General features: G+C 70.9%; 51 protein-coding genes, 1 tRNA gene and 1 pseudogene (2 of these 53 only partly in view). 36 read left to right on the forward strand and 17 right to left on the reverse strand.

The features are described 5' to 3' along the window. Together A6P39_RS25595 and A6P39_RS25600 are read left to right on the forward strand one after the other, a co-directional pair. Positions 1-684: the 3' end of a DUF6531 domain-containing protein gene (locus tag A6P39_RS25595; protein WP_267893335.1), read on the forward strand. The gene continues 3,585 nt to the left of window position 1, outside the view; only the last 684 of its 4,269 coding nucleotides appear in the window; its start codon lies off the left edge, out of view; its stop codon occupies positions 682-684. Between the two features lie 701 nt (positions 685-1,385). Further along, positions 1,386-1,685 carry a hypothetical protein gene (locus A6P39_RS25600; RefSeq protein ID WP_234378978.1) on the forward strand — a complete coding sequence of 100 codons (300 nt, stop codon included), beginning with the start codon at positions 1,386-1,388 and terminating at the stop codon, positions 1,683-1,685. A gap of 9 nt (positions 1,686-1,694) precedes the next feature. On the opposite strand, the gene A6P39_RS25605 is transcribed toward A6P39_RS25600, so the two are convergent. Both A6P39_RS25605 and A6P39_RS25610 read right to left on the reverse strand, forming a co-directional pair. Continuing rightward, on the reverse strand, positions 1,695-2,210 hold the full coding sequence (locus A6P39_RS25605; RefSeq protein WP_067048120.1) for a hypothetical protein: 516 nt from the start codon (positions 2,208-2,210) through the stop codon (positions 1,695-1,697). A 156-nt stretch (positions 2,211-2,366) separates the two neighbouring features. Continuing rightward, positions 2,367-3,722, reverse strand: a complete 1,356-nt coding sequence (locus tag A6P39_RS25610) for a S1 family peptidase (protein WP_067048122.1) — start codon at positions 3,720-3,722, stop codon at positions 2,367-2,369. A 91-nt stretch (positions 3,723-3,813) separates the two neighbouring features. Here A6P39_RS25610 and A6P39_RS25615 point away from each other — a divergent pair, with 91 nt between their 5' ends. The 7 genes from A6P39_RS25615 to A6P39_RS25645 all read left to right on the forward strand — a co-directional run bounded on the left by A6P39_RS25615 (position 3,814) and on the right by A6P39_RS25645 (position 11,732). Continuing rightward, the gene (locus tag A6P39_RS25615; RefSeq protein ID WP_067048125.1) at positions 3,814-4,557 is read left to right on the forward strand and encodes an SAM-dependent methyltransferase; all 744 of its coding nucleotides are present in this window, start codon (positions 3,814-3,816) and stop codon (positions 4,555-4,557) included. Between the two features lie 86 nt (positions 4,558-4,643). After that, entirely contained in the window at positions 4,644-5,207 is a 564-nt protein-coding gene (locus A6P39_RS25620; RefSeq protein WP_067048127.1) for a CGNR zinc finger domain-containing protein, read from the forward strand. A gap of 268 nt (positions 5,208-5,475) precedes the next feature. Beyond that, positions 5,476-6,060, forward strand: coding sequence for a sigma-70 family RNA polymerase sigma factor (locus tag A6P39_RS25625; RefSeq protein ID WP_030167252.1), 585 nt, complete (start codon positions 5,476-5,478; stop codon positions 6,058-6,060). Between the two features lie 62 nt (positions 6,061-6,122). Beyond that, positions 6,123-6,893 carry an anti-sigma factor family protein gene (locus A6P39_RS25630; protein WP_234378979.1) on the forward strand — a complete coding sequence of 257 codons (771 nt, stop codon included), beginning with the start codon at positions 6,123-6,125 and terminating at the stop codon, positions 6,891-6,893. Between the two features lie 60 nt (positions 6,894-6,953). After that, positions 6,954-9,308, forward strand: coding sequence for a HelD family protein (locus A6P39_RS25635; RefSeq protein WP_067048132.1), 2,355 nt, complete (start codon positions 6,954-6,956; stop codon positions 9,306-9,308). Between the two features lie 378 nt (positions 9,309-9,686). Next, the gene (locus tag A6P39_RS25640) at positions 9,687-11,102 is read left to right on the forward strand and encodes an NAD-dependent malic enzyme (RefSeq protein WP_067048134.1); all 1,416 of its coding nucleotides are present in this window, start codon (positions 9,687-9,689) and stop codon (positions 11,100-11,102) included. 348 nt (positions 11,103-11,450) lie between these two features. Further along, on the forward strand, positions 11,451-11,732 hold the full coding sequence (locus A6P39_RS25645; RefSeq protein ID WP_023550134.1) for an HU family DNA-binding protein: 282 nt from the start codon (positions 11,451-11,453) through the stop codon (positions 11,730-11,732). Between the two features lie 109 nt (positions 11,733-11,841). On the opposite strand, the gene murA is transcribed toward A6P39_RS25645, so the two are convergent. Next, a complete protein-coding gene (murA, locus tag A6P39_RS25650) occupies positions 11,842-13,182 on the reverse strand; it encodes a UDP-N-acetylglucosamine 1-carboxyvinyltransferase (protein WP_067048137.1) in 1,341 nt (446 codons plus the stop codon). Positions 13,183-13,464: 282 nt separating this feature from the next. Here murA and A6P39_RS25655 point away from each other — a divergent pair, with 282 nt between their 5' ends. The 8 genes from A6P39_RS25655 to A6P39_RS25690 all read left to right on the forward strand — a co-directional run bounded on the left by A6P39_RS25655 (position 13,465) and on the right by A6P39_RS25690 (position 23,383). After that, on the forward strand, positions 13,465-14,037 hold the full coding sequence (locus A6P39_RS25655; protein WP_067048143.1) for a YqgE/AlgH family protein: 573 nt from the start codon (positions 13,465-13,467) through the stop codon (positions 14,035-14,037). A gap of 29 nt (positions 14,038-14,066) precedes the next feature. After that, on the forward strand, positions 14,067-14,348 hold the full coding sequence (locus tag A6P39_RS25660) for a DUF3039 domain-containing protein (protein WP_031159440.1): 282 nt from the start codon (positions 14,067-14,069) through the stop codon (positions 14,346-14,348). 39 nt (positions 14,349-14,387) lie between these two features. After that, positions 14,388-14,909: a hypothetical protein gene (locus A6P39_RS45550; protein ID WP_443052967.1), complete on the forward strand. Its 522-nt coding sequence runs from the start codon at positions 14,388-14,390 to the stop codon at positions 14,907-14,909. Then, positions 14,897-16,540 carry a beta-N-acetylhexosaminidase gene (locus tag A6P39_RS25670; RefSeq protein ID WP_067048149.1) on the forward strand — a complete coding sequence of 548 codons (1,644 nt, stop codon included), beginning with the start codon at positions 14,897-14,899 and terminating at the stop codon, positions 16,538-16,540. Before A6P39_RS45550 ends, A6P39_RS25670 begins: the two co-directional genes overlap by 13 nt. Positions 16,541-16,790: 250 nt before the next feature. Further along, complete coding sequence (locus A6P39_RS25675) at positions 16,791-17,684, forward strand: FAD binding domain-containing protein (RefSeq protein WP_067048151.1); 894 nt, start codon at positions 16,791-16,793, stop codon at positions 17,682-17,684. Beyond that, positions 17,681-19,564 (forward strand): 2Fe-2S iron-sulfur cluster-binding protein, encoded by a 1,884-nt coding sequence (locus tag A6P39_RS25680; RefSeq protein ID WP_067048154.1) that lies wholly within the window; start codon positions 17,681-17,683, stop codon positions 19,562-19,564. Before A6P39_RS25675 ends, A6P39_RS25680 begins: the two co-directional genes overlap by 4 nt. After that, the gene (locus A6P39_RS25685; RefSeq protein ID WP_067048157.1) at positions 19,561-21,870 is read left to right on the forward strand and encodes a xanthine dehydrogenase family protein molybdopterin-binding subunit; all 2,310 of its coding nucleotides are present in this window, start codon (positions 19,561-19,563) and stop codon (positions 21,868-21,870) included. The genes A6P39_RS25680 and A6P39_RS25685 overlap by 4 nt, the downstream gene beginning before the upstream one ends. A gap of 352 nt (positions 21,871-22,222) precedes the next feature. Then, a complete protein-coding gene (locus tag A6P39_RS25690) occupies positions 22,223-23,383 on the forward strand; it encodes an SUKH-4 family immunity protein (protein WP_067048166.1) in 1,161 nt (386 codons plus the stop codon). Positions 23,384-23,459: 76 nt separating this feature from the next. Here A6P39_RS25690 and A6P39_RS25695 read toward each other — a convergent pair. Beyond that, positions 23,460-23,531, reverse strand: a tRNA-Cys gene (locus tag A6P39_RS25695). A 173-nt stretch (positions 23,532-23,704) separates the two neighbouring features. Here A6P39_RS25695 and A6P39_RS25700 point away from each other — a divergent pair. The 4 genes from A6P39_RS25700 (at position 23,705) to A6P39_RS25715 (ending at position 28,994) form a co-directional block, all read left to right on the forward strand. Next, positions 23,705-25,153 carry an MFS transporter gene (locus A6P39_RS25700; protein WP_067048169.1) on the forward strand — a complete coding sequence of 483 codons (1,449 nt, stop codon included), beginning with the start codon at positions 23,705-23,707 and terminating at the stop codon, positions 25,151-25,153. A gap of 194 nt (positions 25,154-25,347) precedes the next feature. Continuing rightward, positions 25,348-27,153: a DEAD/DEAH box helicase gene (locus tag A6P39_RS25705; protein WP_067048470.1), complete on the forward strand. Its 1,806-nt coding sequence runs from the start codon at positions 25,348-25,350 to the stop codon at positions 27,151-27,153. 335 nt (positions 27,154-27,488) lie between these two features. Next, positions 27,489-28,130 (forward strand): IclR family transcriptional regulator, encoded by a 642-nt coding sequence (locus tag A6P39_RS25710; RefSeq protein WP_067048171.1) that lies wholly within the window; start codon positions 27,489-27,491, stop codon positions 28,128-28,130. Positions 28,131-28,202: 72 nt separating this feature from the next. Further along, entirely contained in the window at positions 28,203-28,994 is a 792-nt protein-coding gene (locus tag A6P39_RS25715) for a S16 family serine protease (RefSeq protein WP_067048173.1), read from the forward strand. A 21-nt stretch (positions 28,995-29,015) separates the two neighbouring features. Here the strand turns inward: A6P39_RS25715 and A6P39_RS25720 are convergent, their stop codons facing one another. The 5 genes from A6P39_RS25720 to A6P39_RS25740 are packed head-to-tail and all read right to left on the reverse strand — an operon-like array spanning position 29,016 to position 33,240. Continuing rightward, positions 29,016-29,972: a glycine betaine ABC transporter substrate-binding protein gene (locus A6P39_RS25720; RefSeq protein WP_067048174.1), complete on the reverse strand. Its 957-nt coding sequence runs from the start codon at positions 29,970-29,972 to the stop codon at positions 29,016-29,018. Further along, positions 29,969-30,829 (reverse strand): ABC transporter permease, encoded by an 861-nt coding sequence (locus A6P39_RS25725; protein ID WP_067048176.1) that lies wholly within the window; start codon positions 30,827-30,829, stop codon positions 29,969-29,971. The genes A6P39_RS25720 and A6P39_RS25725 overlap by 4 nt, the downstream gene beginning before the upstream one ends. After that, the gene (locus tag A6P39_RS25730) at positions 30,826-32,100 is read right to left on the reverse strand and encodes a betaine/proline/choline family ABC transporter ATP-binding protein (RefSeq protein WP_067048178.1); all 1,275 of its coding nucleotides are present in this window, start codon (positions 32,098-32,100) and stop codon (positions 30,826-30,828) included. The genes A6P39_RS25725 and A6P39_RS25730 overlap by 4 nt, the downstream gene beginning before the upstream one ends. Continuing rightward, a complete protein-coding gene (locus A6P39_RS25735; protein WP_067048181.1) occupies positions 32,093-32,740 on the reverse strand; it encodes an ABC transporter permease in 648 nt (215 codons plus the stop codon). The genes A6P39_RS25730 and A6P39_RS25735 overlap by 8 nt, the downstream gene beginning before the upstream one ends. 20 nt (positions 32,741-32,760) lie before the next feature. Then, positions 32,761-33,240, reverse strand: a complete 480-nt coding sequence (locus A6P39_RS25740; RefSeq protein WP_067048184.1) for an Lrp/AsnC family transcriptional regulator — start codon at positions 33,238-33,240, stop codon at positions 32,761-32,763. 125 nt (positions 33,241-33,365) lie between these two features. Here A6P39_RS25740 and hppD point away from each other — a divergent pair, with 125 nt between their 5' ends. Continuing rightward, positions 33,366-34,511, forward strand: a complete 1,146-nt coding sequence (gene hppD / locus A6P39_RS25745) for a 4-hydroxyphenylpyruvate dioxygenase (protein ID WP_067048186.1) — start codon at positions 33,366-33,368, stop codon at positions 34,509-34,511. Between the two features lie 3 nt (positions 34,512-34,514). Here hppD and A6P39_RS25750 read toward each other — a convergent pair whose 3' ends face one another. After that, positions 34,515-34,712 (reverse strand): hypothetical protein, encoded by a 198-nt coding sequence (locus A6P39_RS25750; protein WP_067048189.1) that lies wholly within the window; start codon positions 34,710-34,712, stop codon positions 34,515-34,517. A 92-nt stretch (positions 34,713-34,804) separates the two neighbouring features. Here A6P39_RS25750 and A6P39_RS25755 point away from each other — a divergent pair, with 92 nt between their 5' ends. Then, positions 34,805-36,220 carry an FAD-binding oxidoreductase gene (locus A6P39_RS25755; RefSeq protein WP_067048190.1) on the forward strand — a complete coding sequence of 472 codons (1,416 nt, stop codon included), beginning with the start codon at positions 34,805-34,807 and terminating at the stop codon, positions 36,218-36,220. Between the two features lie 71 nt (positions 36,221-36,291). On the opposite strand, the gene A6P39_RS25760 is transcribed toward A6P39_RS25755, so the two are convergent. Continuing rightward, the gene (locus A6P39_RS25760; RefSeq protein ID WP_067048192.1) at positions 36,292-36,705 is read right to left on the reverse strand and encodes an SsgA family sporulation/cell division regulator; all 414 of its coding nucleotides are present in this window, start codon (positions 36,703-36,705) and stop codon (positions 36,292-36,294) included. Between the two features lie 230 nt (positions 36,706-36,935). Between A6P39_RS25760 and A6P39_RS45555 the strand changes: the two are divergent. Next, positions 36,936-38,631: pseudogene (locus tag A6P39_RS45555) on the forward strand (RDD family protein). Between the two features lie 83 nt (positions 38,632-38,714). After that, a complete protein-coding gene (locus tag A6P39_RS25780; RefSeq protein WP_079133504.1) occupies positions 38,715-39,479 on the forward strand; it encodes an RDD family protein in 765 nt (254 codons plus the stop codon). 81 nt (positions 39,480-39,560) lie between these two features. On the opposite strand, the gene A6P39_RS25785 is transcribed toward A6P39_RS25780, so the two are convergent. Next, a complete protein-coding gene (locus tag A6P39_RS25785) occupies positions 39,561-39,800 on the reverse strand; it encodes a hypothetical protein (RefSeq protein WP_067048206.1) in 240 nt (79 codons plus the stop codon). A 271-nt stretch (positions 39,801-40,071) separates the two neighbouring features. Here A6P39_RS25785 and A6P39_RS25790 point away from each other — a divergent pair, with 271 nt between their 5' ends. Both A6P39_RS25790 and A6P39_RS25795 read left to right on the forward strand, forming a co-directional pair. Next, positions 40,072-42,435, forward strand: a complete 2,364-nt coding sequence (locus A6P39_RS25790) for an immune inhibitor A domain-containing protein (RefSeq protein WP_067048208.1) — start codon at positions 40,072-40,074, stop codon at positions 42,433-42,435. Between the two features lie 121 nt (positions 42,436-42,556). After that, positions 42,557-42,874, forward strand: a complete 318-nt coding sequence (locus A6P39_RS25795; protein ID WP_067048211.1) for a hypothetical protein — start codon at positions 42,557-42,559, stop codon at positions 42,872-42,874. Between the two features lie 7 nt (positions 42,875-42,881). On the opposite strand, the gene A6P39_RS25800 is transcribed toward A6P39_RS25795, so the two are convergent. Beyond that, positions 42,882-43,475 carry a nicotinamidase gene (locus tag A6P39_RS25800; RefSeq protein WP_067048214.1) on the reverse strand — a complete coding sequence of 198 codons (594 nt, stop codon included), beginning with the start codon at positions 43,473-43,475 and terminating at the stop codon, positions 42,882-42,884. A 283-nt stretch (positions 43,476-43,758) separates the two neighbouring features. Further along, positions 43,759-45,105, reverse strand: a complete 1,347-nt coding sequence (locus A6P39_RS25805) for a nicotinate phosphoribosyltransferase (RefSeq protein WP_067048218.1) — start codon at positions 45,103-45,105, stop codon at positions 43,759-43,761. A gap of 57 nt (positions 45,106-45,162) precedes the next feature. On the opposite strand from A6P39_RS25805, the gene clpS reads away from it, so the two are divergent. From clpS to A6P39_RS25845, 8 genes are all read left to right on the forward strand, one after another. Further along, the gene (gene clpS, locus A6P39_RS25810; RefSeq protein ID WP_030042563.1) at positions 45,163-45,480 is read left to right on the forward strand and encodes an ATP-dependent Clp protease adapter ClpS; all 318 of its coding nucleotides are present in this window, start codon (positions 45,163-45,165) and stop codon (positions 45,478-45,480) included. Positions 45,481-45,493: 13 nt separating this feature from the next. Further along, positions 45,494-46,099, forward strand: a complete 606-nt coding sequence (locus tag A6P39_RS25815) for a DUF2017 domain-containing protein (RefSeq protein WP_067048221.1) — start codon at positions 45,494-45,496, stop codon at positions 46,097-46,099. A gap of 344 nt (positions 46,100-46,443) precedes the next feature. Then, entirely contained in the window at positions 46,444-47,874 is a 1,431-nt protein-coding gene (locus tag A6P39_RS25820) for an amino acid permease (protein WP_067048224.1), read from the forward strand. A gap of 148 nt (positions 47,875-48,022) precedes the next feature. Then, entirely contained in the window at positions 48,023-48,445 is a 423-nt protein-coding gene (locus tag A6P39_RS25825; RefSeq protein WP_067048226.1) for a Mov34/MPN/PAD-1 family protein, read from the forward strand. A gap of 162 nt (positions 48,446-48,607) precedes the next feature. Then, positions 48,608-48,886, forward strand: coding sequence for a MoaD/ThiS family protein (locus A6P39_RS25830; protein WP_067048229.1), 279 nt, complete (start codon positions 48,608-48,610; stop codon positions 48,884-48,886). Positions 48,887-48,902: 16 nt separating this feature from the next. Beyond that, a complete protein-coding gene (locus A6P39_RS25835; protein WP_067048232.1) occupies positions 48,903-49,853 on the forward strand; it encodes a PLP-dependent cysteine synthase family protein in 951 nt (316 codons plus the stop codon). A 284-nt stretch (positions 49,854-50,137) separates the two neighbouring features. Then, positions 50,138-52,213: a putative Ig domain-containing protein gene (locus tag A6P39_RS25840; protein ID WP_067048234.1), complete on the forward strand. Its 2,076-nt coding sequence runs from the start codon at positions 50,138-50,140 to the stop codon at positions 52,211-52,213. Positions 52,214-52,275: 62 nt separating this feature from the next. Continuing rightward, entirely contained in the window at positions 52,276-52,806 is a 531-nt protein-coding gene (locus A6P39_RS25845; RefSeq protein ID WP_331454154.1) for a hypothetical protein, read from the forward strand. Positions 52,807-52,818: 12 nt separating this feature from the next. On the opposite strand, the gene A6P39_RS25850 is transcribed toward A6P39_RS25845, so the two are convergent. Further along, positions 52,819-53,274 carry a type II toxin-antitoxin system PemK/MazF family toxin gene (locus A6P39_RS25850; protein WP_067048240.1) on the reverse strand — a complete coding sequence of 152 codons (456 nt, stop codon included), beginning with the start codon at positions 53,272-53,274 and terminating at the stop codon, positions 52,819-52,821. A 214-nt stretch (positions 53,275-53,488) separates the two neighbouring features. On the opposite strand from A6P39_RS25850, the gene A6P39_RS25855 reads away from it, so the two are divergent. After that, the gene (locus A6P39_RS25855; protein ID WP_067048242.1) at positions 53,489-54,241 is read left to right on the forward strand and encodes an MBL fold metallo-hydrolase; all 753 of its coding nucleotides are present in this window, start codon (positions 53,489-53,491) and stop codon (positions 54,239-54,241) included. A 69-nt stretch (positions 54,242-54,310) separates the two neighbouring features. Here A6P39_RS25855 and A6P39_RS25860 read toward each other — a convergent pair whose 3' ends face one another. Together A6P39_RS25860 and A6P39_RS25865 are read right to left on the reverse strand one after the other, a co-directional pair. After that, complete coding sequence (locus tag A6P39_RS25860; protein WP_067048245.1) at positions 54,311-55,558, reverse strand: PTS transporter subunit EIIC; 1,248 nt, start codon at positions 55,556-55,558, stop codon at positions 54,311-54,313. A gap of 118 nt (positions 55,559-55,676) precedes the next feature. After that, a protein-coding gene (locus A6P39_RS25865; protein ID WP_067048248.1) for a PTS transporter subunit EIIC crosses the window boundary here: on the reverse strand, positions 55,677-56,908 show its 3' portion. 70 nt of this gene lie beyond the right edge of the window; the window shows 1,232 of its 1,302 coding nt (coding positions 71-1,302); its start codon lies off the right edge, out of view; it ends in the stop codon at positions 55,677-55,679.

Consider the following 56,908-nt stretch of genomic DNA (forward strand, 5'->3'; position numbering starts at 1 on the left):
TCCTTCCTCGCGAAGCTGGCTCAAGAGACGGATCCGGAGACCGCTACACGCTTCCACGCGGTGATCACTGACCCCGTCGGCACTCCCATGGAGCTTGTGTCGGCGTCCGGGGACGTCGCCTGGCAATGGCGGACCTCACTGTGGGGCACCCGCATGCCTGGCTCTGCAGCCGATGACTCCAGCCTGGACTGCCCGCTTCGGTTTCCCGGCCAGTACAGCGACGCAGAGACGGGTCTGAATTACAACCGCTTCCGTTACTACGACCCCGACACCGCCCGGTACACGGCTCCCGACCCGCTCGGCCTGAAGCCGGCGCCCCACGATTACGGCTATGTGGAGAATCCTTGGGCTGCCAGCGACCCACACGGGCTCGCCAAGTGCCTCGACGACCTGTCGAAGAGCGGCGAGCGACCGGACAAGGGGAAGCTCACCCGTGCCGGACGCGAATACCAGAAGCACATGAACCGGGGAGACCTTGTTGTCGTGCCCGGCAAGCAATTGGATTCGTCCGGGCAGAACCTGCTCGATGATATTCTGACCAACCCGAACACGACACAGGTTCCCGTGACTTCGGGAAACTTCGCGGGAGGAACCCGCTACGTCATGCCGGATCCGGGCGGCGGCCGCGGATTCGGGGCTACATTCGACGCCAATGGCGATTTTCAGTATTTCGGACGGTACTAGCCATGACCACTCTTCTCCCCTGGCTCGAGGAGCCGCTCTACCGGGAACGGTTGGCGACTCTCCTGTCAGACCTCGCAGACGCACCTCTTACAGCGGTGCGCTATGTAGCCCCGTCGGGTGGAACGTGGCCCGAAGGCCATCGCGCAGACCGTGGCGCGCACGAAGTTGACATGGCGGTTGCCCTCACCCTGGGCAACGGGTGGATTCTGGCCGCGTCCTGGGCCATGGATGGCCTCAACGAAGGCTTGGCCCTTCAAATGACGGAACCGGGTGAGGTATCAGACCTCCCTGGAACAGCGGTCGACGTGTCCGGACGATCCGAGTGGTCCGAGTTCCTCGGGACAACCCTCACCGGCATCACGCCTGTGACACACGTACCGAATGAAGGATGCCCGGCAATGCCCTGGGCTGTCCGGCTTGATTTCTCTGCTACCCCTCCTGTGACAGTCGCCCTGGGAGAGTCCGCTGGCCTCGGATTCACCTACATGCCGGACTCATTGGTCGTTATTTTTGATGAGAATGAGGCCGCCGGATACAGAATTCCCGCCAGCTCCGAACCTGCCCTCGGGCGCAGGTAATAGCGAGAGGAACGGTCGGTACGGCAGGCCAACCCCGAGCTTTTCGCCACTCGGGGCCGGTTTGGCCTCCCGACGAACCCTGGACCGACCGAGGCGCGGAACGACGAAAGGAACGCCGAGAGAATGCAGCACCTCGCCGCCGGGGCGCACGGACCCTCCCCGGTGATCGACATCGTCTTCGCCATAGGAGGCATGGTTTTCCTGTGGTGCGGACTGAGTTGGGCGTTCGATGTGCGGGGGATCGCCACGCGCAGAGCCGAACGGATTCACCGTAGGAACCAGGAGACGTGGGCGATGGGCCGTCTCGGCGGGTCTCCGAACCTTTTCGCGTCTGCCGGGTATCTGCGGTTCCTGGGCGCTGTCATGGCAGGTGCCGGACTTCTCCTGCTCGTCGCGGTGTATGCGCTGTGGCACCTGGGCTGACCCCACCGGTCAGGAGTAGGTCCAGCGCCATCTGCTCCCGCTGGGGGCGCACGTGATGCTCGTGCCGGAGGCGTCCGTCGTCGTCGCTCCGTGGTCGCTGTTGCGGCAGAACTCGCCGGCGGAGTAGCAGTTCCCCGCGTTGGAGACGATGGAGCAGGTGCCCGCTGCGCTCTGGCTGCCGGTGCCGCCTGAGCCGGCGTCACCGGAACCGGAGCTGTTGTCGGCCGACGCCTGGGCGGTGACCGTCACCGTCGCCTTGACCGTCTTCGTCACGGTCGGTCCAGGTGCGGGCTTCGCGGTGGCTGTCGCCGTGGCGGTGGCGGTGGCGGTGACGGTCGCGGTCGGCCGGGGTTGACTGGCCGCCGTCTTCACGCTGTTGCCGTCGCCGTGCTGGCCGCCACCGCCCGCGCCGATCCCCAGGAAGAAGGCGAAGCCGATCGCGGGCAGTACGTAGCGCTTCCGGGCCCACTTCGGAGCCGGGCGCACCGGCGGGGTGGGTGGCGGCGGCATGTATGGGCTGGTCACTCGTCCCCCCTGGGAAGTCTCAGGAGCGACGACGGTAGCCCCGAAGCGCCCAGATCTGTGAGTAATGCGTAGGAGAGGTGATGAATTTGTGATGATCAACCCGTGTGGTGGGCCGCTGGGTCCAGCCCCGCGGCCCACCTGCCGCTCAGCCCGCGGTCACTGGGTGACCAGGGTCCAGTGCATGTCCTGCAGAGTCTGGAAGATCGGTACGAAGTACACGCCCTGCACGCACCAAGGCGTGCGCACGCCGCTGTCGAGGACGTACTCCGACGACGGGCAGGTGACCGTGCGGTCCAGGGCCGTGATCATGCCGCGGGCCTCGTCGGAGGTGTAGTTGTTCACGCCGGCGAAGACCGGTCCCCCGCTGTCGCCGTTCGCCGCCGCGATGTGGTCCTTGGTGCTTGACGTGGCATAGGCGAGGTCGGTGTCCGGCCGGTAGACGCCGTTCGCTCCTGTGACCCCGATGTCCGTCGCGGAGATCTGCACGCCGCAGTGCACACCGGAGTTGGCGCCGTCGGTGCAGACGTAGTCGCCCACGTTGTTGTGGCCCCAGCCGGTGACGGGCTTGGAGTACCCGTCGGTCTCGTTCGCCGGACCGTCGTACAGACGCCCGGCGGACTGCCCGGACGGCAGGCTGATGCCCAGGGCGTCGTCCGACGCGAGCCGCTGGGCGCTGTCGGTGGTGCCGATGAGCCTCCCGCCCCAGTACGTATGCCACACACCACCGCGACCGTCGCAGTGGTAGGCCGCGCTGAGTTCGTACCGCCCGTCGGAGGTCTTGACGCTGAACGCACTGGAACAGACACCCCCGCCGGGGTTGCGCAGCGCCGCCCCGCCGTGCCACGGGGTGTCGTCCTCCTGCCGGGAGGAGAGGTCCACGCTCAGCGGCTGGTAGGCCACGGTGGTGCGGACCCCGGTCAGGCGGTCCGTGGCCGCCTTGACCGCACTCGACCTGTCCTGGCGGGCGGCTGACGTCAGCGGGTCCATCCGGTCGCTCCTGCCCGCGCCCCGGTCTTCGTCGTAGCCGATCCGCAGCCCGCTGCCGTCGACCGCGGGGCCGATGCTGGTGATGCGGAGGGGGACCGATGTGCCGGCGATGTGCAGATCCGCGGGTCTCCCGCCGCGAAGAAGCCTGGCCCGGGCCGCGTGCAGATCGGCCTTGGAGTAGCGGGCCGGAAGCACCGAGGCGCGCACGCCCTTGGGCAGGTGGGCGAGGATGCGCCGTACCCGCTGCGGCGGGTCGCCCTTCCAGTGCAGACGCAGGCTGTTGTGGAGCGGGTCGACTTCGATGTCGGTGAAGCCGGGAATCCTGGCGCGGTCCGATTCGGAGAGTCCCTCGGTGATCCGGCCGGCGATCTTGTCGAGAGTTTCCTGCTTCTTCTCGATCGAGACTGGGTGCGGATGCGTCGACGCGCTTGCGGAAGGGGACGCGATGAAGGGGAGGGACAGGGCCAGCGCCGCGACGGGGAGGGCTATGGCCGCCCGTCCGCGGCCTCTGCCGGATCTCTTCACAGAGCCTCATTTCGTCAGTTGTCTCCCCCGGGGAGTGGGGGTTCGTCGTAAATGACGTGCGCGGGGGCACAGTCGTTGGCACGCTGCCCCGGTGAATCGTGAAGAGATCTCCCGCATCGCTCATGCCGAACACCCCATCAAGTCCCCGCTCGACGACGACTCGGTGCGCCGGCTGCTGGACCGCGGCCTGCCGAGGGGCGACGAGCGGGTGCTCGACCTCGGCTGCGGGCAAGGGGAATGGCTCCTGCGTGCCCTGGCCGCACACCCGCGGGTGCGTGCCGAGGGCGTGGACCTCTCCGCGGACGCCCTGGACCAGGCGGCCGCCGCGGCACGCGACCTCGGTGTCCAGGACCGTCTCGTCCTGCATCACCGCAAGGCCGAGGAGTTCGCGTCCGCGGAGCCCTTCGACGTCGTCCTCAGCTTCGGGGCCGCGCACGCCTTCGGCGGACTGCTGCCCACCCTCGCCGCGGCCCGCGAACACCTCGCTCCCGGTGGCCGGGTCCTCGTCGGGGACGGGTTCTGGGAGCGTCCGCCGTCGCCGGAGGCCGTCGAGATGCTCGGGGACTTCACCGATCTGGCGGACACCGTGGACCGGGTCGTCGCCGACGGCTGGATCCCGGTCGACGGGCACGTCAGCACGCGCCGGGAGCTGGACGACTACGAGTGGGCCTGCTGGGGGTCGCTGGCCGCGTGGGCCCTGGACCATCCCGACGATCCGGACAGTGCGCAGGTGCTGGAGACGGCCCACACCCGCCGTACCGAATGGCTGCGCGTCTACCGGGACACCTGGGGCTTCGTCTCGCTGGTCCTGCGCCGGGCGGGCGACTCCGTCTGACCCCGGTACGGGGGGTTCCGGCGCGGCGTCCGGGCGGGCACTGTGAGGGAGAGCCCAACGGTTCCTGCCTAGGCGGTGACAGGCACATGGCATTCGACGCCGGACGGATCTGTCTCGATCTTCTCGCCACCTCGCATCCGGACGAACGGCTGGACAGCGCCGGGGCGTTGGGTGTGTGGATCGGGGGCGCGGGCCTGGTGCCGAGCGGTACGTCGCTCGCCCACGCCGAGGGGCATTGGGTGGTCCGGTTCCAGGAACTGCGGTGGCTCGTCCGGCAGTTGGTGCTACCCGGCGGCACAACCCCGGACACCGGCTCGTACGGCCGCGCCCTCGCCCGTCTCAACGACCTCGCCCGGCCCGCGCCCCCCGTCCCCTGCGCCGTACGCCGGGAGGACGGCCGGCTCGCCAGGGCGCTGGCCGAACCTCCCTCCTGCTCCGCGCTGCTCGCCCTCGTCGCCCGGGACGCCGTGGAGCTGCTCACCGACCCCGTCGCGCGGGCGGCCGTACGGGAGTGCGAAGGAGACAACTGCCCGCTGGTGTACCTGGACACCTCCCGGGGGCGGCGCCGGCGATGGTGTTCCAGTGAGGTCTGCGGGAACCGGGAACGCGTGGCCCGGCACCGGCGGCGGGCCGCCCTCGCACGTGCCTGAGCGAGGTGACGCCCCCTCTCCTGCCCTCTCCGCCAAGTGATTTGCGTAACAGCCGGTTTCCCGGGCCGGCCGGCCGGGCAGCTCTGCCGCTCAGGATCCACCCCCGGCGATGTGTCGGAAATGTAAAGATCATGCGGTGGGAATGTGCTCGCATGTCCCGCTCGTCACGCCACTCCCAAGAAAACTGCCACTTCCGTTTGAACACCTCAGCACTCGTTTCCGTACGGGTGGGCGAGCGACCGACTGGGGGAACCCCCGGACACCGGAGGTGGGCGTGCGCAAGGATGCGGCCGTGGCCAATGAACGTGGATCGAGGGCCCGACATCGCATGTCCTCACAGCCCTCGGAGCCCGATGAGGAGTTGATGCGTGCGCTGTATCGAGAGCACGCCGGACCTCTGCTCGCGTATGTCCTGCGGCTGGTCGCCGGTGACCGGCAGCGCGCCGAGGACGTCGTACAGGAAACGCTCATCCGTGCCTGGAAGAACGCCGGTCAGCTCAATCGGGCGACCGGATCGGTACGCCCCTGGCTGGTGACGGTTGCACGCCGCATCGTCATCGACGGCCACCGCAGCCGGCAGGCCCGGCCGCAGGAGGTCGATCCGTCGCCGCTGGAGGTCATCCCCGCGGAGGACGAGATCGACAAGGCGCTGTGGCTGATGACGCTGTCGGACGCGCTCGACGACCTGACCCCGGCCCACCGGGAGGTACTCGTCGAGACGTACTTCAAGGGGCGTACGGTCAATGAGGCGGCCGAGACGCTGGGCATACCCAGTGGCACGGTGCGGTCTCGGGTGTTCTACGCCCTGCGATCGATGAAGCTGGCACTGGAGGAGCGGGGGGTGACGGCGTGATGAGCAATGGATACGGGGGGATGCCGGGATTCGGCATGGGTGGTCCGGGTATGTCTGGCCCCATGAACCCCAGTCCGGGATCCGCGGTGCCCAGCGAGCACGAGACCGTCGGCGCCTACGCCCTCGGGATCCTCGACGACGCCGAGGCAACCGCTTTCGAGGCGCATCTCGCCGGCTGCGAGTGGTGCGCCCAGCAGCTGGACGAGCTGGCCGGGATGGAGCCGATGCTGGCCGCGCTCGCGGACCTGCCGGGCTCCGGAAGCACCCCGGCGATCGGGGACTCGCTGTCCGCCAAGCCCACTCCGCGGCTGGTGGAGAGGCTGGTCGACGAGGTCGCGGAGAAGCGCGCCCAGAAGCGGCGGCGCTCCTTCTACATGATCGCCGCGGCGGCCGCGCTGATCATCGCCGGACCGCTGGCCGCCGTCGCCGTGAACGGCGGCTCGTCGGGCGGTGGCGGTCAGGTCACCGCGTCCTCCGCGCAGACCACCTTCTCCGCCATGTCCGAGAAGAAGTCGGCCACCGACCCGTCGTCCCACGCCAGCGCCACCGTCGGCATGGAGCAGAAGGACTGGGGCACCCAGACGGTCCTGGAGCTGAAGAACGTCCAGGGCCCGCAGAAGTGCTCCCTGGTGGCCGTCGCCAAGAACGGGCAGCGTGTGACCATGTCGTCGTGGTCCGTGCCGAACTGGGGCTACGGCTTGCCGGACGCGAAGACGGACGACGCCAAGAAGCCGCTCTACATCGGCGGTGCCACGGCCTTCAAGCCGAACGAGATCGACCACTTCGAGGTCGTGACCTTCGACGGCAAGAAGCTGGTGCAAGTGAACGCGTAGCTTCGGCGGGCCCCCTTCGCGTACGGTTGACGGCTGCCCAGCACGTCAGAAGGGGGCCCGGTGGCCGCTCAGGTTCAGCAGTCCGCGGTCGGCTCGGTACACGGCGCACAGGATTCCGTCCGTGACCGGGAGATCAGCGTCGAACAGGAACACCTGGACCGGGTGTACCGGCGGCTCGAGGAGAAGATCCACGAGGCCGAGTTCCTGATGAACGACGCGGCCAAGCGCGGCCAGGTCGGCACCCCGGGCGCGCTCGCCGAGCGCGACGCACAGGTCTTCCGCGCCGGCGTCCACCTGAACCGGCTCAACAACGAGTTCGAGGACTTCCTCTTCGGGCGGATCGACCTGCTGCTGGGCAAGGACGGCAAGAAGGGTCCCGACGGGGCCTACACCGCCGTGGAGCCCGCCGAAGGCGCCGTGCGGGACGACAACACCGCCGACATCGCCGAGACCCTGCACATCGGCCGCATCGGCGTCCTCGACGAGGACTACGCGCCGCTGGTCATCGACTGGCGGGCGCCCGCCGCCGCCCCCTTCTACCGGGCCACCCCGGTGGACCCCGGGCGGGTCGTGCGGCGCCGGGTCATCCGGTCCAAGGGACGCAGGGTGCTCGGCGTCGAGGACGATCTGATGCGGCCCGAGCTGACCGCCCGCCTCGACGGTCGCGAACTGCCCGTGATCGGCGACGGCGCCCTCATGGCCGCCCTCGGCCAGGCCCGCAGCCACACCATGCGGGACATCGTCTCCTCCATCCAGGCCGAGCAGGACCTCGTCATCCGCGCCCCCGCCGCCTCGATCACCTATGTGGAGGGCGGCCCGGGCACCGGCAAGACCGCCGTCGCCCTGCACCGCGCCGCCTACCTGCTCTACCAGGACAGACGCCGGTACGCGGGCGGCATCCTGATCGTCTCCCCGACCCCGCTGCTCGTGGCGTACACCGAGGGCGTGCTGCCCTCGCTCGGCGAGGAGGGCCAGGTCGCCATCCGCGCGATCGGCTCGCTGGTCGACGGTGCGGAGGCCACGCTCTACGACTCCCCGTCCGTGGCCCGCGCCAAGGGTTCGTACCGGATGCTGAAGGTGCTGCGGAAGGCGGCCCGGGGCGCCCTGGAACTGGGACCCGCCGCCCGGACGGCTCCCGGCGAGGACGACGGGCCGCAGGACCTCGGGGGGCCGCCCGCCCGGCTGCGTGTCGTCGCCTTCGGGCGCCGCCTCGAGCTGGAGGCGGCCGAGCTGGAACGTATCCGCCGTACCGCCCTCGGCGGCACCGCGCCCGTCAACCTGCTCCGCCCGCGCGCCCGCAGGCTGCTGCTGGACGCGCTGTGGGACCGGTCCGGCGCGGCCGGCCGGCACACCGATCCGGAGCTGGCCGCCGAGCTGCGCTCCTCCTTCGACGAGGACGTCACCGGCGAGGACGCCTTCGTCGCGTTCCTCGACGCCTGGTGGCCCGAGCTGACCCCGAAGCAGGTCCTTTCGGCCATGGCCGACGAGCGGCGGCTCGGCCGGTGGGCACGACGGATCCTCAACCCCGGCGAGGTCCGCAAGGTGGCCCGCTCCCTCAAGCGGGACGGCCACTCCGTGCACGACATCGCCATGCTGGACGAACTGCAGGCGATCCTCGGCGTCCCGGCCCGGCCGCGCAAGAAGCGCGAGCTGGACCCGCTGGACCAGCTCACCGGGCTGGAGGAGCTGATGCCGGTGCGCGAGGAGTCGCAGCGCGAGCGCGCCGAGCGGCTCGCGCAGGAACGCACCGAGTACGCGCACGTCATCGTGGACGAGGCACAGGACCTCACGCCGATGCAGTGGAGGATGGTCGGCCGTCGCGGCCGGCACGCCACCTGGACGGTCGTGGGGGACCCGGCCCAGTCGTCCTGGTCCGACCCGGACGAGGCGGCCGAGGCCCGCGACGAGGCCCTCGGCACCCGGCCCCGGCGGCGCTTCCAGCTCACCGTGAACTACCGCAACCCGGCCGAGATCGCCGAGCTGGCGGCCAAGGTCCTCGCCCTCGCCATGCCCGGCTCCCAGGCGCCGAGCGCGGTGCGGTCCACCGGGGTCGCGCCGCGCTACACCATCGTGGAGAAGTCGCCCGCGGACACGGTCCGGGCCGAGGCCGAGCGGCTGCTGGACCTGGTGGACGGCACGGTCGGTGTGGTCGTCGCGATGCACCGGCGCGAGGAGGCCCGGCGCTGGCTGGCCGGACTCGGCGACCGGGTGGTGGCGCTCGGCAGCCTGGAGGCCAAGGGTCTGGAGTACGACGCGACGGTGGTGGTCTCCCCGGCGGAGATCGCGGACGAGTCCCCGGCCGGGCTGCGCGTGCTGTACGTGGCGCTGACCCGGGCCACCCAGCAGCTGACGGTGGTGTCGGGGGAGCGCGACGAGCCGGACGCGTCCGGCGTCCCGGACCTGCTGCGGGACTGACTTTCCTGTGAACTGCGCGCAGGGGGAATGGCCCCGGGCGTCCGTTTGTTAGCCTGGGTACGGCACCGGCTCGATCCAAGCCCCCGGGCCCAACCTTTGTCCCTGCGAGGGACCACTTGCCGCGAGGCGAGCATGGCGGGTCGGTGTCATGAACGTGTGGGAGGCCCACGTCACGATGTGACGTGGGCCTCCTTCTTTGCCTCGGCGGCCCCTTTCCTCACCTGATCACCTCTCGTATGGTGGAAGTGGTTTTCCGAAACAGCGCACCACTCATGAACAAAACGTCCGCAATCCGAGGCGACTACCGCGTACTCAGTGGTAGGTGCGACGATCGGACGGCACAACTTCGCGACACGGTGAAAGCAGAGGAAGTCGGCCATGGCAACGGCGCCCAGCGTCTCCTACTCGATGACCATCCGGTTGGAGGTGCCCGCGAGCGGAACCGCCGTCTCGCAGCTCACCACCGCGGTGGAGTCCTCCGGAGGCTCGGTGACCGGCCTCGACGTCACCGCGTCCGGCCACGAGAAGCTCCGCATCGACGTCACCATCGCGGCCACCTCCACGGCCCACGCCGAGGAGATCGTCGAGAAGCTGCGCGGCATCGAGGGCGTCACCCTCGGCAAGGTCTCCGACCGTACGTTCCTGATGCACCTCGGCGGCAAGATCGAGATGCAGTCCAAGCACCCCATCCGCAACCGTGACGACCTGTCCATGGTCTACACGCCGGGTGTGGCCCGCGTCTGCATGGCGATCGCCCAGAACCCCGAGGACGCCCGCCGCCTCACCATCAAGCGCAACTCGGTTGCGGTCGTGACGGACGGCTCCGCCGTGCTCGGCCTCGGCAACATCGGCCCCAAGGCCGCGCTGCCCGTCATGGAGGGCAAGGCGGCCCTCTTCAAGCGCTTCGCCGGCATCGACGCCTGGCCGATCTGCCTGGACACCCAGGACACCGACGCGATCGTGGAGATCGTCAAGGCGATCGCCCCCGGCTTCGCCGGCATCAACCTCGAGGACATCTCCGCGCCCCGCTGCTTCGAGATCGAGGCCCGGCTGCGCGAGGCCCTCGACATCCCCGTCTTCCACGACGACCAGCACGGCACCGCGATCGTCGTCCTCGCCGCCCTGACCAACGCCCTGCGCGTCACGGACAAGGCCATCGAGAACATCCGGGTCGTGATGTCCGGCGCCGGCGCCGCCGGTACGGCCATCCTCAAGCTGCTGCTCGCCGCGGGCGTGAAGAACGCCGTCGTCGCCGACATCCACGGTGTCGTGCACGCCGGCCGCACCGACCTGGTGGACGCCCCGGCCGGCTCGGCGCTGCGCTGGATCGCCGACAACACCAACCCCGAGGGCCTGACCGGCACCCTGAAGGAGGCCGTGCGCGGCGCCGACGTCTTCATCGGCGTCTCTGCCCCGAACGTCCTCGACGGCGACGACGTGGCCGCCATGGCCGAGGGTGCCATCGTGTTCGCGCTCGCGAACCCCGACCCCGAGGTGGACCCGGCGATCGCCCGCCAGACGGCGGCCGTCGTGGCCACCGGCCGCTCCGACTTCCCGAACCAGATCAACAACGTGCTGGTCTTCCCGGGTGTCTTCCGCGGCCTGCTGGACGCCCAGTCCCGCACCGTCAACACCGAGATGATGCTCGCCGCCGCGCAGGCCCTCGCGGACGTGGTCAGCCAGGACGAGCTGAACCCGAACTACATCATTCCGAGCGTCTTCAACGACAAGGTCGCGGGCGCGGTCGCGGGCGCCGTGCGCGAGGCCGCGAAGGCGGCGGGCGCGACGGCCTGAGCATCCGTCCACGCCGGGCGCCGGGTGACGGCGCGGTGGCGCCCGGACGTCGTCCCGGTGACACCGTGCCGTACTGTGCAGGGGCTGTGAGGATCACCACGGCGGCCCCCGCACCGGCGCGTCGTGGAACCAGCCGGTGCCGGGCGCACTCTAGGGTGACGCCGAGCGGGCGCTTTTCGTGTGACTCCCCAGGGTGTTCTCACGACTCCTACGGGTGCCGGATTGGCTTTCCCGCCGCAGGTAGGGGCAGGATGCGTCCCTGGGCGCGAGCGCATCGGCATCGCAGTGCCTCGGGCGGCTCCGCCGCGTGGCACACCCCAACGGCAAGAAAAACACGGGAGTAACAACATGAACCGCAGTGAGCTGGTGGCCGCGCTGGCCGATCGCGCCGAGGTGACCCGCAAGGACGCCGACGCCGTCCTGGCCGCGTTCGCCGAGACCGTCGGCGAGATCGTCGCCAAGGGCGACGAGAAGGTCACCATCCCCGGCTTCCTGACCTTCGAGCGCACCCACCGTGCCGCTCGCACCGCGCGCAACCCGCAGACCGGCGAGCCGATCAACATCCCCGCCGGCTACAGCGTGAAGGTCACCGCGGGCTCGAAGCTCAAGGAAGCGGCCAAGGGCAAGTGACCTTGCCGCCCCTGTGCCGACGGGACGGCACAGGGGCAGTGAAGCACTGATGGGGCGGCACCCGGAATCTCCGGGTGCCGCCCCATCGTCGTCATGTCCTGCGGGCCGGTCAGCCCAGCGCCTTGCCGGGCAGCTCGACCTTGGCGCCCAGTTCCACGAGCTTCTCCATGAAGTTCTCGTAGCCGCGGTTGATGAGGTCGATGCCGTGGACGCGGGACGTGCCCTCGGCCGCCAGGGCCGCGATCAGGTACGAGAAGCCGCCGCGCAGGTCGGGGATGACCAGGTCGGCGCCCTGCAGCCGGGTCGGGCCGGAGACGACCGCGGAGTGCAGGAAGTTGCGCTGGCCGAAACGGCAGTCCGAGCCGCCCAGGCACTCGCGGTAGAGCTGGATGTGGGCGCCCATCTGGTTCAGCGCGGAGGTGAAGCCCAGGCGGGACTCGTAGACCGTCTCGTGGATGATGGACAGGCCCGTGGCCTGAGTGAGGGCCACCACCAGCGGCTGCTGCCAGTCGGTCTGGAAGCCGGGGTGCACGTCCGTCTCGAGCGCGATGGACTTCAACTGGCCGCCGGGGTGCCAGAAGCGGATGCCCTCGTCGTCGATCTCGAAGGCGCCGCCCACCTTCCGGTAGGTGTTCAGGAACGTCATCATCGAGCGCTGCTGGGCGCCGCGGACGTAGATGTTGCCGTTGGTCGCGAGAGCCGCCGAGGCCCAGGACGCGGCCTCCAGGCGGTCCGAGAGGGCGCGGTGGGTGTAGCCGCCGAGGCTCTCCACACCGGTGATGCGGATCGTGCGGTCGGTGTCCATCGCGATGATCGCGCCCATCTTCTGCAGCACGCAGATGAGGTCCTCGATCTCCGGCTCGACGGCCGCGTTGGACAACTCGGTGACGCCCTCGGCCAGTACGGCCGTCAGCAGCACCTGCTCGGTCGCGCCGACGGACGGGTACGGCAGCCGGATCTTCGTACCGCGCAGGCCCTTCGGGGCCTCCAGGTACTGCCCGTCCGCCCGCTTCTCGATCGTCGCGCCGAACTGCCGCAGCACGTCGAAGTGGAAGTCGATGGGCCGGCCGCCGATGTCACAGCCGCCGAGGCCCGGGATGAACGCGTGGCCCAGACGGTGCAGCAGGGGGCCGCAGAAGAGGATCGGGATACGGCTGGAACCGGCGTGGGCATCGATGTCGGCCACGTTGGCGCTCTCGACGTGCGTCGGGTCCAGGACCAGCTCGCCGGGCTCCTCGCCCGGCCGGACCGTCACCCCGTGCAGCTGGAGCAGGCCGCGTACGACGCGCACGTCACGGATGTCCGGAACATTGCGCAGTCGGCTCGGCGCACTGCCCAGCAGGGCGGCGACCATGGCCTTCGGCACGAGGTTCTTCGCACCGCGGACACGGATCTCGCCCTCGAGCGGGGTTCCGCCGTGGACAAGCAGGACATCGTCGTTGACGGTCATGAATCTCGCGTTCCGATGAGTTGGGCAGGGGGGCGGCCGATCACTGTTGCGCGCGGGCCGGGAGAGACAGCGTAGTCGCCGATCACCCCCCGCTAGTAAGCCCAAGGACCGCCAAGACGCGTCATAGCTGTGTCACAACACGAACCGTGCGCTATCGGGCACATGGGGTCACCGAGGACGGGTGTGCGCCGGGCCCGCTTCCCCGCGCCCTGAGCTGCAGCCGCCCCCGATTGCCGCCGATTGGCTCCCCACACCCGGGGAAGATGCGGGATCATGTCTGGCATGACCGAGGTGTCCTCGCTCACAGGGCGGCTGCTCGTGGCCACACCCGCCCTGGCGGACCCGAACTTCGACCGCGCGGTGGTGCTCCTTCTCGACCACGACGAGGAGGGCTCCCTCGGTGTCGTCCTCAACCGGCCCACCCCGGTGGACGTGGGTGACATCCTGGAGGGCTGGGCCGGCCTCGCCGGTGAGCCCGGGGTGGTCTTCCAGGGCGGCCCCGTCTCGCTGGACTCGGCCCTCGGCGTCGCGGTCATCCCGGGCGACGGGGCCGGCGACCGGGCCCCGCTGGGCTGGCGCCGGGTGCACGGCGCGATCGGCCTGGTCGACCTGGAGGCCCCGCCGGAGCTGCTCGCCTCGGCCCTCGGCTCCCTGCGGATCTTCGCCGGGTACGCGGGCTGGGGCCCAGGTCAGCTGGAGGACGAGCTGGTCGAGGGCGCGTGGTACGTGGTCGAGTCCGAGCCCGGGGACGTCTCCTCACCGGCGCCGGAGCGGCTGTGGCGCGAGGTGCTGCGCCGCCAGCGCAACGAACTGGCGATGGTGGCCACGTATCCGGACGACCCTTCGCTCAACTGATGCCTGTGAGCTTCAGTACCCTGGGCGGTATGAGCACTCTTGAGCCCGAGCGCGGGACTGGTACGGGGACCCTCGTAGAGCCGACGCCACAGGTGTCCCACGGCGACGGCGACCACGAGCGCTTCGCCCACTACGTCCAGAAGGACAAGATCATGGCGAGCGCCCTCGACGGCACCCCCGTCGTGGCGCTGTGCGGCAAGGTCTGGGTGCCCGGCCGCGACCCGAAGAAGTACCCCGTGTGCCCCATGTGCAAGGAGATCTACGAGTCCATGGGCAGCGGTGGCGACGACAAGGGCGGCGACAAGAAGTAGTCCCCACCGCCTGAGGTCTCAAGGGGCCCTCGGGGCGCGTTGCGACGCGCCCCGAGGGCTTTTGCGTGTCACGAAGTGGTGGAGACCTCTTGTCGGCATGTTCATGTTGTCCATAGCCTCCAAGCTGTTGTGCAGAGCGAAACAGTCATTGCATATGTTGCAACGAAGCTCGGAGGTCCACTCCATGCCCTGAGGGTGTGGCCGTGGACCCGGGCGCCGTTGCTGGATTCCTTCCGGCGGGTGTTCGGGCAGCAGGAATTCGGCCGATACTTCGTCAACAGTCTGGTGGTGGCGGGCAGTGTGCTGATCGTCTCGCGGCTGATCGCGTTTCTCGCCGCGACCGCCGTGGCGCGATTCCGATTCCGCTGCCGGACCACCTTGCTGATCACGTTCCTGGTGGCCATCGCTTTCTCGCTGCCCTTCGCGATCTGGATGCTGCGGGGGTTCGTAAAGGCCGTGTTTTCCTTCATCTCGGCCTGGAACGACTTCTTCGTACTCGTACAGCGACGTCTGGTCTCCGGACTCGGCGGCGCGGTAAAGGAACTGACATGGTTGATGTGATTCCCGCGCCGGCGAGCGTCGCCCACGGCTCGTCCGGTCACGCGCGCGTGGACGGCGACACGGCGCTCGAGGCGCTGCCGGGCACGGAGGGCACCGCGCGCTGGCTGCGGGCCACCCTGGGCGCGGCGACCGGCCTGCCGCTGCCGGAAGGCCCCGGCCGCCCGCACCGGATCGTGCTGGGCATCGATCCCGGCCTGCCACCCGAGGACTACCGGCTCATCACCGACGCGTGGCCGATCCGTATCGAGGGCGGCAGCCCGGCCGGTGTCTTCTGGGGTGCCCAGACCTTCCGTCAGCTGCTCGGCGCCGACGCCTTCCGCCGGGCGCCGCTCAGGCCGGGCCGGGCGTGGGAGGTGCCGGCCGTCACCGTCGAGGACGGTCCGCGTTTCCGCTGGCGCGGTCTTCTCCTCGATGTCGCCCGGCACTTCATGCCCAAGGAAGGCGTCCTGCGCTACCTCGACCTCATGGCCGCGCACAAACTCAACGTCTTCCACTTCCACCTGACCGACGACCAGGGCTGGCGCATCGAGATCAAGCGCTATCCGAAGCTGACCGAGACGGCCTCCTGGCGGGCGCGGACGAAATTCGGCCACCGGGCCTCCCCGCTGTGGGAGGAGAAGCCGCACGGCGGTTACTACACCCAGGACGACATCCGGGAGATCGTCGCCTACGCCGCCGAGCGGCATATCGCCGTCGTCCCGGAAATCGACGTACCGGGCCACTCCCAGGCCGCCATCGCCGCGTACCCGGAACTCGGCAACACCGACGTCATCGACACCACCGCCCTGGGGGTCTGGGACAACTGGGGGATCTCCTCCAACGTACTCGCCCCCACCGACACCACCCTGCGCTTCTACGAGGGGGTGTTCGAGGAAGTCCTGGAGCTTTTCCCGGCGGACGCGACCGGATCCACCGGGTTCTCCTCCTTCGTGCACGTCGGCGGCGACGAATGCCGCAAGGAGCAGTGGACCGAGTCGGTCACCGCCAAGACCCGGATCGCCGATCTCGGGCTCGCCGACGAGGACGCGCTGCAGTCGTGGTTCATCGGGCACTTCGACGCATGGCTCGCCGCGCGCGGGCGCCGGCTGATCGGCTGGGACGAGATCCTGGAGGGCGGGCTCGCCGAGGGCGCGGCGGTGTCCTCCTGGCGCGGCTACGGCGGCGGGATCGCGGCCGCGCGGGCCGGCCACGACGTCGTCATGTGCCCGGAGCAGTACGTGTACCTGGACCACCGTCAGGCCCCGGGCGAGGACGAGCCGGTGCCCATCGGCTTCGTGCGCACCCTGGAGGACGTCTACCGCTTCGAGCCGGTCCCGGACGGGCTCACCGAGGCCGAGGCCCGGCATGTGCTGGGCACCCAGGCCAACGTCTGGACCGAGGTGTTGGAGGACACCGCGCGCGTGGACTACCAGACCTTCCCCCGGCTCGCGGCCTTCGCCGAGGTGGCCTGGAGCAGGCTGCCCGCCCCCGCGGAACGGGACTTCGCCGGTTTCGAACGCCGTATGGCCGCCCATTACGCGCGACTTGACGCCCTGGGGGTCGCCTATCGGCCACCCGCCGGGCCGCGGCCGTGGCAGAAACGCCCCGGTGTCCCCGGCCGTCCGGTCGAGGGGCCGCCGCCGAACAAGTGACCGTCCCGAACACGCGGTGAAAAACGCGCCAAGAGTCACCGAAGAGTGTCAATCGGTGCGCACTGGTGATGCCATGCCAAATCAGACCATGTCCCCTATGAGGTGGGCGAATGCCTCCTAGTGCCTGCTAGCGGACCCCCGCGTTCGGCCCTTGCGAAGATGTGCCAGAGTTGCCACGTCCGCCCTGTGAGCACGTACCGTACGGCCACACAGGTGGGACCAGGTGGGGCAGCGGGAAGGGGCAGCCGGTTTGACCACGCACGCACCGCAGGCGGCGCAGGCCGTCACGCTGCCCACGACGCTGGACGAGGCGGTGGCGGCCCTCGGCGCCATGCCCACCGCCGTGCCCGTCGCGGGCGGCACCGACCTGATGGCCGCCGTCAACTCCGGCCAGCTCAGGCCCGCCGCCCTGGTGGGCCTCGGGCGGATCAGCGAGATCCGCGGCTGGCAGTACCAGGACGGCCACGCGCTGCTCGGCGCGGGCCTCACGCACGCGCGCATGGGCCGCCCCGACTTCGCGGCCCTGATCCCGGCGCTGGCCGCCGCCGCGCGCGCCGCGGGCCCGCCGCACATCCGCAACGCCGGCACCCTCGGCGGCAACATCGCCTCGGCCGCGCCGACGGGTGACGCGCTGCCGGTCCTTGCCGCCCTGGAGGCGACGCTGATCATCGCGGGCCCGGGCGGGGCCCGCCGGGAGATCCCGGTGTCGCACCTGCTGGCCGGCATGGAGATGCTGCGCGGCGGCGAACTCATCGGCTACGTGCGCGTGCCGCTGCTGCATGCCCCGCAGGTCTTCCTGAAGGCCACCGGGCGCACCGGCCCGGGCCGCGCGCTGGCCTCCGTGGCCCTCGTCCTCGACCCCGCCCGGCGCGGGGTGCGGTGCGCCGTCGGTGCCATAGCGCCGATGCCGCTCCGGCCGCTGGAGGCCGAGGAGTGGGTCGCGCAGCTGATCGACTGGGACAACGACCGCGCGCTGGTGCCGGAGGCCCTGAACGCCTTCGGCGAGTACGTCGCCGCGGCCTGCATCCCGGACCAGGCGCCGGAGTCCGACGGCTCGGTGCCCGCGCTTCCGCCCGCCGTACTGCACCTGCGGCGCACCGTCGCCGCGCTGGCCCGACGAGCACTGGGGAGGGCGCTGTCGTGACCGACGACCAGCACGGAGAGGGCACGCCCCAGGGCGGCGGCCGCTGGGACCCGCTGCCCCAGGGCGACTACGACGACGGCGCCACCGCCTTCGTCAAGCTCCCCGAGGGCGGCATCGATGCCCTGCTGTCCGGCGACAGCCCGCTGGCCGCACCGGGTCACGGCTATGTGCCGCCGCGGATAACGGCCGCCCCCGGCGCCGGCGACCCGGCCGCCCCCGGCACCTGGTCCGCGCCCGCGGGCGGCACCGAATGGCCCGACCCGAACGCCATGCCCCAGGTGCCGGGCGCGGACGACCGGTTCACCTACGAGCCCGGCGCCACCCAGCAGTGGACCTTCGAGGAGCCCGCGGCCCCGGCCGCACCCGGCCACGACGTCACCGGACAGTGGTCCATCCCCGTCGCCGGCGGTGACCTTCCGGACGAATCGGGCGAGTTCACCACGTCCTCCCTGGTCGAGCAGTGGGGCGGCACCCCGCCGGCCACCCTGCCCGGCGGCGCGCCCGCACCCTGGGCGGCACAGGACCCCGGCCGCACCTGGGACCACCCCGAGGACCAGCAGCCCCCGGACCGGCCGGGCCCGCCGCTGCCGGACCACACCGGCGCGCACCCGGCGGGCGGTCCGGCGGCGCAGGGGTACGCGCCGCAGGAGCGGTACGCGACCGACGAGCCGTACGCGCACGACCCCGCCGGTCACCCTGCGGAGTTCGCCGAGCCCGCCGCTCCCGCCGAGTCCACGGCACCCCTCGCCGAGCCGGAAGCGGTGCCGGACGCGGACGGCCACGCCCCCGCCCGGGCCTTTGGGCGCCCCGCTGACGGCCCCGCGGGCCACGAGGAGCCCACCAGCCCGGCCGCGGCCCCGCAGGCCGCGACAGCGCCCGTCACGTCCGCCGCGCCCGACGCGGAGGCAACGGCCGTCCCGGCGACGCCGAAAGCCCCGGCCGCGGCAGCCGTCGACGAGGAGGCCGGGCCGTCGGAGCACCCCGCCGACGCGCCCGAGGCCGCCGCTCCGGCCGGCGGCAACCAGGCTCCCGGGGCACCGGGCAAGGACGACACGCCCGGGAGCACTGCCGCGGCCGACGGCGACGAAGCCGCGCACGCGCGCGAGGCGGCCCCGGCCGAGGAGCACGCCGCGCCGCTCCCGCCCGGCGACGACCACCCCCTCGCCTCCTACGTGCTGCGCGTCAACGGCACCGACCGCCCCGTCACCGGCGCCTGGATCGGCGAGTCGCTGCTGTACGTCCTGCGTGAACGACTCGGCCTCGCCGGCGCCAAGGACGGCTGCTCGCAGGGCGAGTGCGGGGCCTGCAACGTCCAGGTCGACGGCCGTCTGGTCGCCTCCTGCCTGGTCCCGGCGGTCACCGCGGCCGGCAGCGAGGTGCGCACCGTCGAGGGCCTCGCCGCCGACGGACGGCCCTCCGACGTACAGCGCGCGCTCGCCCGCTGCGGCGCCGTGCAGTGCGGCTTCTGCGTGCCGGGCATGGCGATGACCGTGCACGACCTGCTGGAGGGCAACCCCGCGCCGACCGAACTGGAGACCCGGCAGGCGCTGTGCGGCAACCTGTGCCGCTGCTCCGGCTACCGGGGAGTCCTGCAGGCCGTCCAGGAGGTCGTCGCCGAACGCGAGGCGTCGCACGCCGCCGACGACGGCACCGACGCGGAGGCGGCACGCATCCCGCACCAGGCGGGCCCCGGCTCCGGCGGCGTCCACCCGTCGGCGTTCGAGGCGCCCGGCGCCTTCGGCACACCGCAGCCCGCCCCCGGCGGCTACGGCGGCACACCGGATCCGTACGCCGCGCCCGACCCCTACGGCACGCCGGGACCGGGTGGCCAGCACGGCCCGCACGACCAGCACTACGGCCAGGACGGAGGCCAGGTGTGAGCAACGAAGCCGCCACGGCGCCCACCGCCGAGGAACCCGCGTCCGAGGCCCAGTCGTTGCCGCACGGCCTCGGCGCGTCCCTGACGCCCGCCGACGCCCGTGCCAAGACCGAGGGCACCTTCCCGTACGCCGCCGACCTGTGGGCCGAGGGCCTGCTGTGGGCGGCCGTGCTGCGCTCCCCGCACGCGCACGCGCGCATCGTGAACATCGACACCACGCACGCGCGCGAGATGCCCGGCGTACGGGCCGTCATCACGCACGAGGACGTCCCCGGCACTCCGCGCCACGGCCGCGGCACCCCCGACCGCCCGGTGTTCGCCTCCGAGGTCGTACGCCACCACGGCGAACCCATCGCCGCGGTCGCCGCCGACCACCCGGACACCGCGCGGATGGCCGCCGCCGCCGTCATCGTCGAGTACGAAGTACTCGATCCCGTCACCGACCCGGAGCAGGCCTTCGAGGCCGAACCCCTGCATCCCGACGGCAACTTGATCCGGCACATCCCGCTGCACCACGGCGACCCGGAGGCCGTCGGCGAGGTCGTGGTCGAGGGCCTGTACCGCATCGGGCGCCAGGACCCGGCCCCCATCGGCGCCGAGGCCGGTCTCGCCGTGCCCCGCCCCGACGGCGGCGTGGAGCTGTACCTGGGCTCCACCGACCCGCACGCCGACCGCAACACCGCCGCGGCCTGCTACGGGCTGTCCCCGGATCGGGTGAAGATCGTCGTCACCGGGGTGCCCGGCGCCACCGCCGACCGCGAGGACCAGAGCTTCCAGCTCCCGCTCGGCCTGCTCGCGCTCAAGACCGGCTGCCCGGTGAAACTCACGGCCACGCGCGAGGAGTCCTTCCTCGGCCACACCCACCGCCACCCCACCCTGCTGCGCTACCGCCACCACGCGGACGCCGAGGGCACGCTGGTGAAGGTGGAGGCGCAGATCCTGCTGGACGCGGGCGCGTACGCCGACACCTCCGCCGATGCGCTCGCCGCCGCCGTCTCCTTCGCGTGCGGCCCGTACGTCGTCCCGAACGCCTTCATCGAGGGCTGGGCCGTACGCACCAACAACCCGCCCTCCGGCCATGTGCGCGGCGAGGGCGCGATGCAGGTCTGTGCCGCCTACGAGGCGCAGATGGACAAGCTGGCGAAGAAGCTGGGCCTGGACCCGGCCGAGCTGCGCCTGCGCAACGCGCTCGCGACGGGAGACGTCCTGCCGATCGGCCAGACGGTGACCTGCCCGGCGCCGGTGGCCGAACTCCTGCAGGCGGTACGGGACTTCCCGCTGCCGGCGCTGCCCAAGGACACGCCCGAGGAGGACTGGCTGCTGCCCGGCGGCCCCGAGGGCGCCGGCGAACCGGGCGCGGTGCGCCGGGGCGTCGGCTACGGCCTCGGCATGGTGCACATGCTCGGCGCGGAGGGCGCCGACGAGGTGTCCACGGCGACGGTGAAGGTCCACGACGGCGTGGCGACCGTGCTGTGCGCGGCGGTGGAGACCGGCCAGGGCTTCACCACGCTCGCCCGCCAGATCGTCCAGGAGACCCTCGGCATCGAGGAAGTCCACGTGGCCCCGGTCGACACCGACCAGCCGCCGGCCGGCGCGGGCTGCCGGGGCCGGCACACCTGGGTGTCGGGCGGCGCGGTGGAGCGGGCGGCGAAGATGGTCCGCACCCAGCTCCTGCAGCCGCTGGCGCACAAGTTCGGCATGTCGACGGAGCTGCTGCAGATCACCGACGGCAAGATCACGTCGTACGACGGCGTCCTGTCGACCACCGTCACGGAGGCGATGGAGGGCAAGGAGCTGTGGGCCACCGCGCAGTGCCGCCCGCACCCCACCGAGCCGCTGAACGCCGCCGGCCAGGGCGACGCCTTCGTGGGCCTCGCGTTCTGTGCGATCCGCGCGGTGGTGGACGTCGACATCGAACTGGGCTCGGTCCGGGTGGTGGAGCTCGCGGTGGCGCAGGACGTCGGCAGGGTGCTGAACCCGGCGCAGCTGGCGGCCCGGATCGAGGCGGGCGTCACCCAGGGAGTCGGCATCGCCCTGACCGAGAACCTCCGTACGCCCCGTGGCCTGGTCCGCCACCCGGACCTGACCGGATACGCCCTGCCGACCGCCCTGGACGCGCCGGACATCCAGATCGTGAAGCTGGTGGAGGAACGCGACGTGGTGGCCCCCTTCGGCGCCAAGTCCGTCAGCGCGGTGCCGGTGGTGACCTCCCCGGCGGCGGTCGCCTCCGCCGTCCGCGCGGCCACCGGACGCCCCGTCAACCGCCTGCCGATCCGCCCGCAGGCGGCGGTGGTGACGGACTGGTGAGCCGCCGTTCCGCGTGATCGACGGGGCGGCCGCCGGCACCGGCGTGACGGCGGTGGCGCAGGACGTGGCACCGGGAGAGGACCTGCCGGCCCAGGCCGGCCTGGGCGGCACTCGCCCGGACGGGGAACTGCGCCGGCGCACCCCGCGCACCGGCCTTTGGCCGGACACGTCCCGGTGTACGCCGGAGCAGACGGTGGCGGCGATCCCCGCCCGCGCGCAACGCGCACGCGCCGCCCGACGTCCTTCCTGCCGAAGGCCGTTGTCAGTGGGGCGGCGTAGTCTGCGAAGCAGTGGGGGCGGCAGCGCTCACGAACGCACATGGGGCTTGCACGGGGAAGACCGCGGGGGATCGATGAGCACGACCGACACCGGGATTGCGGCGATCACGCTGACCGAGGCGGAGCTGGACCGCTACGTCACGCACGCGCCGACGCGCGGCCTGCTCGGCGGCGACGGACTGCCCGCGGACACCGACCTGCTGACCTTCTCCCCGCTGCGCACGTACGGCCTGCGCACGCTCGCCGACGCCGCGGACGCCCCGTTCCGGCTGGCCGAGGAGCTGCGGGGCCGCCTGGTCATAGGCGAGCTGCTCGGTCCGGCCGGCAAAGAGCGCGAGTCGATCCTGCTCGACGGCGCCACGGGCGAGATCACGACGGCCTACCTCTTCGACCCGTCCGAGCCCCGCCCCTTCGCGCCCTCCCTCACCACGCTGCTGCGCTTCGCCGCGGTCACCGAGGAACTGGCAGGCCTGCGCGGCCGTTTCGCGTCCCTCGCGGGCCAGTACGGCCCGCAGACGGCCGCCGAGGCGACGCGCCGCCTGCTCGCCCTGTTCGAGGAGGGCGCGGACGGCGAGGTCCCGTCGTACTGGAAGACGGCGGCCCTGATCCGCCCGCTCGCCCTCGTCGCCGGTCCCGGCACGGCGTCCGGCCTCACCCTGGACGTCCCCGCGCGCGTCCTGGACCAGGAGTTCGGGCACGGCCGGGTGTCCCGCTTCGAGGACGTCGACTTCCCGCCGACGCTCACGCACGAGCCGACCCGCCGCTTCCTGCGCGAGACAGGCCTGCCGGAGCAGACGGTGCTCTTCTGCGCCGACACGGACGTCCCCCTGCCGACGCTGCGCGAGTACTACACCGAGGAGCGCCCGGGTGAGTTCCCCCTGGACGAACTCCCGGCCCACGCCGACCATTTGATCCGCCTCGGCTATCTGGCCGAGGACAACAGCCTGGTGGTGGACGGCAGAACGGGCGCGGTCCTGACCTTCAGCGAGCCCGAGGCGACGCTCCACCCCCTGAACACGGACGTCTCGACCCTGGCCTTCACCCTCTGGCTGCTGCACCACGAGCGCACCATTCACCGCCACCTCCACCACGAGCTGACGACCCTGGCCTACGAGGACCTGGCCGCGGCCATGATCCACACCCTGTCGACGGTCGACCCCACGGGCACGTCACCCGGCACGCACTGGCACTACTGGACGGAGGCCTTCCAGGACGAAGCGGGCGGAGTGCTCTGAAGCAGAGGAGTTCCATGCCGGAGGGCGGCACCCCTTCAGAGATGCCGCCCTCCGGTTTGGCTGGTCGAGCCACCAGAGGCCGTGGCGGGAATCGAACCCACGTAACTCGCTTTGCAGGCGAGCCCCTAAACCACTCGGGCACACGGCCGTGTTCGTGGGAATGAACTTACGGGTGGTGGCGGACGGGCTCAAGGCAGCCGGGCGCGCCGCAACGGGACTGCCATGCCGCGTTCACAAACGGGGGGCTTACGACCAAGGTCGCAGGTCGCACCGGACTCCCGACAGGGGTCAAAGCGGGTTGTGGGCCTTACTCTGGCGGGCATGACCGCCCTGGAGCCCCGCGACGCCGCCGTCGTGACCGAATCCGCCGAGACAGATGCCGACAGAGAAGGCGTGCTCGGCCGGTCGTACCGGGCGCTCAGTGTCGGGATCGTCTCCGTCGTCCTGCTCATCGCCTTCGAGGCGACCGCCGTCGGGACGGCCATGCCGGTCGCGGCGCGGGAGCTGCACGGCGTGGCCCTGTACGCGTTCGCGTTCTCCGGCTACTTCACGACCAGCCTGTTCGGCATGGTCTTCTCCGGCCAGTGGTCCGACCGGCGCGGCCCGCTCGGCCCGCTGAGCGCCGGCATCGCGGGCTTCGCCACGGGACTCGTCATCGCCGGCACCGCCCAGGCGATGTGGGTGTTCATCCTGGGCCGCGCCGTCCAGGGCCTCGGCGGCGGCCTGGTCATCGTGGCGCTGTACGTCGTCGTCGGCCGCGCCTACCCCGAGCGGCTGCGGCCGGCGATCATGGCGGCCTTCGCGGCGGGCTGGGTGGTGCCGTCCATCGTCGGCCCGCTCGCCTCCGGCGCCGTCACCGAACACCTCGGCTGGCGCTGGGTCTTCCTCGGCATCCCCGTCCTGGTCGTCCTCCCGCTCGCCCTCGCCCTGCCGCAGATACGCCGCCGGGCGTCCGGCCCGGTCCAGGCGGACCAGGCTGCCGGGTCCTTCGACCGGCGGCGCATCCGGCTCGCCCTCGGCATCTCCCTGGGCGCCGGACTCCTCCAGTACGCCGCGCAGGATCTGCGGCCCCTCGCCGTACTGCCCGGACTCGCCGGTGCCGCGCTGCTCGTGCCCGCGGTCCTCGGGCTGCTCCCGCGCGGCACCTACCGCGCGGCCCGCGGTCTGCCCTCCGTCGTACTGCTGCGCGGACTGTCCGCCGGTTCCTTCATCGCCGCCGAGTCCTTCGTCCCGCTGATGCTGGTCACCCAGCGCGGCCTGTCGCCGATGCTCGCCGGGTTCTCGCTGGCGGCCGGCGGCCTGACCTGGGCGCTGGGCTCGTTCCTGCAGTCCCGGCCGCGCATGGCGCCGTACCGGGAGCGGCTGATGACCGTGGGGATGCTGCTCGTCGCCGCCGCCGTCGCCACCGCGCCCAGTGTCCTCGTGCACGCGGTGCCCGTGTGGACCGTCGCCGTCGCCTGGGCCTTCGGCAGCCTCGGCATGGGCCTGGTGATCTCCTCCACCAGCGTGCTCCTGCTCCGGCTGTCCGCCCCCGAGGAGGCCGGCGCCAACTCCGCCGCGCTCCAGATCTCCGACGCCCTCTCCAACGTCGTCCTGCTCGCCGCCACCGGCGCCGCCTTCGCGGCCCTGGGCGGCGGCAGCACGGCGGCCGCCACGGCCGCCACCGCCGGCGGCGGCACCCGTTCCGCCGCCTTCGCCGCCGTCTTCCTGCCGATGGCGGGAGTGGCGCTGATCGGCGCGTGGGTGACCCGGCGCCTGCGGGAGCGGTGAAGGCGACGGACCGGGCCGGTCATCGACGAGGACCGGCGGACAGCGGGCACCCGGTGGTGATCGTCGTCCCTGTGACGTGGATCCCACCCGGGGGCGACCCGGCCTCGTCCGGGCGTTGACGGGAGCGCGGCGCCGGTAGGGTGGCCCGGTTGTCATACGTAGCCGAGCCGCCCGATCCCTTGACCACGGAGACCGTGACTACCACCGCCGCTTCCGCTTCCTCGTCGCATTCCCACCACCTTTCGCCCGCCTTCCCCGGCCGGGCCCCCTGGGGTACCGCCAGCAAACTGCGTGCCTGGCAGCAGGGGGCGATGGAGAAGTACGTCCAGGAGCAGCCGCGTGACTTCCTCGCCGTCGCCACGCCCGGCGCCGGCAAGACGACCTTCGCGCTGACGCTCGCCTCCTGGCTGCTGCACCACCACGTCGTACAGCAGGTGACCGTGGTCGCGCCGACCGAGCACCTGAAGAAGCAGTGGGCCGAGGCCGCCGCACGGATAGGCATCAAGCTCGACCCCGAGTACAGCGCCGGTCCGCTCGGCAGGGAGTACGACGGGGTCGCCGTCACCTACGCCGGTGTCGGTGTGCGGCCGATGCTGCACCGCAACCGGGTGGAGCAGCGCAAGACCCTGGTGATCCTGGACGAGATCCACCACGCCGGCGACTCCAAGTCCTGGGGCGAGGCATGCCTGGAGGCCTTCGAGCCCGCCACCCGCCGCCTCGCGCTGACCGGTACGCCGTTCCGGTCCGACACCAACCCCATCCCCTTCGTGACGTACGAGGAGGGGACGGACGGCATCCGGCGCTCCTCCGCCGACTACACCTACGGCTACGGCAACGCCCTCGCCGACCATGTCGTGCGGCCCGTCATCTTCCTGTCCTACAGCGGCAACATGCGCTGGCGCACGAAGGCCGGTGACGAGATCGCCGCCCGGCTCGGCGAGCCGATGACCAAGGACGCGATCAGCCAGGCCTGGCGTACCGCGCTCGACCCGCGCGGCGAGTGGATGCCCAGCGTGCTGCGCGCCGCCGACCAGCGGCTGACCGAGGTCAGGAAGGCCATCCCGGACGCGGGCGCGCTCGTCATCGCCTCCGACCAGGACTCCGCCCGCGCCTACGCCAAGCTGATCCGCGAGATCACGGGCACCAAGGCGACGCTCGTGCTGTCCGACGACGCGGGCGCCTCGAAGAGGATCGACGAGTTCAGCGAGAGCAACGACCGCTGGATGGTCGCGGTGCGCATGGTGTCCGAGGGCGTCGACGTGCCGCGGCTCGCGGTCGGCGTGTATGCGACGACCATCTCCACCCCGCTCTTCTTCGCGCAGGCCGTCGGCCGTTTCGTACGGTCCCGGCGCCGCGGCGAGACCGCCTCCGTCTTCCTGCCGACCGTGCCCGACCTGCTGACCTTTGCCAATGAGATGGAGAAGGAGCGGGACCACGCCCTCGACAAACCGAAGAAGGAGGGCGAGGAGGACCCGTACGCCGAATCCGAGAAGGAGATGGAGGAGGCGAACAAGCAGCAGGACGAGGACACCGGCGAGCAGGAGCAGTTCTCCTTCGAGGCGCTGGAGTCCGAGGCCGTCTTCGACCGGGTCCTCTACGACGGCGCCGAGTTCGGCATGCAGGCCCACCCGGGCAGCGAGGAGGAGCAGGACTACCTCGGGATTCCGGGGCTGCTGGAGCCCGACCAGGTGCAGTTGCTGCTGCAGAAGCGGCAGGCCCGGCAGATCGCGCACAGCCGCAAGAAGCCGGATGCCGAGGCCGACCTGCTGGAGCTGCCGGCCGAGCGGCGGCCGGTCGTCTCGCACAAGGAGATGATGGAGCTGCGCAAGCGGCTCAACACGATGGTGAGCGCCTACGTCCACCAGAGCGGCAAGCCGCACGGGGTGATCCACACCGAGCTGCGGCGGGTGTGCGGGGGACCGCCCAGCGCGGAGGCCACCGCCGGACAGCTGGAGCAGCGCATCGCCAAGGTGCAGGAGTGGGCGACGCGGATGAAGTGATCCGCCCGCCCGCCACCGGTGACCGGCCCGGGGCCCCGCCGCGGAGACCGGGTGAGGAGCAGGGGGGCGTATCCGGACGAATGCCGGCAGGCCGGATCTGCCCTTGCCCGGATTCTGGACGGAGACTTCCGCTCAGCGAACCTGCTTCGCTACTGTCCCGCTACGCACACGCCCCGTGGCAGCGTCGCCGCGGAGCGCAGCCGTGAAGCGACCTGGCCCGGAGCCGCCGGAGCCGTCCTGCCGATCGGCGGCCTCTGAACGCGTCGCCGACGGGACTCGGCCACGCATCCGTCGCTCAGGGGCCCGCCGGCCTCACCACCAAAGGAGTGGGCGTCGTGACCGCGGAGACCTCTCAGACGCTCGACCGGGGACTACGTGTCCTGAAGCTGCTGGCCGACACCGATCACGGGCTGACGGTCACGGAGTTGTCCACCAAGCTGGGTGTGAACCGTACCGTCGTGTACCGGTTGCTCGCCACTTTGGAGCAACATGCCCTCGTGCGGCGTGATTTGGGCGGGCGAGCCCGGGTCGGCCTCGGGGTGCTGCGGCTCGGCCGGCAGGTGCACCCGCTGGTGCGCGAGGCCGCGCTGCCCGCGCTGCGGTCGCTCGCCGAGGACATAGGGGCGACGGCGCATCTGACGCTGGTGGACGGGTCGGAGGCGCTGGCCGTCGCCGTGGTCGAACCGACGTGGACCGACTATCACGTGGCCTACCGGGCCGGTTTCCGGCATCCGCTGGACCGGGGCGCGGCGGGCAGGGCGATCCTGGCCGCACGCCAGTCGCCGGCCGCGGATCCCGGCTACACCCTCACGCACGGCGAACTGGAGGCCGGCGCGAGCGGGGCCGCGGCACCGCTGGTCGGGGTCACGGGGGTCGAGGGCAGCGTGGGCGTGGTGATGCTCGCGGACTCCGTGCCGGAGCGGGTCGGGCCGCGGGTGGTGGAGGCGGCCCGGGAGGTCGCGGAGGCGCTGCGCTGAAGCGGAGCGTCGCAGCCTGAGCCAGGAATCCCCTCCCTTCGGAGAGGGGAGGATTCAAGTTAGATTGATCTCGTGCTCTCACGTCTCACGCGTTCCCAGGCCGTCGCCGTCTGCGCCGTTCCCGTCGTGGCCCTGATCGCCACGGCGGCGTTCGCGCCGCTGCCGTTCTCGGTGGCCCAGCCCGGGATGACGGCGAACGTGCTCGGCAAGAACCAGGGCACCGAGGTGATCACCGTCTCCGGCGCGCCCGCCCGCCGGACCAGCGGGGAGCTGCGGATGGTCACCATCGAGGCGACCGGCCCGGACGCCCGGGTCTCCCTCGGGGACGTGATCGGCAACTGGTTCCGCACCGACCGGGCCGTGATGCCGCGCGACGCCGTCTACCCGAGCGGCAACTCTGTCAAGGAGATCCAGCAGCACAACCAGGCGCAGATGCAGCAGTCCCAGGACGCGGCGACGCAGGCGGCGCTGAGGTACCTCGGGCTGAGCGCCGACAAGGTCAAGGTCACGCTGAAGCTCGCCGACGTGGGCGGGCCGAGCGCGGGCCTGCTGTTCACCCTGGGGATCATCGACAAGCTGCACGGCAACGCCAACGGCGGTGACCTCACCGGCGGCCGGAGCATCGCCGGTACGGGCACGATCGACGCCGACGGCACGGTCGGCGCGGTCGGCGGGGTGGCCCTGAAGACCCAGGCCGCCCAGCGGGACGGGGCCACCGTCTTCCTGGTGCCGAAGGCGGAGTGCAGCGACGCGAAGGCGGAGCTGCCGGCAGGTCTCAGGCTGGTCCCGGTCACCACGTTGAAGGGCGCGGTGAACGCACTGACCACGCTGGAGACCGGCAAGGGCTCGGTCCCGAGCTGTTAGGCGCCCCGCCCTCCTCTATTTCTATTTCACGAAGCCCTGCTGTTTCATCCAGTCCAGTGCCACCTGGTGCGGGTCCTGGCCGTCCACGTCCACCTTGGCGTTCAGGGTCTGCGCCACCGAGTTGTCCAGCCTCTTCGTGACGGGCTCGATGACGCTCGCGAGGGCCGGCCACTTCTCCAGGACCCTGGAGCTGACCACCGGTGCCGCGTTGTAGTCCGGGAAGAACTTCCGGTCGTCCGCCATCACCGCCAGGTTCATCGACTTGATGCGCCCGTCGGTGGTGAACACCTCGCCGTAGGTGCACTTCCCCTTGGCCACCTGTGTGTAGATGATCCCGGTGTCCATCTGTGTGACGTTGTGCGCCGGGATCCTCATCCCGTACGCCTTCTCCAGGCCGGGCAGCCCGTCGGCGCGGTTGGCGAACTCGCTCTCCACGCACAGGGTGACCGCGCCGGGGTCCTTCTGCGCGAGCGCGGCCACCTCCGAGAGGGTCCTCGTGCCGTACTTCTTGAAGTTGGCCTGGTTCATGGCCAGGGCGTAGGTGTTGTTCAGCCGCGCGGGCGGCAGCCAGGTCAGCCCGTTCTTCAGGTCGGCGTCCCGCACCGCCTCCCACTGCTTCTGCGGGTCGGGGATCGGCTCGCTGTTGCCGAGGTAGGTGATCCAGGCGGTGCCCGTGTACTCGTACTGCGCGTCCGCCGTCCCGCCCTTGACCGCCTCCCGCGCGCCGATCGAGCCCTGGATGCCGGTGCGGTCCAGCACCTCCGCGCCGGCCGCCTGGAAGGCGATCCCCATGATCGCGCCGAGGATCAGCTGCTCGGTGAACTCCTTGGAGGTGACGGTGATGTGGGCCCCCTTGAGCGGCCCGCCCGCCCCGACCGAGCCGGGTCCCACGTTGTCGGCCATGGGGGAGCCGCTGGTCAGTCCGCAGCCGGAGGCCAGCAGCAGTCCCGCCAGGGTCAGGCACGCACCGCGTCTCATGTGCCCGCCTCCAGGCCGCGCGGTCGCAGCAGCACCTCCGCCAGCGAGGCCAGCCAGTCCACCAGCAGGGCGAGCGTCACGGTCAGGACCGAGCCCAGCACCAGCACCGGCATGCGCTGGGTGGTGATGCCGGTGGTGATCAGCACGCCCAGGCCGCCGCCCCCGCCGAAGGTCGCGAGGGTCGCCGTACCGACGTTGAGGACGAGTGCCGTACGGACACCCGCGAGGATCAGCGGGACGGCGAGCGGGAGTTCGACGTGGGACAGCACGCCGAACGGGGACATGCCGATGCCCCGGGCCGCCTCCAGCAGCGTCGGGTCGTTGGCCTTCAGGCCGGCGATGGTGTTGGAGAGGACCGGCAGGATCGCGTAGACGATGATGCCGATCAGGGCGGCCCTCGTCCCGGTGCCGAGCCAGATCACCAGCAGGGCCAGCAGGCCGATCGCCGGAGTCGCCTGGCCCATGTTGGCGAAGGCCATCGCCACCGGGGTGGCCCTGCGGAAGGCCCGCCGGGTGAGCACGATGCCGAGCGGGATCGCGATGATCAGCACGAAGAAGGTGGAGATCACCGTCAGTTGCACGTGCTGCCACAGCGCCTTGGAGACCTGGCCGCCGGACAGGGCGTTCTTCGAGATCGTGTCCAGGTGCGCCTGCCGGAACCACAGCCGGGTCGCCAGCAGTACGGCGATCAGGAACGCGGGCAGGAACGTCAGCCGCTGCGGGCTCACCCGGCGGGCGGGCGGCCGCCGGGGCGGGGCGGGAGCCTCCTGTCCGGCCTCGGCCTCGTCCTCGTCACGGAAGGCGAGCCCCTCGGCCTCGTGCCCCCCGTCGGGGCGCGGCGGTCCGGCGGTGCTCACGCCTTCGTCACCCCTCCGGGACCCTCCTGCTCGAAGTGGGTCTGCTGGGCGCGCGCCTCCTCCAGCTCGTGCTGCGCCTCCATCGCCTCGAGCCGGTCGGCCTCCAGCAGCTCGTGCACGGAGTTCATCAGCGTCTCCATGTCGACCACGCCGAGGTACTCGCCGCGCCGCCCGGTCACCGCGACCCGGCCCGCGTTGTCCGTGAGGACGGCCTCCAGCGCGTCGCGCAGGGTGCCGTCCCGGGTCACGGTGTCGTGCACGAGCGTGCCCGCGCGGGCCAGCGAGCCCTTGGCCCGCATCAGGTCGCCGCGCCGCAGCCACTTGTAGGGCCGTCGGCGCCGGTCGAGCAGCAGGATCTCGCTGGCGCCGCTGGAACGCAGGTGCCCGAAGATCTGCTGGAGCGGGGTGTCCACGGTCACCGTCGGGTAGTCCCGCATCTCCACGTCCCGCACCCGGGTCAGGTTCAGCCGCTTCAGGGCCGCGCCCGCGCCGACGAAACCGGAGACGAAGTCGTCGGCCGGGTTGGTGAGGATCGCCTCCGGGGTGTCGAACTGGGCGATGTGCGAGCGTTCGCGCAGTACGGCGATCCGGTCGCCCAGCTTGATCGCCTCGTCGAAGTCGTGGGTGACGAACACGATCGTCTTGTGCAGTTCGTGCTGGAGCCGGATCAGCTCGTCCTGGAGGTGATCGCGGGTGATCGGGTCGACCGCGCCGAACGGCTCGTCCATCAGCAGCACCGGGGGATCGGCGGCCAACGCCCGTGCCACGCCGACCCGTTGCTGCTGGCCGCCGGAGAGCTGGCGCGGATAGCGGCCGTGGAACTCGCCCGGGTCGAGCCCGACGAGGTCGAGCAGCTCCTCGACCCGGGACCGGATCCGCGTCTTCGGCCAGCCGATCATCTTCGGTACGAGGGCGATGTTCTGGGCGACGGTCATGTGCGGGAAGAGACCGGCCGACTGGATGGCGTACCCGACCTTGCGGCGCAGCTTCACCGGGTCGATGTCGGTGACGTCCTCGCCGCCGATCCGGATGCGGCCGCCGGTCGGCTCGATCAGCCGGTTGATCATCTTGAGCGTCGTGGACTTCCCGCAGCCGGACGGGCCGACGAAGACGACCGTCTCGCCCGCCTTGATCTCCATGCTCACGTTGTCCACGGCGGGCTGCGCACTGCCCGGATACCGCTTGGTCAGGTTCTCCAGCTCGATGGAGGCACCGTGGCTCTCCTGGCTCCCCAGGCTCTCCTGGCTCCGGGCGGCGGATGTCTCAGGCACGGATCCCCCTCGGAATGGTCAGCCGCCCGATCAGGACATACCCGGCATCGAACAGCAGTGCGAGGATGATGATCCCGAGGGTGCCCGAGAGCACCTGGTTCAGCGCGTTCTTGCTGCCCAGGGAGGCGAGCCCGCGGAAGATCTCGTTGCCGAGCCCGGGGCCGGAGGCGTAGGCGGCGATCGCGGCGATGCCCATCAGCATCTGCGTGGAGACCCGGATCCCGGTCAGGATCGGCGGCCAGGCCAGCGGCAGCTCCACCCGCGCCAGCCGCATCGCCCGGGACATGCCGATGCCCCGGGCCGCGTCCACCAGCGTCGGGTCCACCCCGCGCAGGCCCACGATCGCGTTGCGCACGATCGGCAGCAGCCCGTACAGCGTCAGCGCGATCACCGTGGGCGGCACACCGAGCCCGACGAGCGGGATGAGCAGACCGATCAGGGCGAGGGAGGGGATGGTGAGGACGGTGGAGGTGGCGGTGGTGGCGAGGTTGCCCGCCCAGTCGGAGCGGTAGGTGACGACCGCGATCAGCACCCCGATGGCGGTCGCCAGGACCATGCACTGGAAAACGGCGCTGGCGTGCTGATAGGCGTCCGTGAGCAGCTGCTGATGGCGATTTCCCAGGTACTGCCAGAAGCCCACCGGTGCTCACCCCAGACAGGTCACGTCCCTTCGCTGTCCCGGGCGGCCTGTTCCACCAGCGGGATGATCCGCAGCGGAACGGGGTTCTCCATGACGATCGCCGTGGAGGCCCGGACGATGCCATCAAAACCGACGACGCGGTCGATCACCCGTTGAAGATCGGCGTTCGAGCGGGCCACCAGCCGGCACAGCATGTCCCCGCTGCCGGTCGTGGTCAGCAGCTCCAGCACCTCCGGCACACCCGCCAAGTGCGCCCGGACATCGGGTCCTTGGCCCTGCCGGATCTGGAGGGTGGCGAACGCGGTGACCGGGTAGCCGAGGGCCGCCGGATCCACCTGCGGGCCGAATCCGCGGATGACGCCATTCGACTGAAGCCGGTCGAGGCGCGCCTGCACCGTCCCGCGCGCCACTGCGAGCCGCCGGGACATCTCCAGCACACCGATGCGCGGCTCCTCGGCCAGCAGCACGATGATCCGCCCGTCCAGCCGGTCGAACGCCATCCGAGCCCCTTCCGAGGTGGTCATCATGTACAGAAAGTCCGCCGAAACGGCCGTATCGCTGGGCAGTCTGCCCAGTGAATACGGAAACTATTGCGCAGCTTGCAGAGCGGGGCCACCCTTCGGCTATGACGCAGACCACACACCAGACCCCCGACACCGCCCGGCAGGCCGACCCCTTCCCGGTCAAGGGAATGGACGCGGTCGTCTTCGCCGTGGGCAACGCCAAGCAGGCGGCGCACTACTACTCCACCGCCTTCGGCATGCAGCTGGTCGCCTACTCCGGACCGGAGAACGGCAGCCGCGAGACCGCCAGTTACGTGCTCGAGAACGGCTCCGCCCGCTTCGTGTTCACCTCGGTCGTCAAGCCGGCCACCGACTGGGGCCGCTTCCTCGACCGGCACGTGGCCGAGCACGGCGACGGCGTCATCGACCTGGCCATCGAGGTCCCCGACGCCCGCGCCGCCCACGCCTACGCCGTCGAGCACGGCGCCCGCTCGATCGCCGAGCCCTACGAGGTCAAGGACGAGCACGGCACCGTCGTCCTCGCCGCCATCGCCACCTACGGCGAGACCCGCCACACCCTCGTCGACCGCTCCGGCTACGACGGCCCCTACCTGCCCGGGTACGTGCCGGCCAAGCCCATGGTCACGCCGCCCGCCAAGCGCACCTTCCAGGCGGTCGACCACTGCGTCGGCAACGTCGAACTCGGGAAGATGAACGAGTGGGTGGCCTTCTACAACAAGGTCATGGGCTTCACGAACATGAAGGAGTTCGTGGGCGACGACATCGCCACCGAGTACAGCGCGCTGATGTCGAAGGTCGTCGCGGACGGCACCCTGAAGGTCAAGTTCCCGATCAACGAGCCCGCGATCGCCAAGAAGAAGTCCCAGATCGACGAGTACCTGGAGTTCTACGGCGGCGCCGGTGTCCAGCACATCGCGCTGAACACCAACGACATCGTGGAGACCGTACGCACCATGCGCGCGGCCGGCGTCGAGTTCCTCAACACCCCCGACTCCTACTACGACACCCTCGGCGAGTGGGTCGGCGACACCCGCGTGCCCGTCGACACCCTGCGCGAGCTGAAGATCCTCGCCGACCGCGACGAGGACGGCTACCTGCTGCAGATCTTCACCAAGCCGGTCCAGGACCGCCCGACCGTCTTCTTCGAGATCATCGAGCGCCATGGCTCGATGGGCTTCGGCAAGGGCAACTTCAAGGCCCTGTTCGAGGCCATCGAGCGGGAGCAGGCCAAGCGGGGCAACCTGTAGGGACTACCGGGTGCCGGTGGGCGGCGGCTCGTCGGGCCCGCCGCCCAGCCGCCCCAGCGCCGCGTGAGCCAGCCGCCCCAGCGCCGCGTGAGCCAGCCGCCCCAGCGCCGCGTGAGCCAGCCGCCCCAGCGCCGCGCGAGCCAGCGGCGCGCGCGGCTCGGCCCACGGGGACGTGCCCGGCACGGTCGGCCGGCTGCCCATGCGGCTCACTGTGCGTCAGTACGACGAGCACGCCCGAGCGGCCCAAGCGGGGCATGGACGGGGTTCACACCGATGGCCGTGAGTGCCAGGCTGTGATCATGAGCCGTATCGAAGCGCCCCGCTTTGAAGACCCCGCAGAGACGAGCGATCTCACCGGCCGGCTCCTGGCCGGCCTGCCCGCCGAGGCCGTCCTGACCGACCCCGACGTCACCGCCTCCTACGCCCACGACATGGCGAGCTTCTGCCCGGCCGGCGCCCCGGCCGTCGTCGTCCTGCCCCGCACGGCCGAGCAGGTCCAGCACGTGATGCGCGTCGCCACCGAGCTGCGCGTCCCGGTCGTGCCGCAGGGCGCCCGCTCCGGCCTGTCCGGCGGCGCCAACGCCACCGACGGCTGCATCGTGCTGTCCCTGACCAGGATGGACCGCATCCTGGAGATCAGCCCCGTCGACCGGATCGCCGTGGTCGAACCGGGCGTGATCAACGCGAACCTGTCCCACGCGGTCGAGGAACACGGCCTGTACTACCCGCCGGACCCCTCCAGCTGGGAGATGTGCACCATCGGCGGCAACATCGGCACGGCCTCCGGCGGCCTGTGCTGTGTGAAGTACGGCGTGACCGCCGAGTACGTCCTCGGCCTGGACGTCGTCCTCGCCGACGGCCGCCTGATGTCCACCGGCCGCCGCACGGCGAAGGGCGTCGCGGGCTACGACCTCACCCGGCTCTTCGTCGGCTCCGAGGGCTCCCTCGGCATCGTCGTACGGGCCGTACTCGCCCTGAAGCCCAAGCCGCCGCAGCAGCTGGTGCTGGCCGCCGAGTTCCCCTCCGCGACGGCCGCCTGCGACGCCGTCTGCCGGATCATGGAGGGCGGACACGTCCCCTCCCTCCTCGAACTGATGGACCGTACGACCGTCAAGGCGGTCAACGACCTCGCCCGCATGGGTCTGCCGGAGACCACCGAGGCGCTGCTGCTGGCTGCCTTCGACACCCCGGACCCGGCCGCCGACCTCGCCGCCGTCGGCGCCCTGTGCGAGGCCGCCGGCGCCACCGAGGTCGTCCCGGCCGAGGACGCGGCCGAGTCCGAGCTGCTGCTGAAGGCCAGGCGGCTCTCGCTGACCGCGCTGGAGGCGGTCAAGGGCACGACGATGATCGACGACGTGTGCGTGCCCCGCTCCAAGCTGGGCGCGATGCTCGAGGGCGTCGAGCGGATCGCCGCCAAGTACGACCTGACCATCGGGGTGTGCGCACACGCCGGCGACGGCAACACCCACCCGACCGTCTGCTTCGACGCCCAGGACGTGGACGAGTCCCGGCGGGCCCGCGATTCCTTCGACGAGATCATGGCCCTCGGCCTGCAGCTGGGCGGCACCATCACCGGCGAACACGGCGTCGGTGTACTGAAGAAGGAGTGGCTGGCCCGGGAGATCGGCCCGGTCGGGGTGGAGATGCAGCGCGCGGTGAAGCGGACCTTCGACCCGCTGGGCATCCTCAACCCGGGCAAGCTGTTCTGACCCTTTTGCGCGCGGGTTCACTGGGCTCACCGGGCTCACCGGGTTCACCGGGCTCACCGGGCTCACCGGACTCACTGGGCGAGCAGCTGGTCGAGGGCGTCGTCGATGCCCAGCTGGGCGCCCTCCGTGCCCGGCGGCACCGCCGTCAGCGTCCGCTCCAGCCAGGCCGACACCTGCGGGACCGGCGCCTCCAGCAGCGCGTCCCCGTCCGGTGAGCTGAGCGCGATCAGCACGACGCCGCGCCCGTCGGCCCTCGCCGGCCACACCCGCACGTCCCCGTGCCCGCACGGCCGGAACACCCCCTCCACCAGCAGGTCGCGGGCGAACGTCCAGTTGACGGGGGAGTCGGAGTTGATGTGGAAGGCGATGTGGACGGCGTAGGGGTCGTCGGAGCGGTAGCCGAGCCGGGCCGGGACCGGGATGCTGCGCTCCGGCGACAGGACGAGCTTCAGCTCCAGCTCCCGCTCCACCACGGTGTGATGCATGACGTCACCTCTCTTCGGGGCCGCTGGGAGTGGGCCCGCACGGGGGGAGAGCGAGCGGGGCCGGGGGGCATTACGCGGGTTCGGAGAATTTTTCTCCGCGGAGCTGTGAGAGCCGGGTACGGCGTCGCCCGGAAAGGGGTCGGTCCGGCAGGACTGGCGCTGAGGGACGTCCCGGTCTGATAGATGTGGACACCCCTACTCCACCCCCGAGCAGATACGGGACGACGGACATGAGCGCCCCAACCCCGGCCCCAGGTGACGACAGGCCCCGCGAGGGCTACTACCCGGACCCGTCCATCCCCGGCTACGTCCGGTACTGGAACGGCGCCTCCTGGGTGCCCGGCACCAGCCGCCCGGCGCCGCAGGACGGCGAACCGCTCACCCCGCCGCCCGGCGTCCGTCCGGTGACGCCGGCGGCTCCGGCGGCGCCGGCGCCTTCGGCGGTGGAGGAGACGGGCCCGCACTTCTTCGACGAGGACCCGCGGCCGTCGTCCGCCGCGCCGGACCAGCCCGCTGCCGGTGGTGCCGGCGGCGGTGACGGGCGCAGCGCCTGGGGCGCCGACCCGAGGGTGCCCGCGGCACGGCCGGCCGAGGGCGACGCCCCGGACCCCGGCGGCACATTCATCTTCCGCCGCCCGGTCCCGGGCCCCGCCGCCGTCACCGACGACGGCACGATGACGTTCCGCCCGGTACCGGGCCAGGGCCGGCCGGGTGCGCAGCCGTCCGCCGCCGGCCCGCAGGACGCCGGGGCGGGCTCCGGTTTCGGGCCGCACGGCTCACCCCAGGGCCCGGGCTTCGGCACGCCCGCATCCGGCCCGGGAGCGGTGCCGGGCGGCCCGGGCACGGCCGGGCAGAGCACCGGCCCGACCGGTGCCTCCGGCACGCCCGGCGGTTTCGGCCCGCAAGGCTCGGGTGCGGTGGGTGCGGGTGGGCCCGGCGGTTTCGGGCCGCAGGGCTCGGGTGCCGAGGCCGGCGCGGGTGGCCAGGGTGCGGCCGGCGTCCCCGGCGGTTTCGGCCCGCAGGGCCCCGTGGGCACCCCGACCCGCAGTCCGCCGCGGCCGCTCCGGCTCCGCCGCCCGCCTCCCGGCCGCGGGCCCCGGCTTCGGCGCGGGCAAGGCCGCCGCCGCGCGTGCCGCGGCCGCGCAGGCACCCCAAACACCCCAGGCACCGCAAGCACCTCACGCACCACAACCTCAGGCACCCCAAACCCCTCAGGGGGCGCAGCCCGCGCAGGCGTCCCCGGCCGCGCCCGCCGCCGTCGCGCCCTCCGTGCCCGCGCAGGGCGGCGCCTCCGCCGGCCCGCTGACCAGTGGGCCCGGCGGTGGCCAGGCGTCCTGGGCGCAGCAGGTGCACCAGCTGGCCGGCGGCGGGGACGAGCAGCCCGTGGCGCCGTGGAAGCCGCCGGTGGAGGACCCCTTCCAGGCCGCCGCCCGCCGGCAGGCCGCCGCCCGGCCGGCCGGACTCGGCAAGCGGTTGGCCGCCCGGCTGATCGACACCCTGATCGTGGTCTGCGTGACGGCCGCCGCTGCCGTACCGCTCGGGCTGCGGGCCGCCGACCACATCCAGCAGAAGATCGACGCGGCCAGGCTGTCCGGCCGTGAGGTGACCGTCTGGCTGCTCGACGGCACGACCGCCACCAGCCTCGGCATCGTGCTCGCCGTCCTGCTGCTCGTCGGCGTCGCCTACGAGGTGCTGCCGACCGCCAAGTGGGGCCGCTCCCTGGGCAAGAGGCTGCTGGGCCTGGAGGTGCGGGACATCGAGGCGCACGAGCCGCCCACCTTCGGCCGCGCGCTGCGCCGCTGGCTGGTCTACAGCGTGCCCGGGCTGCTCGGTATCGGGATCGTGGGCGTGCTGTGGTGCCTGTTCGACCGGCCCTGGCACCAGTGCTGGCACGACAAGGCGGCGCACACCTTCGTCGCGGGCTGACGCGAACGGCCCGACGGCCGCCGCCTACTCCGTACGGCCGTCCGCCGGGTGCGGAGCCGGGGCGTTCGGGGTCCACTCGGGCCATGAGCAGCGAACCGCCCCCCGGCTCCGGAGAGCAGCCCCCCGAGGACGACCCGTTCAGGAAGCGGCCCCCGTCGGACCAGGGCGCGGGCTCGCCGTACGACACCCCGTCAGGCGGCGGCGCCCAGCAGCCCCCGCCACCGGGTGGCGGCGAGCAGCCCCCCGGTGGCGGGGGCCAGCAACCGCCCCCCTACGGAGGTCAGCAGCCACCCCCGTACGGAGGTCAGCAGCCACCCCCTTACGGCGGCGCCCAGCCTCCTCCCTACGGCGGTGGTCCCTACGGCGGTGGGGGTCCCTACGGCCCCGACCCGCTGGCCGGTATGCCCCCGCTGGCCGACAGCGGCAGGCGGACGCTCGCGCGGATCGTCGACATGATCCTCGTCGGCATCGTCGTCTGGCTGCTCACCTGGGCGTTCGGCGTGCGCGAGTACAACGTCAACGGCGATCACGTGGAGGTCGGCAAGTCGGTGGGGCAGTCCCTCATCGCGGCCGTGCTGTACGTCGCCTACGACACCTTCATGATCTCCAAGAACGGGCAGACCCTCGGCAAGCAGTGGCTCGGCATGCGGGTGGCGAACCTGGACAACGGCGCCACCCCCTCGGCGCAGACCACGTTGATCCGCTCGCTGGTGCTGTGGGTGCCGTTCGCCTTCTGCTGTGCCTGCATCTGGACGGCGATCTGCGGCGGCTGGAGCTTCTTCGACAGGCCGTACAAACAGGGCCTGCACGACAAGGCGGCCAAGACGGTGGTGGTCAGCACCCGTTGAGCGGCCGCCGGGCGACGGCGGCGCGTCCGAGGGCGGCGGGCCCGTGACATCCCACGGGCCCGCCGCCCTCGGACGCGCCGCTCACAGCGACACCGGCTCCTCCTGGGGCGCGGGCTCGACGGGTTCGGCCGGTGCCACGGCCGCGCGGGCCTTCGGCAGCGGCACCGTCATCGCCACGAGCAGCCCGAGGGCCAGTGCCGCGAACGCGATGACGGTGATCCCGAGGCCCGAACTCGTCTGGGACAGCGCCAGCATGGCGAGCGTGGAGAAGATCACGGTGCAGGAACCGTAGGCGAGCTGTGCGGCAGTCGGACGAGGCATGGCAATCGTGTCCTCGGAAGTCGTCGGGGTATCGGGGGTGCCTTCGACTCTCTTCTCGCGTGCATGCCCGAGCCCGGCACCTGGTAAGCGTGACCTAACCCACGCTATCGGTGCACAGGGGGGCGCACAGGGGGCACGGCATTCGTAAAGCGCAGGTCGGCATCGCCTAGTGCAATTGACCTGAGCAAGTCAAGATCTGTCTTTTCTTCTAAACCTCTAGTCAAATTACGTCACTTGACATGCGTCGAACAGGCGCAGGGGAGGAACTCAAGTGACCAGCAGATCCTGGACGTTCAGAGCGGCCGCGGTCGGCGTGACGCTGGCGGCGGCCTCCGCCACGTTCGCCACCTTCGCCGTCGCCGAGGCCGCCACCCGGCCGGCCCGTCCCGCCGTCACCAGCCGGCACGACCCGGCACCGGTGAAGCAGGAGGCGCACGACCTCGACGGCCCGCTCAGCAAGACGCGGAAGGCCCAGCGCCAGGAGGCGCTGAACCAGCTGATCGCGGGCAAGACCAAGGCGAAGGACCGGCATGGCTCCAAGGTCGTCGAACTCAAGAGCGGGAAGGGTGACGGCAAGTACGTCGAGCTGAGCCGCGAGAAGAGCGACAAGATCTTCACGATCCTGGTGGAGTTCGGGGACAGGACCGACCCCAAGTACGGCGGCACCGCGGGCCCGCTGCACAACACGATCGCCGCGCCGGACCGCGCCAAGGACAACTCGACGGCCTGGCAGAAGGACTACGGCCAGAAGCACTACCAGGACCTCTACTTCGGCACCGGCAAGAAGACCGAGTCGCTGAAGAAGTACTACGAGAAGCAGTCCTCGGGCCGCTACTCGGTCGACGGCGAGGTCTCCGACTGGGTCAAGGTCCCCTACAACGAGGCCCGTTACGGCAACAACGCCTGCGGCTCCACCAACTGCCCGAGCGTGTGGAACGTGGTCAGCGACGGCCTGAACGCCTGGGTCGCCCGGCAGAAGGCGGCCGGCAGGTCCGACGACGACATCAAGGCGGACCTCGCCCGGTACGACCAGTGGGACCGCTACGACCACGACGGCGACGGCGACTTCAACGAGCCCGACGGCTACATCGACCACTTCCAGATCGTGCACGCCGGTGAGGACGAGTCCGCGGGCGGCGGCGCGCAGGGCAAGGACGCGATCTGGGCCCACCGCTGGTACGCCTTCGGCACCGACGCGGGCAGCACGGGCCCCGCGGACAACAAGCTGGGCGGCGCCCAGGTCGGCGACACCGGCATCTGGGTCGGCGACTACACCATCCAGCCGGAGAACGGCGGACTCGGCGTCTTCGCCCACGAGTACGGCCACGACCTCGGCCTGCCGGACGAGTACGACACCGCCGGCGGCGACAACTCCACCGGTTTCTGGACCCTGATGTCCGCCGGCTCCTGGCTCGGCACCGGCAAGGAGTCCATCGGCAACCTGCCCGGCGACATGAACGCCTGGGACAAGCTGCAGCTGGGCTGGCTGAACTACGACACCGCCAAGGCGGGCGTCTCCTCCTGGCACAAGCTGGGCTACGCGGAGTACAACACCAAGTACCGCCAGGCGCTGGTCGTCTCGCTGCCGGACAAGGCGGTCACCACCGAGATCGTCACCCCGGCGCAGGGCAGCACCCAGTGGTGGAGCGGCAGCGGTGACAACCTCAAGAACACCCTGACCCGTTCGCTCGACCTGACCGGCACGTCCTCGGCCACGCTGAGCCTCGACGGCTGGTACGACATCGAGAACGGCTACGACTACCTCTACACCGAGGTGTCCACCGACGGCGGCGCCAACTGGACCGCCCTGGACGGCACGGTGGACGGCCGGGCCATCCCCCGCGACGGCTCCGGCAAGCCGGCCCTGACCGGCACGGCCGACGGCTACGGGAAGCTGTCGTACCCGCTCGACGCCTACGCGGGCAAGAAGATCGGCCTGCGTTTCCGCTACCAGACCGACGGCGGGGTGTCCCAGAAGGGCTTCGCGGCCGACGAGATCACGGTTACGGCGGACGGCGGGCCCCTGTTCTCCGACAACGCCGAGTCCGCGGACGCCGGTTGGACGGCTTCCGGCTTCTCCCGCGTCGGCGCGTCCTTCACCAAGGACTACAAGCAGTACTACCTCGCCGAGAACCGGCAGTACGTGTCGTACGACAGGACCCTCAAGTCCGGCCCGTACAACTTCGGTTACCAGAACACCGGCCGTCCCGACTGGGTGGAGCACTACCCGTACCAGAACGGTCTGCTGATCTGGAAGTGGGACACCTCCCAGGCGGACAACAACACCAACGCCGACGCCCACCCGGGCACCGGTCTGATCCTCCCGGTCGACGCCCACCCGAAGGCGCTGCGCTGGTCCGACGGCACACTGCTGCGCAACCGCATGCAGGCCTACGACTCCACGTTCACGCTGGAGCCGACCGACGCGATCACGCTGCACCGGTCGGGCGTCGCGACCAGGATCAAGTCGCAGAAGGGGGTGCCGGTCTTCAACGATCACACCAGCACCTACTACGACCCGGCGAACCCGACCGGTGGCGTGAAGGTCACTGACACCAACACCAAGATCAAGATCATCAAGCAGGCCGGGAACGGCTCGACGATCGAGCTGGAAGTCGGCCACGCGGTGAAGTAGTCGGCGTTTTCGCAGGTCAGAAGCGTATCGGCGGGAACCCCTTGGCGGGTTGCCGCCGATCGTGTTTAGGTGCGTCATGTGGACCGCTTATTGACACCGACCGAAACGGGGATGTGACTGCATGGCCGCTGGAGGCTTTAGCAAGCTGCCGAACGGCACGGTCGTGGTGGCGCTGAATCTGCCCTACGGCTCCGCCGCGGTGCGCGTACTGGTGCATGCCCAGAACCGCGCCCGAGCCCTGACCAGGCTCCGCAATCTGGGGTTGCGCGCGATCTACCTCCGGGGGAACGCCGCGCCTCCGACCCCGGACGAGATCACCGCGGTGCTGCACCACCCGGACGGCCTGATATGGCGCACGGCACCCGCCGACAACGGTGTCATGGTGGACGAGCTGTGGCACCCGATCCGGGCACTGCTTCGCAGGTCGGCGGTGGTGTAGCCGGGGACTAACCGCTGACCACCGGCTTGCCCGTCAGTTCCACTCCCGCTTCCCTCAGCTCCTCCAGCGCACTCTCCGTCGTGTCCGCGGAGACGCCCGCCGTGAGGTCCAGCAGCACCTGGGTGCGGAAGCCCTCCCGGACGGCGTCCAGGGCGGTGGCCCTGACGCAGTGGTCGGTCGCTATGCCGACCACGTCGACCTCCTCGATCCGGCGCTCGCGGAGCCAGTCGGCCAGCGGGACTCCGTTCTCGTCCGCACCCTCGAAGCCGCTGTAGGCCGCCGAGTACGCCCCCTTGTCGAAGACGGCGTCGACCGCGCCGGAGGCGACGGCCGGGGCGAAGTTCGGGTGGAAGCCGACGCCCTCCGTGCCCGCGACACAGTGCGCGGGCCAGGAGCGGACGAAGTCGGGGTTGTCGGCGAAGTGGCCGCCGGGGGCGATGTGGTGGTCGCGGGTGGCGACCACGTGCCGGTACCCCGTACCGGCCGCCTGGCCGATCAGTTCCGTGATGGCGGCGGCGACATCGGCGCCGCCGGACACCGCGAGGCTGCCTCCCTCGCAGAAGTCGTTCTGCACGTCTACGACGATCAAGGCGCGGCGCATGGTGGGCGTCCTTCGACTAAGGGCTAATCAACTGAGCCTAGAGACTTCCGGGCCCGGACGGGAGGGGGCGCTCGAGGCGCCGGCCGGCGGACGGACCGACGACAGGGCCCAGCTGTGGCCTAGTGCTGTGGCCGGAAAGGTTTGCCGGAAAGCTCGCGGCGTCCGGTGCGGTGCATCGCAAGGCGGAGCATCGCCCGTGTACTGGATGTACTCGGGTGATGCGACAACGCGGCGAGGTGCCGTGCCGGGCGTCGCGAGCCGGTGAACCTTTCCGGTCGCAGCACTAGCTGCCCGAGCGCCCGGTGGCGTACTCCGTCGGGATCACCGGTTCCCCCCGGGAGAGCTGGGTCGCGGACAGGGGGAGATTCGCGCGGGCGGCGATGTGCCGGTCCCGGGGGACGTCCAGCGGCTCGCGGGCGAGCACGTCCCCGCCCTTGACCAGCTCGACCAGCAGCTGCCGGTCGGCCAGCTCGGGCGGCACCGGCCCGGTGCCGACGACCTCGGCCTCGGCGACGCCGTCCTCGTCCAGCCGGCGCGCCGCCCACTTGCGGCCCCCGACGGAGGTCTTGCCGCCGCTGGACTTCTTCGCGACCGGCACCAGCGGCGCCTTCGGGTCGCCGGACTCGGCGCGCGCGACCAGCTTGTAGACCATGGAGCAGGTCGGGTGCCCGGAGCCGGTCACCAGCTGGGTGCCGACGCCGTACGCGTCCACAGGGGCGGCGGCGAGGGAGGCGATGGCGTACTCGTCCAGGTCGGAGGTGACCACGATCTTGGTGTTCGCGGCGCCCAGCTCGTCCAGCTGCTGGCGCACCCGGTGCGCGACGAGCAGCAGGTCGCCGGAGTCGATGCGGACCGCGCCCAGCCCGGGCCCGGCCACCTCCACCGCCGTACGGACGGCCTCGGCGACGTCGTAGGTGTCGACGAGCAGGGTGGTGTCCCGGCCGAGGGTGTCGACCTGGGCCTGGAAGGCGTCCCGCTCGCGGTCGTGCAGCAGGGTGAAGGCGTGGGCCGAGGTGCCCACCGTCGGGATTCCGTAGCGGAAGCCCGCCGCCAGGTCCGACGTGGTCGCGAAGCCGCCGACGTACGCCGCCCGGGCCGCGGCCACCGCCGCCAGCTCGTGGGTGCGGCGGGCGCCCATCTCGATCAGCGGGCGGTCCCCGGCGGCCGAGGCCATCCGGGAGGCGGCCGCGGCGATCGCGGAGTCGTGGTTGAGGATGGAGAGGATCACCGTCTCCAGCAGCACGCACTCGGCGAAGGTGCCCTCGACGCGCATGATGGGTGAGCCGGGGAAGTACACCTCGCCCTCGGGGTAGCCCCAGATGTCACCGCTGAAGCGGTAGTCGGCGAGCCACGTCAGGGTCCGCTCGTCGACGATGCCGCGCTCGCGCAGGAAGCCGAGGACGCCCGCGTCGAAGCGGAAGTTCTCCACCGCGTCCAGGACGCGTCCGGTGCCCGCCACCACGCCGTAGCGCCGCCCGTGCGGCAGCCGCCGGGTGAAGACCTCGAACACGCTCCTTCGTTCGGCCGTACCGGCCTTCAGAGCCGCCTGGAGCATGGTCAGCTCGTACTGGTCCGTGAAGAGCGCCGTCGAGGGAACATCCACCGGCAGCCCAAGGTCCGCTGTGTTCATGGCAAGGATGCTACACCCCTTCGCGTCAGTGTGACGATTTGTGGGGGCCGTGGCAGCATGGGCCATGTGACGTCACCCGCGCCCGTAGAGATCGAACGCACCGAGTCGGCGGAGGAGGTCTTCGCCGTACCCGAGCCCGACGTCCCCTGGGTCACCATCGTGCACAACGACCCGGTCAACCTCATGAGCTACGTGACGTACGTCTTCCAGTCGTACTTCGGCTACACCAAGGACAAGGCCACCAAGCTCATGCTCGACGTCCACCACAAGGGCCGGGCGGTCGTCTCCAGCGGGAGCCGCGAGGAGATGGAGCGCGACGTGCAGGCGATGCACGGCTACGGTCTGTGGGCCACCCTGCAGCAGGACCGGAAGTAGCGAACACATTTCGATGCCTGGACATTTCGAACCACTTCCCGGCGGCGGCGCGGCCGTCGCGCTCGACGACGTCGAGATCTCCATCATCCGGTCCCTGGCCGTCCAGCTCCTGGAGCTGATCGGTCCGGGCCCCGGCGCGGACGCCCCCGAGGACCCGCTCGCCGAGCTGTTCGCGGAAGGACCCAGCGAGCCGCCCGCCGACCCGGTGCTGCGAAGGCTCTTCCCGGACGCCTACAGCGACCCGGAGCAGGCCCCCGGCGCGCCCGCCGAGGCCGAGGAGCAGCGGGCCCACTCCGCCGAGTTCCGCCGCTACACCGAGAACGACCTGCGCGCCGGCAAGCGGGAGAACGCGCTCGCGGTGATCCGCGCGCTCGACGCGCTCGCACCGGTGGGCGAGGGCGGGGCGGTGCTGAAGCTGGCGCCCGAGGAGTCGAAGCTGTGGCTCGGCGCCCTGAACGACCTGCGGCTCGCGATCGGCGCCCGGCTGGAGATCACCGACGAGGACGACACCGATCTGCTCTACCGGCTCCCGGACGAGGACGCGCGCAAGCCGATGGTGATGGCCTATCTGTGGCTGGGCGGGCTCCAGGAGACCCTGGTGACCACCCTGATGCCGTAGCCGTACGGCATGGACGCGGGGGCATTTTACGGTGTACGAGTGTTCGCTCAGCGGACGCTCAAATCCGGATAACGATCCCGTCACCGTTGCGGCCTGGTTTGCCGCATTCGAGCGCTCTTTGTCCGGTTTTCCCTGTGCGGTGCGCCACAAGGCGCTCCTGTGATCAGTATTGCGGCCGTGATAAATCTTCACGACCGCCCGGCGAACACCACCCATGTTCGGCCGGGTGCGCCACCGAGCCGACGACCGTCGGCCAGGCACAGCTCCATCAATCCGGGGGGATCGAAACCCGATCCGGGGCCGACGACGGGCCGCGGGTCGGCATGGAGAAAGGCGCACCACACATGACCTCAGCGCAGGTCGACCAGCATCGCGACGGCAATGACGCCGTGCGGGACGGCGAGGGCGGCGAGGGGTATCAGCGCGGGCTCGGGTCCCGGCAGATCCAGATGATCGCCATCGGCGGTGCCATCGGCACCGGCCTGTTCCTCGGCGCGGGCAAGGGCATTTCCAAGGCCGGCCCCAGCCTGATCCTGGCCTACGCGGTCGCGGGTCTCGTCATCTTCCTGATCATGCGGGCGCTCGGCGAGCTGCTGATGTACCGCCCGGTGTCGGGTTCGTTCTCGGAGTACGCGCGCGAGTTCATCGGCCCCTTCGCGGGCTTCGTCACCGGCTGGACGTACTGGCTGTTCTGGGTGGTCACCGGCATCACCGAGGTCACGGCCGCGGCCGCCTACATGACGTACTGGTTCGACATCCCGCAGTGGGTCTCGGCCCTGGTCTTCACGGTCGTGCTCTACGGCGCCAACCTGATCTCCGTGAAGCTCTTCGGTGAGCTGGAGTTCTGGTTCTCCATGGTCAAGGTCACCGCGATCATCGGCATGATCCTGATCTGCGTCGGCATCCTCACGGTCGGCTTCTCCGACGCGGGCAAGACCGCCTCGGTCAGCCACCTGTGGAACGACGGCGGCTTCTTCCCGCACGGCGTCGGCAACACCCTGATGACCCTGCAGATGGTCATGTTCGCCTTCCTCGCCGTGGAGCTGGTCGGTGTGACCGCGGGCGAGTCCAAGGACCCGAAGAAGGTGCTGCCGAAGGCGATCAACACCGTGCCGTGGCGCATCGCCGTCTTCTACGTCGGCGCGCTGATCATGATCCTGTCGGTCGTGCCGTGGACCGAGTTCCACCCGGGCGTGAGCCCCTTCGTGGCCGCCTTCCAGAAGATGGGCCTGTCCGTCGGCGCCGGCATCGTGAACTTCGTCGTCCTGACGGCCGCGCTGTCCTCCTGCAACTCGGGCATGTACTCGACCGGCCGCATGCTGCGTGACCTGGCCCTGAACAGCCAGGGGCCCAAGGCGTTCACCAAGCTGACGCGCAGCGGCACCCCGCTCGTCGGCACCACGTTCTCCGCCGCGCTGATGCTCGTCGGCGTCTGGATCAACTACCAGTGGCCGGGCAAGGCGTTCGACTACGTGGTCTCCTTCGCGACCATCTCCGGCATGTGGGCCTGGATCGTCATCCTGGTCTGCCAGATCCGCTACCGGATGAAGGCCGACCGGGGCGAGCTTCCGCAGAGCGAGTTCCGCGCGCCGGGCGCGCCGTTCACCAGCGTGGCCGCGCTCATGTTCATCGGCATGGTGATCGTGCTGATGGGCATCGACAAGGACGCCCGGGTCTCGCTGTACTGTGCTCCCCTGTGGGCCGCGATCCTCGGCGTCTCCTACTGGGTGCTGAGGCGCCGCAACCCCGAGGCCGCGGCCTTCGCCAAGCGCTAATACCGCAACAGGCAGACCTTCGAGAGGACGTCCGTCGCCGGGAGCACTCGTGGCGCTCCCCGGCGGCAGCCGCTCAGGACGTCCATCATGTGGGCCGTCCCGTACCACATCTCGGTACGGGACGGCCCCTCTGCTTATCCTGGCGAGCATGCTGACCATCACCCAGGCCCTGTACGACCAGATCGTCGCCCACGCGCGTAAGGACCACCCCGACGAGGCGTGCGGCATGGTCGCCGGCCCGGTGGGCGCCGGCCGCCCCGAGCGGTTCATCCCGATGCTGAACGCGGCCCGCTCGCCCACCTTCTACGAGTTCGACTCGCAGGACCTGCTCAAGCTCTACCGCGAGCTGGACGACCGCGACGAGGAGCCGGTGATCATCTACCACTCCCACACCGCGACCGAGGCCTACCCCTCGCGCACCGACATCTCCTACGCCAACGAGCCCGGCGCGCACTACGTGCTCGTGTCCACCGCCGACACCGACGGCCTCGGCGACTTCCAGTTCCGCTCGTTCCGGATAGTGGACGGAGAGGTCACGGAGGAGGAGGTCAAGGTCGTGGAGACCTACTGATCTCAGCGTGTGGTCGAATTCGGTCCGGGATGTGGGATCACACTCCGGAGCCAGGGCCGGGAATCGATACGATGAGCCCATGGTTCTGACTGTGGTGCTCGCCCTCAGCTGACGTACCGAGCCCGCTGCCCCGACGACGCCTTACGACAGGAGCCCGCCACCATGGCCATCGAGGTCCGCATCCCCACCATCCTCCGCACGTACACCGACGGTGAGAAGGCGGTGGAGGGCAGCGGTGACACCCTCGCCGACCTGTTCGCCGACCTCGAGACCCGGCACTCGGGCATCCAGGCCCGCATCGTGGAGGACGGCAAGCTGCGCCGGTTCGTCAACGTGTACCTGAACGACGAGGACGTCCGCTTCGTCAACGGCATCGACACCAAGCTGTCCGACGGTGACACCGTGACGATCCTGCCGGCGGTCGCCGGCGGCATGCGCTGAGGCTCGCTGACCACCGATGCGCTACGACTCCCCGCTGGCCGCGGTGGGCAACACCCCCCTGGTGCGCCTGCCGCGGCTCTCGCCGTCCCCCGACGTCCGCATCTGGGCCAAGCTGGAGGACCGCAACCCCACCGGCTCGGTCAAGGACCGCCCGGCCCTGCACATGATCGAGCAGGCGGAGAAGGACGGCCGGCTCACCCCGGGCTGCACGATCCTCGAGCCGACCTCCGGCAACACCGGTATCTCCCTCGCCATGGCGGCCAAGCTCAAGGGCTACCGCATGGTGTGCGTGATGCCGGAGAACACCTCGCAGGAGCGCCGGGACCTGCTCGGCATGTGGGGCGCGGAGATCATCTCCTCGCCGGCCGCGGGCGGCTCCAACACCGCCGTGCGCGTGGCCAAGGAGCTGTCCGCCGAGCACCCCGACTGGGTGATGCTCTACCAGTACGGCAACCCGGACAACGCCGGCGCCCACTACGCGACCACGGGCCCGGAGATCCTCGCCGACCTCCCCTCGATCACCCACTTCGTGGCGGGCCTCGGCACCACCGGCACCCTGATGGGCGTCGGCCGCTATCTGCGCGAGCACCGGCCGGGCATCCAGATCGTCGCCGCCGAACCGCGCTACGACGACCTGGTGTACGGCCTGCGCAACCTCGACGAGGGCTTCGTACCGGAGCTGTACGACGCCTCCGTGCTGACCTCCCGCTTCTCGGTCGGCTCGGCCGACGCGGTCACCCGCACCCGTGAACTCCTCCAGCAGGAGGGCATCTTCGCGGGCGTCTCCACCGGCGCCGCCCTGCACGCGGCGATCGGCGTGGGCAGGAAGGCGGTCAAGGCGGGGGAGTCCGCCGACATCGTCTTCGTCGTCGCCGACGGCGGCTGGAAGTACCTGTCCACCGGTGTCTACACGGCGGCCACCACCGAGGAGGCCATCGAGACGCTGCAGGGCCAGCTCTGGGCCTGAGCGGTTCTGGACCAGAACTCAAGTCGCCTCAAGCCCCGCCTTGGCCCCCTCCATGAGGGGGCTAAGCCATTCCTATGGCGAGGCAAAGAAATCTGCCCGGCACTGCCGGGATGCCCGGGCCGGAGCTACGTTCCTCCCCGCACCCTGTCATGTAACGCTCACTCGGCGTCATGCGAGGTGCCTGCGAGTGTCATGCTCATGACTGCGCGGTCCCACCGCCGCTACGCGCGTCACGGGCCTGCCAATCCAGTGCGAATCCCCACTTCAAACGGAGGCAGTACCCCATGCGTGAGTCACGCCCGAGCAGTCGGAGACGGAGTCTTCGAAGACTCGTCGCCGTCGCCTTCCCCGCCCTCGCCCTCACCGTCGCCGGGCTCGCCGCGGCACCCACGGCAGGGGCGGCCCAGGCGGCAGCCGCGCCCGCGCCCCACACCTCCAAGGTGACGCAGAACTCCAAGGCGCTGACCGACCCGAAGCGGCAGACGTTCCACACCACCGGCAAGGCCGGCCAGAAGGTGCCGACCCAGCACCTGTGCGCCACCGCCGAGCCGGGCCACGCGTCCTGCTTCGCCCAGCGCCGTACCGACATCAAGCAGCGCCTCGCCTCGGCGCTCGCCGCCGCGACGCCCTCCGGCCTGTCGCCGGCGAACCTGCACAGCGCCTACAACCTGCCCACGTCGGCCGGTTCCGGGATGACCGTCGGCATCGTCGACGCCTACAACGACCCCAACGCCGAGTCGGACCTGGCCACCTACCGCTCCACCTACGGCCTGTCCGCCTGCACCAAGGCCAACGGCTGCTTCAAGCAGGTCAGCCAGACTGGTTCCACCACCTCGCTGCCGACCAACGACAGCGGCTGGGCCGGCGAAGAGATGCTCGACATCGACATGGTCAGCGCGGTCTGCCCGAACTGCAGCATCGTCCTGGTCGAGGCCAACTCCGCCACCGACTCCGACCTCGGCATCGCCGAGAACGAGGCGGTCTCGCTCGGCGCCAAGTTCGTGTCCAACAGCTGGGGCGGCTCCGAGTCCTCCGCCCAGACCAGCGAGGACTCCCAGTACTTCAAGCACCCGGGCGTCGCGATCACCGTCTCCGCGGGCGACTCCGGCTACGGCGCCGAGTACCCGGCGACCTCCCAGTACGTGACCGCCGTCGGCGGCACCGCGCTCACCACCGCCTCCAACTCCCGTGGCTGGAGCGAGTCGGTGTGGAACACCAGCTCCACCGAGGGCACGGGCTCCGGCTGCTCGGCGTACGACCCGAAGCCGAGCTGGCAGACCGACACCGGCTGCTCCACCCGCATGGAGGCCGACGTCTCCGCGGTCGCCGACCCGGCCACCGGCGTCGCGGTCTACGACACCTACGGCGGCTCCGGCTGGGCGGTCTACGGCGGCACCAGCGCCTCCTCGCCGATCATCGCCTCGGTCTACGCCCTCGCGGGCACCCCGGGCGCGAGCGACTACCCGGCGAAGTACCCCTACTCCCACACGAGCAACCTGTACGACGTGACCAGCGGCTCCAACGGCTCCTGCTCCACCTCGTACTTCTGCACCGCCAGGACCGGCTACGACGGCCCGACCGGCTGGGGCACCCCGAACGGCACCGCCGCCTTCACCTCCGGTGGCGGCAGCGGCGGCAACACGGTGACGGTCACCAACCCCGGCAGCCAGTCCACCGCCACGGGCAGCTCGGCCAGCCTCCAGATCAGCGCCTCGGACAGCGGCGGCGCCTCGCTCACCTACAGCGCCACCGGCCTGCCGACCGGCCTGTCGATCAACAGCTCCACCGGCCTGATCTCCGGCACGGCGTCCACCGCGGGCACCTACCAGGTCACGGTCACCGCGAAGGACTCCACCGGCGCCTCCGGCTCGACCTCCTTCACCTGGACGGTCGGCTCCTCCGGCGGCGGCTGCACCTCGTCCCAGCTGCTGTCGAACCCGGGCTTCGAGTCGGGCAGCACCGGCTGGACCGCGACCAGCGGCGTCATCACCAACGACACCGGTGAAGCGGCCCACGGCGGCTCGTACTACGCCTGGCTCGACGGCTACGGCTCCTCGCACACCGACACCCTGTCCCAGTCGGTGACGATCCCGGCCGGCTGCAAGGCCACGCTCACCTTCTACCTGCACATCGACACCGCCGAGACCGGCAGCACCGCGTACGACAAGCTGACGGTCACCGCCGGTTCGACGACCCTGGCGACGTACTCGAACGTCAACGCCAACTCGGGTTACGCGCAGAAGACCTTCGACCTGTCCTCGCTGGCGGGCCAGACGGTCACCCTGAAGTTCAACGGCGTGGAGGACTCCTCGCTGCAGACCAGCTTCGTCGTGGACGACACCGCCCTGACGACCAGCTGATCCCGCGACAGTCCCGGGGATCCCGCACGCGGAAAACCCTCCGCGTGCGGGATCCTTTTCGCGTGCCGGTACGTCTCATCTGCACCACCAGGCCGCTCCCCACGGCCACGGCAGAAAGGCGAATCCCCATGCGCCGTACGACGACGACGTCCCTCGCCCTCGCGGGCGCCGTGCTGCTCCTCGCCGGATGCGGCTCGAAGAGCGGCTCGGGCACGGACTCCGCGGGCGCCGGCAAGGTGTCACCGTCGGCGCCCTCCGCGTCCGCCCCGGGCGGCTGTGCCTCCACCGTCGAGCTGAAGGCCGCCGACAGCGGCCGCACCGTCTGCGTGGCCAAGGGCGGCGAGGTCCGGCTGACGCTGGACGGCACCAAGTCCCGCCCCTGGAAGCCGGTCATGACCGACGGCACCGCCCTGAAGGCCATCAACACCGGCCTCGCCCTGCAGTCCGGCGACGCCACGGCCGCGTACCGCGCGGCGGCGGACGGCACCGTGAAACTGACCTCCACCCGGCCCCTGTGCGCCCAGCCCAGCACACCGGGCGGTATGTCCTGCAAGGGCATCCAGGAGTGGGCGGTCACGGTGAGCGTGAAGTAGCCGGCGAAGCAGTCAGCCCGCCAGGTGCCGTACCTGGTCCCACAGGACCGGGTCGACCACTCCGACCCGGCGCCGGAAGTCGCCGACCGGCACTTCGCGCAGTTCGTCGGTCTCCAGGAAGCTGGGCCTGCCCCGGGCGTCGCCGACCGCGCCCGGGGGCAGCGGGATCACCCCGGACCGTTCGTCGTGGTACTTGCTGGTGATCTTCGCGACCGTGGCCCGGTTCCCGCGCACCGCCAGCACCAGACAGGGTCGGTCCCTGACCTCGGGACGGTCCTCGTAGGGGACGTCCGCCCACCAGATGTCGCCCGGGGCCGGCCGGACGGCACGCGCGCGCGTGCCCGCGCGGCCCGGCGGCCGAAGGCGCCGCCCACCGGGCCGGCGGCCGCGCCCCCAGCCGTCGATGAGCGTGGCGACCAGCGCGAGCAGGACCACCGCCGCGAGCGCCAGCCACCATGACGTGTCCATACGACGACGTTACCGGCGCGCGCCGCGAATCGCGCGCCCTTGGCGGAACCCGCTACGCCCCCGGTCCAGCCGAACCGGTGACAGCCAGGTGAGTTCGCCCACAACGGCCCTTTGCGGAGGAGCGACCCGCGCTTTCGCGCCTTACGCTCAACAAACCGCACGACCCCCGTTTCCTGCCCTTTTGATCTTTCCCGCCAACGGAGGTTTCTGCTTCATGAAGCTCACCGTCGTCGGCTGCTCGGGGTCGTTCCCGTCCGCGGAATCGGCCTGCTCGAGCTACCTCCTCGAGGCCGACGGCTTCCGGCTGCTTCTCGACATGGGCAACGGCGCCCTGGGCGAGCTGCAGCGCCACTGCGGTCTCTACGACCTCGACGCGATCTTCCTCAGCCATCTGCACGCCGACCACTGCATCGACATGCTCGCGTACTTCGTCGCGCGGTACTACCGCCACGACGGCGGCCGCTGCGACCCGATCCCGGTCTACGGCCCCGAGGGCACCGAACAGCGCCTGACCACGGCGTACGACGACGTCCCGTCGGCCTCCTCGATGAGCGAGGTATTCGACTTCCACACGGTCAAGCCCTCCACGTTCGACATCGGCCCGTTCACGGTGCACACCGAGCGGGTCCGCCACCCCGTGGAGGCGTACGGCATCCGTGTCGAGCACGCCGGGCGGACCCTGACGTACTCGGGCGACACGGGCGTCACCGAGGCCCTGGACGAGCTGGCCCGGGACGCCGACCTGTTCCTGTGCGAGGCCGCGTTCACGCACGGCAAGGAGGACATCCCCGACCTCCACCTCAACGGCCGTGAGGCGGGCGAGACGGCCGCGCGGGCCGGCGCGCGGCGCCTGGTCCTCACCCATGTCCCGCCGTGGACCGACCCGCAGGTCAACCTCCGTGACGCACGCGAGGTGTTCGGCGGCCCGGTGGAACTGGCCGCTCCGCGGACGACGTACGAGATCTGACGCCCGCGCACATGACGAAGGCCCCCGGAGCCGCAGCGCTCCGGGGGCCTTGCCGTCATCCGGTGACCGTCACGCCTTCGTGAGGTCCTCGATCTCCTCCTCGGGCTCACGGCCCGGGGTGGGGAGGTTGAACCTGGCGATCGCGAAGCGGAAGACCGCGTAGTAGACGGCCGCGAAGACCAGGCCGATGGGGATGATGAGCCAGGGCTTGGTGGCCAGGTTCCAGTTGAGCACGTAGTCGATGAAGCCCGCGGAGAAGGTGAAGCCCGCGTGCACACCGAGCGCCCAGGTGATCGCCATGGACAGGGCCGTCAGCACCGCGTGGATCGCGTACAGCGCCGGCGCGATGAACATGAACGCGAACTCGATGGGCTCGGTGACACCGGTGACGAAGGACGTCAGGGCGAGGGAGATCATCATGCCGAGGACGGCCTTGCGCCGCTCCGGGCGGGCCGAGTGGGCGATGGCGATCGCGGCGGCCGGCAGACCGAACATCATGATCGGGAAGAAGCCGGACATGAACATACCCGCGTGCGGGTCACCGGCGAAGAAGCGGTTGAGGTCACCGTGGACGATCTGGCCGGCGGAGTTCTTGAAGTCACCGATCTGGAACCAGGAGACGGTGTTCACGAACTGGTGCATGCCGACCGGGATCAGCGCGCGGTTGACCAGACCGAACAGACCCGCGCCCACCGCGCCGAGACCGGTGATCCACTCACCGGCGTGGGAGATGCCCTCACCGACGGGCTTCCAGATCAGACCGAAGAAGACACCCATGAGCGTGCCGACGAAGGCCATGATGATCGGCACCAGCCGGCGGCCGTTGAAGAAGCCGAGCCAGTCCACGAGCTTCTTGCGGTGGTAGCGCTGCCACAGCACGGCGGCGAACAGACCCATCAGGATGCCGCCGAGCACACCGGGGTTGTTGTAGGTGGCCTCGACTATCTTGCCGCTCTCGATGTGCTGCTGGGTCAGCGGGAACGCCTTCAGCACGTTGCTGTAGACCAGGAAGCCGACCAGGGCGGCGAGCGCCGTCGAGCCGTCGGACTTCTTGGCGAAGCCGATCGCGACACCGATGCAGAACAGCATCGGGAGGTTGTCGAAGATCGCACCACCGGCCGTGGCGAACACCGCCGTAACCTTGTCGGGCAGGTGCAGCTTGTCATGGACGTCCTGCTGTCCGAGACGCAGCAGGATGCCCGCCGCCGGCAGTACGGCGATCGGGAGCTGCAGGCTGCGGCCGACCTTCTGCAGGCCCTGGAACACGCCGGATCCCCGCTTCTTCGCGGGGGCCGCCGTGGCGGTGGCGGTGGTCATGGATGGTTCCTCCATCGGTGGTGGTCTACACCACTCAGTGGTGTAGACCTGTTGTAGCACGATGAAGGCGGGATAAGGAACCACGAAATCCGCTACCGCGGCGCTACGCGCAGTGGGCTCAGGCCCTGGTGGTGTCCTCGACCTCGTCCGCCGGCTCGCGGCCCGGCGTCTTCAGGTCGAACCTGGTGATCGCGAACCGGAAGACGGCGTAATAGACCGCCGCGAAACACAGGCCGATCGGAATGATCGCCCACGGTTTCGTCGCCAGGTCCCAGTTGATCACGTAGTCGATCAGGCCGGCCGAGAAACTGAAGCCGTCGTGCACGCCGAGCCCCCAAGTCACGGCCATCGAGACACCGGTGAGCACGGCATGGACGGCGTACAGCGCGGGCGCGATGAAGAGGAAGGAGTACTCGATCGGCTCGGTGATGCCCGTCACGAACGACGTCAGCGCCACCGAGAGCATGAGGCCGCCGACCTCCTTGCGGCGCTGCGGCCTGGCGCAGTGGGTGATCGCCAGCGCCGCCGCCGGCAGCGCGAACATCATGATCGGGAAGAAGCCCGAGGTGAACTGGCCCGCGTGCGGGTCGCCCGCCAGGAACATGTTGATGTCGCCGTGCACCACCGTGCCGTCCGGCTTGGTGTAACTGCCGAACTGGAACCAGATGGGCACGTTCAGGAACTGGTGCAGACCGACGACGAGCAGCGCGCGGTTCGCCACCCCGAAGACGCCCGCGCCCCAGGCGCCCGCGTCCCGCAGCCACCTGCTGAAGCTCTCCAGCCCGCCGCCGATCGGCGGCCAGACCCACAGGCACAGCGCCGCGAAGACGATCGCGACGAACGCCATGATGATCGGCACCAGCCGGCGGCCGTTGAAGAAGCCGAGCCAGTCCACCAGCCTGGTGCGGTGGAAACGGGCCCAGAAGAAGGCGGCCAGCAGCCCCATGACGATGCCGCCGAAGACGCCCGGGTTCTGGAAGGTGAACGGCGTCACCGCCCCCACGCCCGCGCCGCCGCTGACCTGGCAGCCCACCTGCGGGACCGCCTTGGAGCCGCCGGGGCACGACTGCGGGAACTGGTGCAGGACGCCGTAGTAGACGAGGAAGCCCGCCACCGCCGCCAGCGCCGTCGAGCCGTCCGCCTTCTTCGCCATGCCGATCGCGACGCCCACGCAGAACAGCAGCGGCAGGCCGAGGGAGCCGTCGAGCAGGGCACCGCCCGCCCCCACCATGACCTTGGAGACGTTCGTCCAGTGCAGCCCGGCGTCGCCGAACACGTCCGGCTGGCCCAGCCGGTTGAGGATGCCCGCCGCCGGCAGCACCGCGATCGGCAGCTGCAGGCTGCGGCCCA

Origin of the sequence: Streptomyces sp. FXJ1.172 (genome assembly GCF_001636945.3) — a bacterium.
Classification (GTDB): Bacteria; Actinomycetota; Actinomycetes; order Streptomycetales; family Streptomycetaceae; genus Streptomyces.

Excerpts from the sequence above, each read along its gene's own strand:
- A6P39_RS25620 (WP_067048127.1), top strand. The coding sequence starts at position 4,644 with ATGGCATTCGACGCCGGACGGATCTGTCTCGATCTTCTCGCCACCTCG.
- A6P39_RS25700 (WP_067048169.1), top strand. The coding sequence starts at position 23,705 with ATGACCGCCCTGGAGCCCCGCGACGCCGCCGTCGTGACCGAATCCGCC.
- A6P39_RS25740 (WP_067048184.1), bottom strand. The coding sequence starts at position 33,240 with ATGGCGTTCGACCGGCTGGACGGGCGGATCATCGTGCTGCTGGCCGAG.
- A6P39_RS25750 (WP_067048189.1), bottom strand. The coding sequence starts at position 34,712 with ATGGGCAGCCGGCCGACCGTGCCGGGCACGTCCCCGTGGGCCGAGCCG.
- A6P39_RS25795 (WP_067048211.1), top strand. The coding sequence starts at position 42,557 with ATGGCCGCTGGAGGCTTTAGCAAGCTGCCGAACGGCACGGTCGTGGTG.
- clpS (WP_030042563.1), top strand. The coding sequence starts at position 45,163 with ATGGGCCATGTGACGTCACCCGCGCCCGTAGAGATCGAACGCACCGAG.
- hppD (WP_067048186.1), top strand. The coding sequence starts at position 33,366 with ATGACGCAGACCACACACCAGACCCCCGACACCGCCCGGCAGGCCGAC.
- A6P39_RS25860 (WP_067048245.1), bottom strand. The coding sequence starts at position 55,558 with ATGACCACCGCCACCGCCACGGCGGCCCCCGCGAAGAAGCGGGGATCC.
- A6P39_RS25805 (WP_067048218.1), bottom strand. The coding sequence starts at position 45,105 with ATGAACACAGCGGACCTTGGGCTGCCGGTGGATGTTCCCTCGACGGCG.
- A6P39_RS25835 (WP_067048232.1), top strand. The coding sequence starts at position 48,903 with ATGCGCTACGACTCCCCGCTGGCCGCGGTGGGCAACACCCCCCTGGTG.
- A6P39_RS25600 (WP_234378978.1), top strand. The coding sequence starts at position 1,386 with ATGCAGCACCTCGCCGCCGGGGCGCACGGACCCTCCCCGGTGATCGAC.
- A6P39_RS25855 (WP_067048242.1), top strand. The coding sequence starts at position 53,489 with ATGAAGCTCACCGTCGTCGGCTGCTCGGGGTCGTTCCCGTCCGCGGAA.
- A6P39_RS25760 (WP_067048192.1), bottom strand. The coding sequence starts at position 36,705 with ATGCATCACACCGTGGTGGAGCGGGAGCTGGAGCTGAAGCTCGTCCTG.
- A6P39_RS25630 (WP_234378979.1), top strand. The coding sequence starts at position 6,123 with ATGAACCCCAGTCCGGGATCCGCGGTGCCCAGCGAGCACGAGACCGTC.
- A6P39_RS25785 (WP_067048206.1), bottom strand. The coding sequence starts at position 39,800 with ATGCCTCGTCCGACTGCCGCACAGCTCGCCTACGGTTCCTGCACCGTG.
- A6P39_RS25800 (WP_067048214.1), bottom strand. The coding sequence starts at position 43,475 with ATGCGCCGCGCCTTGATCGTCGTAGACGTGCAGAACGACTTCTGCGAG.
- A6P39_RS25690 (WP_067048166.1), top strand. The coding sequence starts at position 22,223 with ATGAGCACGACCGACACCGGGATTGCGGCGATCACGCTGACCGAGGCG.
- A6P39_RS25670 (WP_067048149.1), top strand. The coding sequence starts at position 14,897 with ATGGTTGATGTGATTCCCGCGCCGGCGAGCGTCGCCCACGGCTCGTCC.
- A6P39_RS25655 (WP_067048143.1), top strand. The coding sequence starts at position 13,465 with ATGACCGAGGTGTCCTCGCTCACAGGGCGGCTGCTCGTGGCCACACCC.
- A6P39_RS25780 (WP_079133504.1), top strand. The coding sequence starts at position 38,715 with ATGAGCAGCGAACCGCCCCCCGGCTCCGGAGAGCAGCCCCCCGAGGAC.
- A6P39_RS25815 (WP_067048221.1), top strand. The coding sequence starts at position 45,494 with ATGCCTGGACATTTCGAACCACTTCCCGGCGGCGGCGCGGCCGTCGCG.
- A6P39_RS25825 (WP_067048226.1), top strand. The coding sequence starts at position 48,023 with ATGCTGACCATCACCCAGGCCCTGTACGACCAGATCGTCGCCCACGCG.
- A6P39_RS25660 (WP_031159440.1), top strand. The coding sequence starts at position 14,067 with ATGAGCACTCTTGAGCCCGAGCGCGGGACTGGTACGGGGACCCTCGTA.
- A6P39_RS25720 (WP_067048174.1), bottom strand. The coding sequence starts at position 29,972 with ATGAGACGCGGTGCGTGCCTGACCCTGGCGGGACTGCTGCTGGCCTCC.
- A6P39_RS25820 (WP_067048224.1), top strand. The coding sequence starts at position 46,444 with ATGACCTCAGCGCAGGTCGACCAGCATCGCGACGGCAATGACGCCGTG.
- A6P39_RS25830 (WP_067048229.1), top strand. The coding sequence starts at position 48,608 with ATGGCCATCGAGGTCCGCATCCCCACCATCCTCCGCACGTACACCGAC.
- A6P39_RS25640 (WP_067048134.1), top strand. The coding sequence starts at position 9,687 with ATGGCAACGGCGCCCAGCGTCTCCTACTCGATGACCATCCGGTTGGAG.
- murA (WP_067048137.1), bottom strand. The coding sequence starts at position 13,182 with ATGACCGTCAACGACGATGTCCTGCTTGTCCACGGCGGAACCCCGCTC.
- A6P39_RS25840 (WP_067048234.1), top strand. The coding sequence starts at position 50,138 with ATGCGTGAGTCACGCCCGAGCAGTCGGAGACGGAGTCTTCGAAGACTC.
- A6P39_RS25645 (WP_023550134.1), top strand. The coding sequence starts at position 11,451 with ATGAACCGCAGTGAGCTGGTGGCCGCGCTGGCCGATCGCGCCGAGGTG.
- A6P39_RS25850 (WP_067048240.1), bottom strand. The coding sequence starts at position 53,274 with ATGGACACGTCATGGTGGCTGGCGCTCGCGGCGGTGGTCCTGCTCGCG.